This window comes from Geodermatophilus sabuli, assembly GCF_900215145.1.
Taxonomy (GTDB): Bacteria; Actinomycetota; Actinomycetes; order Mycobacteriales; family Geodermatophilaceae; genus Geodermatophilus; species Geodermatophilus sabuli.
In genome coordinates this window covers 1-55,124 of sequence record NZ_OBDO01000004.1, presented here as the reverse complement: position 1 = coordinate 55,124, position 55,124 = coordinate 1, and the positions used below count along the sequence as shown (strand labels likewise).

58 protein-coding genes (1 of these 58 running past the window's edge) are annotated in these 55,124 nt (G+C 73.0%); 31 read left to right on the top strand and 27 right to left on the bottom strand.

The window, feature by feature from the left end; all coding sequences use genetic code 11:
• The 3 genes in view from paaZ to paaK are tightly spaced (at most 47 nt apart) and all read right to left on the bottom strand, a layout consistent with a single transcriptional unit that may run on beyond the window.
• Positions 1-2,040, bottom strand: partial view of a phenylacetic acid degradation bifunctional protein PaaZ gene (paaZ, locus tag CRP39_RS10695; RefSeq protein WP_097206380.1) — the 5' portion only. The gene continues 15 nt to the left of window position 1, outside the view; only the first 2,040 of its 2,055 coding nucleotides appear in the window; it begins with the start codon at positions 2,038-2,040; the stop codon falls past the left edge of the window.
• Between the two features lie 47 nt (positions 2,041-2,087).
• The gene (locus CRP39_RS10690; RefSeq protein ID WP_097206379.1) at positions 2,088-2,696 is read right to left on the bottom strand and encodes a TetR/AcrR family transcriptional regulator; all 609 of its coding nucleotides are present in this window, start codon (positions 2,694-2,696) and stop codon (positions 2,088-2,090) included.
• Complete coding sequence (gene paaK / locus CRP39_RS10685) at positions 2,693-4,033, bottom strand: phenylacetate--CoA ligase PaaK (protein ID WP_097206658.1); 1,341 nt, start codon at positions 4,031-4,033, stop codon at positions 2,693-2,695. Before paaK ends, CRP39_RS10690 begins: the two co-directional genes overlap by 4 nt.
• A gap of 229 nt (positions 4,034-4,262) precedes the next feature.
• Between paaK and paaA the strand changes: the two genes are divergently transcribed.
• The 8 genes from paaA to CRP39_RS10645 all read left to right on the top strand — a co-directional run bounded on the left by paaA (position 4,263) and on the right by CRP39_RS10645 (position 10,065).
• Positions 4,263-5,270, top strand: coding sequence for a 1,2-phenylacetyl-CoA epoxidase subunit PaaA (paaA, locus tag CRP39_RS10680; RefSeq protein ID WP_097206378.1), 1,008 nt, complete (start codon positions 4,263-4,265; stop codon positions 5,268-5,270).
• Positions 5,267-5,638, top strand: coding sequence for a 1,2-phenylacetyl-CoA epoxidase subunit PaaB (gene paaB / locus CRP39_RS10675; protein ID WP_097206377.1), 372 nt, complete (start codon positions 5,267-5,269; stop codon positions 5,636-5,638). Before paaA ends, paaB begins: the two co-directional genes overlap by 4 nt.
• A 107-nt stretch (positions 5,639-5,745) precedes the next feature.
• The gene (gene paaC / locus CRP39_RS10670; RefSeq protein WP_097206376.1) at positions 5,746-6,657 is read left to right on the top strand and encodes a 1,2-phenylacetyl-CoA epoxidase subunit PaaC; all 912 of its coding nucleotides are present in this window, start codon (positions 5,746-5,748) and stop codon (positions 6,655-6,657) included.
• 5 nt (positions 6,658-6,662) lie between these two features.
• Positions 6,663-7,163 carry a 1,2-phenylacetyl-CoA epoxidase subunit PaaD gene (gene paaD / locus CRP39_RS10665; protein ID WP_097206375.1) on the top strand — a complete coding sequence of 167 codons (501 nt, stop codon included), beginning with the start codon at positions 6,663-6,665 and terminating at the stop codon, positions 7,161-7,163.
• Positions 7,163-8,239 (top strand): 1,2-phenylacetyl-CoA epoxidase subunit PaaE, encoded by a 1,077-nt coding sequence (gene paaE / locus CRP39_RS10660; RefSeq protein WP_097206374.1) that lies wholly within the window; start codon positions 7,163-7,165, stop codon positions 8,237-8,239. Before paaD ends, paaE begins: the two co-directional genes overlap by 1 nt.
• Positions 8,236-9,006, top strand: coding sequence for an enoyl-CoA hydratase-related protein (locus CRP39_RS10655; RefSeq protein ID WP_097206373.1), 771 nt, complete (start codon positions 8,236-8,238; stop codon positions 9,004-9,006). Before paaE ends, CRP39_RS10655 begins: the two co-directional genes overlap by 4 nt.
• Positions 9,003-9,452 carry a thioesterase family protein gene (locus CRP39_RS10650; RefSeq protein ID WP_097206372.1) on the top strand — a complete coding sequence of 150 codons (450 nt, stop codon included), beginning with the start codon at positions 9,003-9,005 and terminating at the stop codon, positions 9,450-9,452. Before CRP39_RS10655 ends, CRP39_RS10650 begins: the two co-directional genes overlap by 4 nt.
• A 133-nt stretch (positions 9,453-9,585) precedes the next feature.
• A complete protein-coding gene (locus CRP39_RS10645) occupies positions 9,586-10,065 on the top strand; it encodes a DUF1707 SHOCT-like domain-containing protein (protein ID WP_216359694.1) in 480 nt (159 codons plus the stop codon).
• A 47-nt stretch (positions 10,066-10,112) separates the two neighbouring features.
• Here the strand turns inward: CRP39_RS10645 and CRP39_RS10640 are convergent, their stop codons facing one another.
• Entirely contained in the window at positions 10,113-11,300 is a 1,188-nt protein-coding gene (locus tag CRP39_RS10640) for a cytochrome P450 (RefSeq protein WP_097206371.1), read from the bottom strand.
• Positions 11,301-11,657: 357 nt separating this feature from the next.
• Here CRP39_RS10640 and CRP39_RS10635 point away from each other — a divergent pair, with 357 nt between their 5' ends.
• The 3 genes from CRP39_RS10635 to CRP39_RS10625 all read left to right on the top strand — a co-directional run bounded on the left by CRP39_RS10635 (position 11,658) and on the right by CRP39_RS10625 (position 14,653).
• Positions 11,658-12,602, top strand: a complete 945-nt coding sequence (locus CRP39_RS10635; protein ID WP_245853774.1) for an ABC transporter substrate-binding protein — start codon at positions 11,658-11,660, stop codon at positions 12,600-12,602.
• A gap of 244 nt (positions 12,603-12,846) precedes the next feature.
• Positions 12,847-13,608: a DUF2249 domain-containing protein gene (locus CRP39_RS26155; RefSeq protein WP_101811056.1), complete on the top strand. Its 762-nt coding sequence runs from the start codon at positions 12,847-12,849 to the stop codon at positions 13,606-13,608.
• Positions 13,609-13,756: 148 nt separating this feature from the next.
• Positions 13,757-14,653 carry a patatin-like phospholipase family protein gene (locus tag CRP39_RS10625; protein WP_097206369.1) on the top strand — a complete coding sequence of 299 codons (897 nt, stop codon included), beginning with the start codon at positions 13,757-13,759 and terminating at the stop codon, positions 14,651-14,653.
• A gap of 47 nt (positions 14,654-14,700) precedes the next feature.
• Here the strand turns inward: CRP39_RS10625 and CRP39_RS10620 are convergent, their stop codons facing one another.
• From CRP39_RS10620 to CRP39_RS10610, 3 genes are read right to left on the bottom strand one after another with little or no spacing between them, the layout of a single operon-like run.
• Positions 14,701-14,985, bottom strand: coding sequence for a hypothetical protein (locus CRP39_RS10620; protein WP_183358934.1), 285 nt, complete (start codon positions 14,983-14,985; stop codon positions 14,701-14,703).
• The gene (locus CRP39_RS10615) at positions 14,982-15,653 is read right to left on the bottom strand and encodes an RNA polymerase sigma factor (protein WP_097206368.1); all 672 of its coding nucleotides are present in this window, start codon (positions 15,651-15,653) and stop codon (positions 14,982-14,984) included. Before CRP39_RS10615 ends, CRP39_RS10620 begins: the two co-directional genes overlap by 4 nt.
• The gene (locus CRP39_RS10610) at positions 15,650-15,898 is read right to left on the bottom strand and encodes a hypothetical protein (protein ID WP_097206367.1); all 249 of its coding nucleotides are present in this window, start codon (positions 15,896-15,898) and stop codon (positions 15,650-15,652) included. The genes CRP39_RS10615 and CRP39_RS10610 overlap by 4 nt, the downstream gene beginning before the upstream one ends.
• Positions 15,899-16,195: 297 nt before the next feature.
• On the opposite strand from CRP39_RS10610, the gene CRP39_RS10605 reads away from it, so the two are divergent.
• Both CRP39_RS10605 and CRP39_RS10600 read left to right on the top strand, forming a co-directional pair.
• Entirely contained in the window at positions 16,196-17,104 is a 909-nt protein-coding gene (locus CRP39_RS10605; RefSeq protein ID WP_097206366.1) for an alpha/beta hydrolase, read from the top strand.
• Positions 17,105-17,139: 35 nt separating this feature from the next.
• Positions 17,140-18,795, top strand: a complete 1,656-nt coding sequence (locus tag CRP39_RS10600) for a flavin-containing monooxygenase (RefSeq protein WP_097206365.1) — start codon at positions 17,140-17,142, stop codon at positions 18,793-18,795.
• A 44-nt stretch (positions 18,796-18,839) separates the two neighbouring features.
• Here CRP39_RS10600 and CRP39_RS10595 read toward each other — a convergent pair whose 3' ends face one another.
• From CRP39_RS10595 to CRP39_RS10560, 8 genes are all read right to left on the bottom strand, one after another.
• Positions 18,840-19,586, bottom strand: a complete 747-nt coding sequence (locus CRP39_RS10595; protein WP_097206364.1) for an SDR family oxidoreductase — start codon at positions 19,584-19,586, stop codon at positions 18,840-18,842.
• Between the two features lie 341 nt (positions 19,587-19,927).
• A complete protein-coding gene (locus tag CRP39_RS10590) occupies positions 19,928-21,196 on the bottom strand; it encodes an amidase (RefSeq protein WP_216359693.1) in 1,269 nt (422 codons plus the stop codon).
• Positions 21,181-21,450 carry a hypothetical protein gene (locus CRP39_RS10585; protein WP_097206363.1) on the bottom strand — a complete coding sequence of 90 codons (270 nt, stop codon included), beginning with the start codon at positions 21,448-21,450 and terminating at the stop codon, positions 21,181-21,183. Before CRP39_RS10585 ends, CRP39_RS10590 begins: the two co-directional genes overlap by 16 nt.
• Before the next feature lie 23 nt (positions 21,451-21,473).
• Entirely contained in the window at positions 21,474-22,433 is a 960-nt protein-coding gene (locus tag CRP39_RS10580) for a PDR/VanB family oxidoreductase (protein WP_097206362.1), read from the bottom strand.
• Entirely contained in the window at positions 22,430-22,948 is a 519-nt protein-coding gene (locus tag CRP39_RS10575; RefSeq protein ID WP_097206361.1) for an aromatic-ring-hydroxylating dioxygenase subunit beta, read from the bottom strand. Before CRP39_RS10575 ends, CRP39_RS10580 begins: the two co-directional genes overlap by 4 nt.
• Positions 22,941-24,233, bottom strand: coding sequence for an aromatic ring-hydroxylating oxygenase subunit alpha (locus CRP39_RS10570; RefSeq protein ID WP_097206360.1), 1,293 nt, complete (start codon positions 24,231-24,233; stop codon positions 22,941-22,943). Before CRP39_RS10570 ends, CRP39_RS10575 begins: the two co-directional genes overlap by 8 nt.
• Positions 24,234-24,281: 48 nt before the next feature.
• On the bottom strand, positions 24,282-25,028 hold the full coding sequence (locus CRP39_RS10565; protein ID WP_097206359.1) for an SDR family NAD(P)-dependent oxidoreductase: 747 nt from the start codon (positions 25,026-25,028) through the stop codon (positions 24,282-24,284).
• 7 nt (positions 25,029-25,035) lie between these two features.
• Entirely contained in the window at positions 25,036-25,407 is a 372-nt protein-coding gene (locus tag CRP39_RS10560) for a hypothetical protein (protein WP_097206358.1), read from the bottom strand.
• A gap of 273 nt (positions 25,408-25,680) precedes the next feature.
• Between CRP39_RS10560 and CRP39_RS10555 the strand changes: the two genes are divergently transcribed.
• The 7 genes from CRP39_RS10555 to CRP39_RS10525 all read left to right on the top strand — a co-directional run bounded on the left by CRP39_RS10555 (position 25,681) and on the right by CRP39_RS10525 (position 32,951).
• On the top strand, positions 25,681-26,628 hold the full coding sequence (locus tag CRP39_RS10555; RefSeq protein ID WP_172442388.1) for a LysR family transcriptional regulator: 948 nt from the start codon (positions 25,681-25,683) through the stop codon (positions 26,626-26,628).
• A gap of 316 nt (positions 26,629-26,944) precedes the next feature.
• Positions 26,945-27,460 (top strand): 4-hydroxyphenylacetate 3-monooxygenase, reductase component, encoded by a 516-nt coding sequence (gene hpaC, locus CRP39_RS10550; protein ID WP_097206356.1) that lies wholly within the window; start codon positions 26,945-26,947, stop codon positions 27,458-27,460.
• A gap of 53 nt (positions 27,461-27,513) precedes the next feature.
• Positions 27,514-28,677: an acyl-CoA dehydrogenase family protein gene (locus CRP39_RS10545; protein WP_097206355.1), complete on the top strand. Its 1,164-nt coding sequence runs from the start codon at positions 27,514-27,516 to the stop codon at positions 28,675-28,677.
• Between the two features lie 31 nt (positions 28,678-28,708).
• Positions 28,709-29,287: a nuclear transport factor 2 family protein gene (locus tag CRP39_RS10540; RefSeq protein WP_097206354.1), complete on the top strand. Its 579-nt coding sequence runs from the start codon at positions 28,709-28,711 to the stop codon at positions 29,285-29,287.
• A 217-nt stretch (positions 29,288-29,504) separates the two neighbouring features.
• The gene (locus CRP39_RS10535; protein WP_097206353.1) at positions 29,505-30,926 is read left to right on the top strand and encodes an MFS transporter; all 1,422 of its coding nucleotides are present in this window, start codon (positions 29,505-29,507) and stop codon (positions 30,924-30,926) included.
• A 209-nt stretch (positions 30,927-31,135) separates the two neighbouring features.
• Entirely contained in the window at positions 31,136-31,588 is a 453-nt protein-coding gene (locus tag CRP39_RS10530) for a hypothetical protein (protein ID WP_097206352.1), read from the top strand.
• 118 nt (positions 31,589-31,706) lie between these two features.
• Complete coding sequence (locus tag CRP39_RS10525) at positions 31,707-32,951, top strand: amidohydrolase (RefSeq protein WP_097206351.1); 1,245 nt, start codon at positions 31,707-31,709, stop codon at positions 32,949-32,951.
• A 99-nt stretch (positions 32,952-33,050) separates the two neighbouring features.
• On the opposite strand, the gene CRP39_RS10520 is transcribed toward CRP39_RS10525, so the two are convergent.
• Positions 33,051-34,577 (bottom strand): carboxylesterase/lipase family protein, encoded by a 1,527-nt coding sequence (locus CRP39_RS10520; RefSeq protein WP_097206350.1) that lies wholly within the window; start codon positions 34,575-34,577, stop codon positions 33,051-33,053.
• A 467-nt stretch (positions 34,578-35,044) separates the two neighbouring features.
• Here CRP39_RS10520 and CRP39_RS10515 point away from each other — a divergent pair, with 467 nt between their 5' ends.
• Both CRP39_RS10515 and CRP39_RS10510 read left to right on the top strand, forming a co-directional pair.
• A complete protein-coding gene (locus CRP39_RS10515; protein WP_097206349.1) occupies positions 35,045-36,130 on the top strand; it encodes an Acg family FMN-binding oxidoreductase in 1,086 nt (361 codons plus the stop codon).
• Between the two features lie 69 nt (positions 36,131-36,199).
• Positions 36,200-36,517, top strand: a complete 318-nt coding sequence (locus CRP39_RS10510) for a glycosyl hydrolase family 65 domain-containing protein (protein ID WP_342744234.1) — start codon at positions 36,200-36,202, stop codon at positions 36,515-36,517.
• Between the two features lie 25 nt (positions 36,518-36,542).
• On the opposite strand, the gene CRP39_RS10505 is transcribed toward CRP39_RS10510, so the two are convergent.
• A complete protein-coding gene (locus CRP39_RS10505) occupies positions 36,543-38,291 on the bottom strand; it encodes a lipopolysaccharide kinase InaA family protein (protein ID WP_097206347.1) in 1,749 nt (582 codons plus the stop codon).
• Positions 38,292-38,467: 176 nt separating this feature from the next.
• On the opposite strand from CRP39_RS10505, the gene CRP39_RS10500 reads away from it, so the two are divergent.
• A complete protein-coding gene (locus CRP39_RS10500) occupies positions 38,468-39,133 on the top strand; it encodes a DUF998 domain-containing protein (protein WP_172442387.1) in 666 nt (221 codons plus the stop codon).
• A 27-nt stretch (positions 39,134-39,160) separates the two neighbouring features.
• Here the strand turns inward: CRP39_RS10500 and CRP39_RS10495 are convergent, their stop codons facing one another.
• Complete coding sequence (locus CRP39_RS10495) at positions 39,161-40,531, bottom strand: wax ester/triacylglycerol synthase domain-containing protein (protein ID WP_097206345.1); 1,371 nt, start codon at positions 40,529-40,531, stop codon at positions 39,161-39,163.
• 207 nt (positions 40,532-40,738) lie between these two features.
• On the opposite strand from CRP39_RS10495, the gene CRP39_RS10490 reads away from it, so the two are divergent.
• From CRP39_RS10490 to CRP39_RS10470, 5 genes are all read left to right on the top strand, one after another.
• The gene (locus CRP39_RS10490; protein ID WP_097206344.1) at positions 40,739-40,972 is read left to right on the top strand and encodes a PLDc N-terminal domain-containing protein; all 234 of its coding nucleotides are present in this window, start codon (positions 40,739-40,741) and stop codon (positions 40,970-40,972) included.
• A 167-nt stretch (positions 40,973-41,139) separates the two neighbouring features.
• Positions 41,140-41,691, top strand: coding sequence for a flavodoxin domain-containing protein (locus CRP39_RS10485; protein ID WP_097206343.1), 552 nt, complete (start codon positions 41,140-41,142; stop codon positions 41,689-41,691).
• A gap of 64 nt (positions 41,692-41,755) precedes the next feature.
• Positions 41,756-42,349, top strand: a complete 594-nt coding sequence (locus CRP39_RS10480) for an Rv1733c family protein (RefSeq protein ID WP_097206342.1) — start codon at positions 41,756-41,758, stop codon at positions 42,347-42,349.
• Positions 42,350-42,519: 170 nt separating this feature from the next.
• On the top strand, positions 42,520-42,789 hold the full coding sequence (locus tag CRP39_RS10475) for a DUF1876 domain-containing protein (RefSeq protein ID WP_097206341.1): 270 nt from the start codon (positions 42,520-42,522) through the stop codon (positions 42,787-42,789).
• Positions 42,790-43,210: 421 nt separating this feature from the next.
• Complete coding sequence (locus CRP39_RS10470; RefSeq protein WP_172442386.1) at positions 43,211-44,110, top strand: GerMN domain-containing protein; 900 nt, start codon at positions 43,211-43,213, stop codon at positions 44,108-44,110.
• A 49-nt stretch (positions 44,111-44,159) separates the two neighbouring features.
• Here CRP39_RS10470 and CRP39_RS10465 read toward each other — a convergent pair whose 3' ends face one another.
• Positions 44,160-45,029, bottom strand: a complete 870-nt coding sequence (locus tag CRP39_RS10465) for a 3-hydroxyacyl-CoA dehydrogenase family protein (RefSeq protein WP_097206339.1) — start codon at positions 45,027-45,029, stop codon at positions 44,160-44,162.
• A gap of 108 nt (positions 45,030-45,137) precedes the next feature.
• Between CRP39_RS10465 and CRP39_RS10460 the strand changes: the two genes are divergently transcribed.
• Complete coding sequence (locus CRP39_RS10460; protein ID WP_216359692.1) at positions 45,138-45,545, top strand: hypothetical protein; 408 nt, start codon at positions 45,138-45,140, stop codon at positions 45,543-45,545.
• A gap of 30 nt (positions 45,546-45,575) precedes the next feature.
• On the opposite strand, the gene CRP39_RS10455 is transcribed toward CRP39_RS10460, so the two are convergent.
• The 4 genes from CRP39_RS10455 to CRP39_RS10440 all read right to left on the bottom strand — a co-directional run bounded on the left by CRP39_RS10455 (position 45,576) and on the right by CRP39_RS10440 (position 48,144).
• Positions 45,576-45,755, bottom strand: a complete 180-nt coding sequence (locus CRP39_RS10455; RefSeq protein ID WP_097206338.1) for a hypothetical protein — start codon at positions 45,753-45,755, stop codon at positions 45,576-45,578.
• Positions 45,756-45,864: 109 nt separating this feature from the next.
• Positions 45,865-46,107 (bottom strand): hypothetical protein, encoded by a 243-nt coding sequence (locus CRP39_RS10450; RefSeq protein ID WP_097206337.1) that lies wholly within the window; start codon positions 46,105-46,107, stop codon positions 45,865-45,867.
• A gap of 21 nt (positions 46,108-46,128) precedes the next feature.
• Positions 46,129-47,268 carry an inorganic phosphate transporter gene (locus CRP39_RS10445; RefSeq protein ID WP_097206336.1) on the bottom strand — a complete coding sequence of 380 codons (1,140 nt, stop codon included), beginning with the start codon at positions 47,266-47,268 and terminating at the stop codon, positions 46,129-46,131.
• Positions 47,269-47,646: 378 nt separating this feature from the next.
• Positions 47,647-48,144 (bottom strand): NUDIX hydrolase, encoded by a 498-nt coding sequence (locus tag CRP39_RS10440; protein ID WP_097206335.1) that lies wholly within the window; start codon positions 48,142-48,144, stop codon positions 47,647-47,649.
• Positions 48,145-48,324: 180 nt separating this feature from the next.
• On the opposite strand from CRP39_RS10440, the gene CRP39_RS10435 reads away from it, so the two are divergent.
• Together CRP39_RS10435 and CRP39_RS10430 are read left to right on the top strand one after the other, a co-directional pair.
• A complete protein-coding gene (locus CRP39_RS10435; RefSeq protein WP_097206334.1) occupies positions 48,325-49,677 on the top strand; it encodes an APC family permease in 1,353 nt (450 codons plus the stop codon).
• A gap of 81 nt (positions 49,678-49,758) precedes the next feature.
• Positions 49,759-51,360 carry an MFS transporter gene (locus CRP39_RS10430; RefSeq protein WP_097206333.1) on the top strand — a complete coding sequence of 534 codons (1,602 nt, stop codon included), beginning with the start codon at positions 49,759-49,761 and terminating at the stop codon, positions 51,358-51,360.
• A gap of 60 nt (positions 51,361-51,420) precedes the next feature.
• Here the strand turns inward: CRP39_RS10430 and CRP39_RS10425 are convergent, their stop codons facing one another.
• The 4 genes from CRP39_RS10425 to CRP39_RS10410 all read right to left on the bottom strand — a co-directional run.
• Positions 51,421-52,521 carry a YeiH family protein gene (locus CRP39_RS10425; RefSeq protein WP_216359691.1) on the bottom strand — a complete coding sequence of 367 codons (1,101 nt, stop codon included), beginning with the start codon at positions 52,519-52,521 and terminating at the stop codon, positions 51,421-51,423.
• Complete coding sequence (locus CRP39_RS10420) at positions 52,476-53,093, bottom strand: RBBP9/YdeN family alpha/beta hydrolase (RefSeq protein ID WP_097206331.1); 618 nt, start codon at positions 53,091-53,093, stop codon at positions 52,476-52,478. The genes CRP39_RS10425 and CRP39_RS10420 overlap by 46 nt, the downstream gene beginning before the upstream one ends.
• Complete coding sequence (locus CRP39_RS10415) at positions 53,090-54,409, bottom strand: MFS transporter (RefSeq protein ID WP_097206330.1); 1,320 nt, start codon at positions 54,407-54,409, stop codon at positions 53,090-53,092. Before CRP39_RS10415 ends, CRP39_RS10420 begins: the two co-directional genes overlap by 4 nt.
• Positions 54,410-54,647: 238 nt before the next feature.
• On the bottom strand, positions 54,648-55,124 hold a 477-nt coding region (locus CRP39_RS10410), incomplete at its 5' end, for a 3-keto-5-aminohexanoate cleavage protein (RefSeq protein ID WP_143426604.1).

Genomic DNA, 55,124 nt, shown 5'->3' with positions numbered 1-55,124 from the left:
CCAGGTCTTGGCGACCATGGTGAGGACGTCGTAGGTCGCCACCGGCCTGCCCGCGGTGTTGACGACGACGGCGTCCCAGCGGACCTCGCCGTGGTCGGCGCCGCCGCGCGGGGTGATCTGCTTGGCGGTGAGCGTCACCGTCAGCTCCTCCCCCGGCTTGACCGGCGTGAGGAACCGCAGGTCGTCCACCCCGTAGTTGGCCAGCACCGGGCCCGGGGCCGGGTCGACGAACAACCCCGCCGCCCAGGAGACGATCAGGTAGCCGTGCGCCACCCGGCCGCCGAACAGCGGGTTGGCCGCCGCGGCCGCCTCGTCCGTGTGGGCGTAGAAGGTGTCGCCGGTGAACTCGGCGAAGTGCTCGATGTCCTCGAGCGTGACCGGGCGCGGGCCGGCCGTGATCGAGTCGCCGATGCGCAGCTCGGCCAGCGACTTGCGGAACGGGTGCACGCCGTCGTCGTTCCGCCGCGCGCCGGTCACCCAGCGGTTGCCGACCGCGGTCAGCATGTCCGGCGAGGCCTGGACGGCGGTGCGCTGCATGTGGTGCAGCACGCCGCGGATCCCGCCGAGCTCCTCGCCACCGCCGGCGCGGCCGGGGCCGCCGTGGACGAGCACCGGCAGCGGGGAGCCGTGACCGGTGTTCTCCCGCGCGTCGTCCCGGTCGAGGACCAGGATGCGGCCGTGGGCGTGCGCGGCGCCCAGCACGAACTCCCGCGCGAACTGCTCGTCGTGGGTCACGACCGAGCCGACCAGGCTGCCCTGGCCGCGCGCGGCCAGCTCCACGGCCTGCGCCACGCCGTCGTAGGGCAGGACGGTGCTGACCGGCCCGAAGGCCTCGACGTCGTGCGGCTCGGCGGCGGCCAGGTCGTCGCAGCGCAGCAGCATCGGGGGCAGGAACGCGCCGCGGTCGCGGTCGGCGCCGACGACCTCGAAGTGCTCCGGGTCGCCCGCGACCAGCTCGGCGACGCCGCGCAGCGCCTTCAGCGACCGGAGCACCTCCTCGCGCTGGCCGCGGCTGGCCAACGGGCCCATCCGGACCCCCTCGGCGCCGGGTGCACCGACGACGACCGCCGCCAGCCGTTCCCGGGTCGCCTCGACGACGTCGTCCACGAGCTCGCGCGGCACGAGGGCCCGGCGGATCGCGGTGCACTTCTGGCCGGCCTTGACCGTCATCTCGGTGACCAACTGCTCGACGAACAGCTCGAACTCGGGGGTGTCCGGGCCGGCGTCGGGTCCGAGCACGGAGCAGTTGAGCGAGTCGGCCTCGGCGTTGAACCGCACCGAGTTGGCCACCACCGCGGGGGAACTGCGCAGCTTGCGGGCGGTGGCGGCCGAACCGGTGAAGGACACCAGGTCCTGACCGGCCAGCCCGTCGAGGAGGCCGGTCGCGCTGCCGGCGAGCAGCTGGACCGACCCCTCCGGCAGCAGGCCGCTGTCGATGACCGTCCGGACGACCGCCGCGGTGAGGTAGGCGGTCTGGCTGGCCGGCTTGACGACGGTCGGCACACCGGCGAGGAAGGCCGGGGCGAGCTTCTCCAGGAACCCCCACACGGGGAAGTTGAAGGCGTTGACCTGCACGGCCACCCCGCGCAGCGGCGTGTAGAGGTGCTGGCCGGCGAAGGTGCCGCCCTTGCCCAGCGGCTCGACCGCGCCGTCGAGGACGACGGTGTCGTCGGGCAGCTCGCGGCGCGCCTTGGACGCGTAGGACAGGACGGTCCCGAAGCCGCCGTCGACGTCCACCGCGCTGTCGCGGTCGGTGGCGCCGGTGCGGCGGGAGAGCGCGTAGAACGCGTCCTTGTCGGCCATCAGCCGCAGGGCCAGCTGCTTGAGCAGGCCGGCCCGCTGGTGGAAGGTCAGCTCGCGCAGCGCGGGGCCGCCGACGGTGCGGGCGTGGTCGAGCATGGCGGCCACGTCCAGGCCGGTGCTGCTGACCCGGGCGACCGTCTCGCCGGTGACGGCGTCGGCGATGGGCGTCCCGTCGTCGGGTGCGGCGTACCACCGGCCGGCGACGTAGCTCTCGAGGAGGGGTGCGGACGGGGTCATGTCGTTCTCCTTCGGGGCCCGGGACACGGGTCCGACAGGGGCGGGGGTCAGGACCGGGCGCGCAGGCCCTGGAAGGTCGTGGCGACCAGCGCGTCGGCGAGGTCGTCGGCGGAGAGACCACCGTCCGGGCGGTACCACTCGGTCAGCGAGTTGACGGAGCCGAACAGCAGCCGGCCGGCCACGGCCGGGTCGACGTCGGGGCGGACGTCGCCCTCGTCCTCGGCCGCGCGCACCAGGTCGGTGACGATCTGGTCGAACTCCCGGCGCCGCTGCAGCGCCGCCTCCTCCACCGGGGAGTTGCCCCGCACGCGCAGCAGGAGGGTGACGAACGGCAGCTCCGCGGTGAGCACCCGGACCGAGCCGCGGACGACGTGCTCCAGCCGGTCGATGGCCGGACCGGTCGTCGCCCCGGGCTCCTGCGTGACGGCGAACAGCGCATCCAGGGCCCGGTCGAGCGCGAGCCGCAGCAGCTCGACCTTGCTCGACACGTGGTGGTAGATCGCCGACTTGGTGACGCCGAGCCGGCTGGCGAGCTCGTCCATGCTCGTGGCGTCGTAGCCGCGCTCGTTGAACACCGCGACCGCGACGTCCAGCAGCGAGTCCAGCGAGTGACCCGGTCTCCCCCGCCGCCCGGTGGTCGTCCCGGCGGCCGTCATGCGCGTTCACGCAGGTCGTAGAGGCGCTTGAGCTTGCCCACCGACCGGGCGAGGGTCTCGGGGTCGACGACCACGACCTCGATGCTCGTGCCGACCGTGTCCTTCACGCCCTCGGCCACCTCGGCGGCGGCGGCGCTCCGGCGCTCCGGCGGGCAGTCCGGGCGCGCCTCGATCCGGCAGATCAGGTGGTCCATCCGGCCGCGCGTGGTCAGCTCCAGGGCGAAGTGCGGCGAGAGCCCCGGCGTGCGCAGCACGATCTCCTCGATCTGGGTCGGGAAGAGGTTCACCCCGCGCAGGATGATCATGTCGTCCGTGCGGCCGGTGACCTTCTCCATGCGGCGCATGGCCGGGCGCGCGGTACCGGGCAGCAGGCGGGTGAGGTCGCGGGTGCGGTACCGGATGATCGGCATGGCCTCCTTGGTCAACGAGGTGAACACCAGCTCGCCGACCTCGCCCTCGGGCAGCACCTCGCCGGTGAGCGGGTCGATGACCTCCGGGTAGAAGAAGTCCTCCCAGATGTGCAGGCCGTCCTTGGTCTCCACGCACTCCTGGGCGACGCCCGGGCCGATCACCTCGGACAGCCCGTAGATGTCGACGGCGTGGATGTCGAGGCGCTCCTCCATCTCCTGGCGCATCTGCTCGGTCCACGGCTCGGCCCCGAAGATGCCGATCTCCAGAGAGCTCGCCCGCGGGTCCAGGCCCTGCTTCTCGAACTCGTCGATCACGGTGAGCATGTACGACGGCGTCACCATGATGACCCGGGGCCGGAAGTCGGTGATCAGCTGCACCTGGCGCGGGGTCATCCCGCCGGAGACCGGGATGACGGTGCAGCCCAGCTTCTCGGCGCCGTAGTGGGCACCCAGCCCGCCGGTGAACAGGCCGTAGCCGTACGCGTTGTGCAGCTTGTCGCCGGCGCGCGCGCCGGCGGCGCGGATGGAACGGGCCATGGCGGTGGCCCAGGTGTCGATGTCCTTCTCGGTGTAGCCGACGACGGTGGGCCGGCCGGTGGTGCCGGAGGAGGCGTGCACGCGGCGCACCTGCTCCTGGGGGACGGCGAACATCCCGAAGGGGTAGTTGTCGCGCAGGTCGGCCTTGCTGGTGGTGGGGAACCGCGCCAGGTCGGCGAGCTCCGTGCAGTCCTCGGGGTGCACGCCGGCGGCGTCGAAGGCCCGCCGGTAGTGGGGCACGTTCTCGTAGGCGTGCCGCAGGCTCCACCGGAGACGCTCGAGCTGCAGGGCCCGCAGCTCGTCGACGGACATGCGCTCCGCCGGGTCGAGGACGGCCGGGTCGGGGACCGCCCCCAGGCGCCTCGCGGTCTCGCTGGTCGCAGCCGTCATGGCCGGTGCCTCCCTGGTCGCAGCCTCGTCGCCGGGACGGTCGGTGAGCGCGCGCCCCACTCGAATACCGACCAGATGGTCAGGTAATGAACTCCCCCCGCGGTCCACTGTCAAGCCCCCTCCGGGGCGCCGGTCGACGAGGCTTGTGCGGGCCACGCCCGTCGTGCACACTGATTACCGACCAAGCGGTCAGTTAATGACCTCCCGCCGTCGCGAACGAGGGAACGAGATGTCAGCGCCCACCCTGGAACGACCCGGGGGCGACAGCCCCGTCGACACCGCCGCGCTGCAGGAGCACTTCGACGCCACGATCGCCGCCGAGCACCGGATCGAGCCGCGGGACTGGATGCCGGAGGGCTACCGCAAGACGCTGATCCGGCAGATCGCGCAGCACGCACACTCGGAGATCATCGGCATGCAGCCCGAGGGCGACTGGCTGCTGGCCGCCCCGAGCCTGCGGCGCAAGGCGATCCTGCTGGCCAAGGTGCAGGACGAGGCCGGCCACGGCATGTACCTGTACTCCGCCGCGGAGACCCTCGGCGCCGACCGGGCCGACCTCACCGACAAGCTCATCGAGCGCAAGCAGAAGTACAGCTCGATCTTCAACTACCCGACGCTCACCTACGCCGACGTCGGCGTCATCGGCTGGCTGGTCGACGGCGCGGCGATCTGCAACCAGGTGCCGCTGTGCCGCTCCTCCTACGGCCCCTACGCGCGGGCGATGATCCGCATCTGCAAGGAGGAGTCCTTCCACCAGCGGCAGGGCTACGAGCTGCTGATGACGATGATGCGCGGCACCGCCGAGCAGCGGGCGATGGTGCAGGACGCCGTCGACCGGTGGTGGTGGCCGTCGCTGATGATGTTCGGCCCGCCGGACGACGACAGCCCCAACTCCGCGCAGTCGATGGCGTGGGGCATCAAGCGGCACAGCAACGACGAGCTGCGCCAGCGGTACGTCGACATGAGCGTCCCGCAGGCGGAGTTCCTCGGCGTGACCCTGCCCGACCCGGAGCTGCGGGTGGACCCGGAGACCGGCCACCACCGCTTCGGCACCATCGACTGGGAGGAGTTCAAGCGGGTCATCAGCGGCCAGGGGCCGGCCAACGACGAGCGCATCGCCCGCCGCCGGGCCGCCCGCGACGACAACGCCTGGGTCATCGAGGCGGCCACGGCGTACGCCCGGAAGCACGGTGGCGGGCGAGCCACCGCCGAGCTCGCCCCGGAGTCCGCCGCGTGAGCAGCACCGACGTCACCAGCGAGGGCGGCCACGGCGCCGTCCCCACCGGCCCCGAGGTGCCGGTCGAGACCAAGCCGGCCGCCAGCCGGCGGGACTGGCCGCTGTACGAGGTGTTCGTGCGCGGCAAGCGCGGCATCAACCACGTGCACGTCGGCTCGCTGCACGCCCCGGACGACGAGATGGCCGTCCACGCGGCGCGCGACCTGTACACCCGGCGCAACGAGGGCGTGAGCGTCTGGGTGGTCAAGGCTGCCCACATCACCGCGTCCAGCCCCGACGAGAAGGACCCGATGTTCGCCCCGAGCGGCGACAAGGTCTACCGGCACCCGACGTTCTACGAGATCCCCGAGGACGTCCCCCACATGTGAGCGGACCCCCTCCCCCACCCCCTCGTACCTCGGGGTGGGCCTGGGAGGGGGCCATCTCCATCCGGCACTCAGGCTCCATCCGGCACTCGAGCAAGGAGCGTTCCGACGTGGCGCACGAAGAGACCGTCTACGACGCGCTCGGCAACGCCCAGGACGACCACGGGCACTGGGCGTTCGGCACCGGCTTCGACGAGCCGCTGGCCGGCGTCGACACCACCGTCCCCGAGGGCATCGGCCCCGCCGACCTGGGCGCGTACTGCCTGATGCTCGGCGACGACGCCCTCGTGCTGGCCCAGCGGCTGACCCAGTGGATCACCGCCGCGCCGGAGCTCGAGGAGGAGGTGGCGATCGCCAACGTCGCCCTCGACCTGCTCGGCCAGGCCCGGCTGCTGCTGGCCCGCGCCGGGTCGGTGGGCGTCCTCGGCCGCTCGCGGGAGAAGGCGACCGACAGCATCCCCGACGAGGACGCCCTGGCCTACTTCCGCGACCCCGACGAGTTCCGCAGCACCGGCCTGGTCGAGGCGCCCAACGGCGACTTCGCCCGGACGATGGTCCGGCTGCTCGCCGCCGCCACCGTGCGGCTGGCGGTCTTCGCCCGGCTGCGGGAGTCCCGGGACCCGGTGCTCGCGGCGATCGCGGCGAAGGGGGTCAACGAGCTGGCCTACCACCGCGACCACGCCGCCCGCTGGGTGCTGCGCCTCGGCGACGGCACCGACGAGTCGCACCGCCGCGCCCAGGCCGGTGCCGACGCCGTCTGGCCGCTGCTGGACGACCTCTTCACCGCCACCGACGTCGAGGCGCGCCTGACCGCGGCCGGCGTCGCGGTCGATCCCGCCGAGGTCCGCGAGGAGGTCGTCTCCGTGCTCACGGAGGTCCTGGAGCGGGCGACGCTGAGGGTGCCCGAGTGGCCGGCCGATGCGGCGCCCCGGGGCCGCACCGGTGAGCACACGGCGGAGCTCCCCGAACTGCTCGCCACCCTGCAGGGCCTGGCCCGCCAGCACCCGGCGGCCACCTGGTGACCGCGATGACCGTCACGACCGACCCCCGGGCCGTGGCCGAGACGGTGACCGACCCCGAGCTGCCGATGCTGACCCTCGCCGACCTCGGCGTGCTCCGCGACGTGCGGGTCGAGGACGGCACGGTCGTCGTCGAGATCACGCCGACCTACTCCGGGTGCCCGGCGATGGGCACCATGCGGGCCGACCTCCTGCACGCCCTGCACCGGGCGGGTTTCGCCGACGTCGACGTGCGCACCGTGCTCGCCCCCGCGTGGAGCACCGACTGGATCAGCGAGGGGGGCCGTCGCAAGCTGGCCGCCGGCGGCATCGCGCCGCCCGGGACGGCGCCCGTCCGCACGGCGGGCCCCGTGCCGCTGCAGCTGGGGCCGACCCGCCGCACCGCGGCCTGCCCGGTGTGCGGCTCGCCGGACACCGAGGAGCTGAGCGAGTTCAGCGCCACCGCCTGCAAGGCCCTGCGCCGCTGCACGAGCTGCCGCGAGCCCTTCGAGCACGTGAAGGAGATCTGATGACGGCGAGCACGCGCCGCAGGCCGCAGTTCCACCCGCTCAAGGTCGCGCACGTCGAGCAGCTCACCGACGACGCCGTCGCGGTGACCTTCGACGTCCCCGAGGAGCTGGCCGAGGACTACGCCTTCAAGCCCGGCCAGGCCCTCACCCTGCGCCGGGTGGACGGCGAGCGCGACGAGCGCCGCTCCTACTCGATCTGCGCGCCGGTGGGCGCGGCGCCGCGGGTCGGCGTGCGGGAGGTGCCCGGCGGGTTCTTCTCCTCCTACCTCGTGCACTCGGTGCGGCCCGGTGACGAGATCGAGGTGCTGCCGCCGTCGGGCACGTTCACCGCGGACCTGTCGGTGCCGGCCGACCACGTCTTCGTCGTCGCCGGCTCCGGGATCACCCCGGCCCTCTCGCTGGCCGCCAGCGTGCTGCGCGACGGGGAGTCCACCGTCACCGTCTTCTACGGCAACCGGCGCACCAACACGGTCATGTTCGCCGACGAGCTCGCCGACCTGAAGGACCGCTACGGCACCCGGCTGCAGCTGGTGCACGTGCTGTCCCGCGAGCCCCGGGACGCCGAGGTGACCAGCGGCCGGCTCGACGGCGCGCGGCTGCGCACGCTGGTCGACAACCTGGTGGACGCCGAGCACGTCGACCACTGGTGGCTGTGCGGCCCGCACGGGATGGTGGGCGACGCCCGTGCCCTGCTGACCGAGCTCGGCGTCCCGGCCGAGAAGGTGCACCAGGAGCTGTTCTACGTCGACGACGTCCCCCCGGAGCCGGTCCGCGGCGACGAGGAGACCGTCACCGGGCCGAGCAGCCAGGTGACCGTCGTCCTCGACGGGCGGACCACCACCCTGGCTCTCCCCCGGGACGTGCCGGTCCTCGACTCGGCCCAGAAGGTGCGCGGCGACCTGCCCTTCGCCTGCAAGGGCGGGGTCTGCGGCACCTGCCGGGCCCGGGTCACCGCCGGCGAGGTGCAGATGCGGCGGAACTACGCCCTCGAGCCCGAGGAGGTCGAGGCGGGGTACGTGCTGACCTGCCAGACGCTGCCGCTCTCGGAGACCGTCACCGTGGACTTCGACGCGTGAGCGGCGAGCCGGTGCTGCGGGTCGGCGTCGACCGGGGCGTGGCCACGCTGACCCTCGACTCCCCCGCCAACCGCAACGCGCTGTCCCGGGCGATGCGGGCCCAGCTGCGGTCGGCGCTCACCGACGCGCTGGCCGACGACGCGGTGCGGGTGGTGGTCCTGGACCACACCGGCCGGGTCTTCTGCTCGGGCATGGATCTCACCGAGGCCGCCGGCGGGGCCGCGGAGGACCAGGGGGTCAACGAGTTCCCGGCGCTGCTGGAGATGGTCTGGAACTCGCCCAAGCCCGTGGTGGCCACGGTCCGCGGCCCCGCCCGGGCCGGTGGTGTCGGCCTGCTGGCGGCGTGCGACGTGGTGGTGGCGGGGACGTCGGCGACCTTCGCCTTCACCGAGGTGCGCATCGGTGTCGTGCCGGCCGTCATCTCCGCCGTCTGCCTGCCGCGCATGGTGCCGAACGCGGCCCACCGGCTGATGCTGACCGGCGAGGTGTTCGACGCCCGTACGGCCCTGCCGACCGGCCTGGTGGACCTGGTCGTCCCCGACGACGAGGTGGACGCCTGCGTGGCCGCGCAGGTGGCGGCCCTCGTCCAGGGCGCGCCGCGGGCCCTCGCCGAGACCAAGCGCCTGCTGCGCGTCCGCTCGGGGTCCCTGGCCGAGCGGTTCCCCGACCTGCTGGCGCTGTCGGCGCGGTTCTTCGCCGGCGAGGAGGGGCAGGAGGGCATCGCGGCGTTCCGGGAGAAGCGGCCCGCCCGCTGGGTGCCCGCGTGAACCCGGTCCCCGTGGGCGCCACCGCCCTGCTGGACGTCGTCGTGACCCCGGAGATGACCGTCCGGTTCGACGAGCTCGGCCCGGTGCACCCGGTGTACGCGACCTACACGATGGCCAAGCACTTCGAGGAAGCCGGTCGCAAGCTGCTGCTGCGCCACCTCGAGCCGGGTGAGGCCGGGATCGGACGCTCGGTGTCGGTCGAGCACCTCGGTCCGAGCTGGGTCGGTGACACCCTCCGCGTCACGGCCCGCTGCGTGGAGGTGCGGGGCAACCGGCTCACCTGCGCGTGCACCGCCGTCGACGCCGACGGACGGGAACTCGGCCGCGGCACCACGGTCCAGGCGGTCCTCTCCGAGCAGGACCTGGAGGCGCGCATCGGAGCGCCGGCCCGCGACCGCACCGGCGCGCACCGGACGCGCCCGGGGAGGGCCGGCAGCCGGGCGTAGGCGGCGGCCCTGCACGGCGCACCCGTCGCCCGGCGCCTCGTGTCGTCACGGAGCCGCGCGCCGGAACCCGCCCGGTCTCCCGTACGCGGGTGCAGGCTGTGACCCTCTGTGTCGCACTCCGGGAGGAGCAGCCATGCCACCCCTGATCGACCTGGACAGCGCCGCAACATCCGCCCCGCGGATGCGCGCGTCGGACTCCGACCGGCTGGCCACCGTCGAGCGCCTGCAGGACGCGGTGGCCCGCGGCCTGCTCACGCCGGACGAGGGCAGCGAGCGGATGGCCGACGCCTTCGCCGCGGTCCACCTGACCGACCTCGACCCGCTGACCGAGGACCTCCCGCCGGCGCCGCCCGCGCGCACGGCGCCGGGCTGGCGGTCACTCGGGGCGCTCGCGGTCGAGCAGGTGCGGGCCTCCCTGACCACCGCAACCACCGGCCGGTTGCGGGCGGCGCGGGTGGCGGTCGTGCTCGGCGTCGCCGCCCTCTTCCTCTTCCTCATCGGCACCCTGAGCGGGGCGGCGCTGTCCGACAGCGGCGGCGGTGGCGGTGGCGGCGACGGCTGGCACGAGCACTGGGACGAGGACCACTGGGACGACGACTGGGACGACGACTGAGCTGCTCCGGGGTCCTTCGTCCGGAACCTCGTGGGCTGCCGGACGGGTCAGGCGGCACGGACCTCCAGCGGCAGCCTGCTGACCGCCACCATCGTCCACGGGTTGCGGTGCTCGACCGGCTCGCCCCCGGCCACCTCGATGTCGCGGTAGCGCTCCAGCAGCAGCCGCAGCGCGACCCTCGCCTCCAGCCGGGCGAGCGGCGCACCGAGGCAGAAGTGGATGCCGTGCCCGAAGGTCAGGTGCGGGTTGGGCCGGCGGTGGATGTCGAACCGGTGGGGCTCGGGGAACACCCGCTCGTCCCGGTTCGCCGCGGTCAGCCAGGGCAGCACGACCTGCCCGGCCGGGATGCGGACGCCGGCCACCTCCGTCTCGGCCGTGGTGATCCGGCCCAGGCGCGGGAACGGCGTGCGCACCCGGAGCACCTCCTCGATCGCCGCGGGGAGCAGCGTCGGGTCGGCCCGCACCTCCGTGACGGCGTCCGGGTTGTCCTGGAAGCTGACCACGCTGTTGCCGAGCGTCGCGGTGGTCGTGATGTGGCCGGCGATCAGCAGCAGCCCGACGAAGCCGATGATCTCCTCGTCCGCCAGCCGGTTCCCGTCCACCTCGGCCTGGACCAGCTTGCTCGTCAGGTCGTGGCCGGGAGTCGCCCGCCGCGACCTGATGTGGTCGAGGAAGTAGGCGTTCATCTCGCGCATGGTGGGGGCGACGGCGGCCATCGCCTGGTCGCTGGCCTCGCGCACCGTCCTGTCGGGATCGACGTCCTGACCGAGCAGCGCGTCGGCCCACGTGCGGAACAGGCCCCGGTCGGAGACCGGGATGCCGAGCAGCTCGGCGATGACGATCACCGGCAGCGGGTAGGCCAGCGCGTCGATCAGGTCGAACCGCTCACCGGTCTGGTCCAGGAGCTCGTCGGTGAGCTCCGCGATGCGGGGTTCGAGGTCGGCCACGACCCTCGGCGTGAACGCCTGGCTGACCAGCGTCCGCAGCTTGCGGTGCTGCGGCGGGTCCATCCGGACGATGTTGCCGCGCTGGAAGAGCGCGAGATCGTCCTGCTCGGGCTGCAGCGCCGTGAGGTCGGAGGAGAACGCGGTCGGATCGGACAGGACCTCCACCGCCTCCGGGTGGCCGAGCACCTGCCAGCACTGCTGCGTGTCGTCGAAGTGCACCTGCCCGTGCGCGCGGCCGGCCTCCAGCCAGGCGAGGAACTCATCGAACGTCGGACGGGTGGTCGTCATGCGTGCTCACTCCCTCGAGTTGGGCGTCCCGCTCCCCACTCCGCCGGGAACGTGATCGGGGCCGGCGGTACGACTCGCGCGTGCCCCGGCGTGTCGGGCGGGGACGACGCGGGCGGTCCCCCCTCGTCACGGGGATCGAGGCGCGCTGTGGGCATCGGCGGACTCCTCGTCCACCGTAGAGACGACCGGCACCGCCCGGAACCCGTCCGCGTGCTGGACGATCGGCCCAGAACGCCGACGCCGCCACCGGCTCCACCCGGGCCGGCCGGTCGCCGCGGGGCCTCGGCCCCGCACTCCAGGAAGGAGACGCCGTTGTCCGTTCCGGCACGGAGAGGTTGGACGACCGCGAGCCGCCGCGTGGCGGGCCTCGCGCTGGGGTGCACCGCCACCCTGGTCCTCGCTGCCTGTGGCTCCGAGGACAGCGGGGGCGGCGACGCGTCCGGCGGCGGCGGGGCGACGCCGGTGACCGTCGGCTACTTCCCGCTGGTGCACACGGCGACCGCCGTCGAGGCCGAGGAGACCGGCCTGTTCGAGGACGCCGGGCTCGACGTCACGCTGGAGCAGACCTCCGGTGGCGCCCAGGCCATCCCGTCCCTGGTCGCCGGCGAGTACGACATCACCTACGGCAACTACACCTCGGCCCTGCTCGCCGCTCAGCAGGGCCTGCCGATCCGTGTCATCGCCGGCAACGACGTCGGCGCCGACGACCACGCGATCATGGTGGCGCCGGACTCCCCCTACCAGTCGGCCGCCGACCTCACCGGCGCCCGCATCGCGGTCAACAACCTGCAGAACATCGGCACCGTCGCCATCAACGCGGTCCTCGAGGACGCCGGCGTGGACATCTCCACCATCCAGTTCGTCGAGCTCCCGCTGCCGGACATGGCCGCCGCCCTCGACGCCGGCGACGTCGACGCCATCTGGCAGGTGGAGCCGTTCCAGGCCTCGGCCAAGGCGTCCGGCGCCCGCGTGTTGTTCCCCCTGTTCAGCGGGCCGGTCGAGGACATGCCGGTCGCGGGCTGGCTGACCACCGAGCAGTACGCCCAGGAGAACCCCGAGGTCGTCGAGTCCTTCCGCGAGGCCATGGCGCAGTCGATGGAGCAACTGACCGGCAACCGGGAGCGCCTGGTGGAGCTCGTGCCCACCTACACCCAGGTGCCGGCCGAGACGGTCGAGCAGGTCGCCCTCCCGGCGTGGGACGCCGACGTCGACGTCGACCAGTTGCAGGAGATGAGCGACCTGATGCTCGAGTACGGGATCATCAGCGAGGAGTTCGACGTCGAGACGATGATCGTCGACTGATCCGACGGCGCGTGCGTCGTCGGCGACCCCTCAGGAGTGACCCCGCCCCCTTCTGGAAGGGGTGCCCACCCACGTGGGGTCCGGCAGGGCGTTGAGGGAAATATCGTAACACGATAGGGTTACGGCGACAGGGCCGCAGGACGGGACGACGGCGCACCTCGCGCACCGAACACACAGCAGCTCCGGTGCCGGCCACGCCGGGCAGTCGAGATCCACACCGACCGACCGAGAGCGTGATCGACGAATGGTGTCTCAGCGCACCGTGGGACGGCAGGCCTCTCCCCCACCGGCCGAGGACGGCGACGTCCGCCACCGGGATGCCCACCGGACGGGCGACCATCCCCTGGCCGACGAGCATGCCGTGCTGATGCAGGAGGTGCGCCACCGCGAACGAGCCGTCCGCGCCGCGCTCGGTGCCGGCCGGTGGCCGGATCGCGAGATCGGGGCGCTCGTCTCCTACCTCCGCTACGAGGTGCTGGACCAGGCCGCCAACGAGGAGCGCCTCCTCTTCCCGCTCACATCGGAGGGGCTTGCGGGGAAGCAGGTACACGGGCTGGTCGAGGACCACGTGCGGCTGCGCGATCTGACCGACCACCTGGTCGCCGCTGATGCACCCCGCGACCTGGGGGCACTCGTGGAGCTGCTCGACGACGTCGAGGAGCTCCTCGATCGACACATGCGCACGGAGCAGGCGCTCCTCGCCACGACGACGACCGACGGGGTGGAGGCCCACCGCCGTCCGTTCCGGTGCCACCTCTGGTTCCCGCTGACGGAGGGGCCGGAGCTCGACCTGGACGTCCTGCCACCGGAGTACGCCCACCGGGCCGCGCTCGAGCGGTTCTCCCGGTTGCGGCCGGGCGAGTGCCTGCGCGTACGGAGCGGCCGCGAACTGGGGACCCTGTGGAGCGCGCTGGCCTGTGGACGGCCCGGGGAGTTCGGATGGGCCTACCTCCGGGAGGGTCCCGACCAGTGGCGCGCGGAGGTGACCCGTCGGGTCCCGGGGTGACGCTCCCGAGCCGGCACCACGACACCCGGTGGAGCCGCCGACCGTCGGTGGGTAAGAGCTCGCCCGCCGAACCGCACCAACCAGGCATGGCACCGCGACTCACGATCCGCCTCGACCGGTCCCCTGCGCGAGAGGCGGGGAGCCGGCGATGACGACGGCCTTCGTGCTGTCCGGCGGGGGCAGCCTCGGTGCGGTCCAGGTGGGCATGCTGCAGGCCCTGGCTGAACGGGCCATCGCGCCGGACCTGCTCCTGGGCACGTCCGCCGGTGCGCTCAACGCCGTCTTCGTCGCGGCGCACGGAACGCGTCCCCCCGCGCTCGACCGGCTGGCCGCCATCTGGACGGCCCTGCGACGGGACGACGTCTTCCCGGTCCGGGCCCCGCAGGTGGTGCTCGCCCTCGCGGGAGCTCGCGACGCGTTGTGCAGCGACCACGGGCTCGAACGCCTGGTGCGCCGCCACATCGGCTTCGCCCGTCTGGAGGACGCACCCATCCCGGTGCACCTCGTGGCCACCGACCTGCTGTCGGGCGAGGAGGTGCTGCTCTCCGACGGCGACGCCGTCAGCGCGGTCCTGGCCAGCAGCGCCGTCCCGGCCGTACTGCCCCCGGTGCGGCGCAACGGCCAGACGCTCGTCGACGGCGGACTGGCCGACAACGCGGCCATCTCCCAGGCGCTCGTCCTCGGCGCCGACCGGGTCTACGTGCTGCCGACCGGGTACGCCTGCGCCCTCCCGTTCCCACCGACCCGGCCGCTCGCGGTCGCCGTCCAGGCCCTGAGCCTGCTCGTCCAGCAGCGGCTCATCGCCGACGTCGCGCGGTACGCCGACCAGGTCGACCTGGTCGTACTGCCCCCGCTGTGCCCGCTGCGGATCTCGGCGATCGACTTCCGGCACGCCGCCGAGCTGTGCCGGCGGGCCCGCACCGCGGCTGCCGCGTGGCTGGACAGCGACGCGCCAGGCCGTCCCGATCCGGAACGGGTCCTGGGCCTGCACGGACACCCGTCCCCTCCCACGGGGGACGCACACCGGACGGACCTGCCGGCCTGAGCCGTCCGGTCGGCCCGGACGCCCAAGCGGCCCGTCAGCCGGGTGGCTCAGTCGGGCAGCAGCCGTTGCAGTGCCGGGGCGGGGTCGATGCCCGCCTCTGCGGCCGCGAGGAGCAGCAGCGTGGTGGCTTCCTCGGAGCAGGCCGGGCAACCGGACAGGTGCCCGGGCATGGCCCCGAGTTCACCGCGCATCGGCCGTGCACCCCCGGTGAGCAGTCCCTCGACGTACCGGTCGACCAAGCGGAAACAGTCGTCGCAGGACAGCCACGGCCCCGGATCTGCCGTCAGCCGCCGCACTGCGTCGGCCGGCAACGGTCGGTCGACCCCGGTCATCGGGCTCCTCCTCTCGAGCGGGTGGGCGGCACCGGATAGCCCTGGCCGGCGAGGTCCGCACGCAGGCGGCCGCGAGCGTCGTGCAGGGTCTTGTAGAGGGCGTTGCGGTTGCTGCCGAGCCTGTCCGCGAGCACGTCGATCGGCACCTCGTCCACGATCAGGGCCAGGGCGATGCGCCGCTGGTGCGGGGTGAGCACCCGATCGATGGCGTTCCGGACGGCGGCGGCGAACTCGGCCCCCTCCGCGTACTGGTCGGGCGAGGGCCGCGGCTCGACCAGGGGCGGCGCGGCCTCGAGCGATACCTCACGGTGCGACCAGGCGTGGCGTCGCAACTCGACCGCCGCCTGCAGGATGGCGAACTTGTAGGCCCAGGTCGTGAAGCGGCTGCGCCCCTCGAACGTGGAGAGCTTGCTGAGCACGGCGACCATCGCCTCGTCGGCGGCCAGGTTGATGACGTCATCGACCTGCGCCGCACCCACCGCCGCGCGCATCGCCGACATCCGGCTGACCTGGAGACGCGCCGCGCGCAGCAGCAGGTCGTGCAGCCGCCGCAGCGCGTCATCCCGCACCGGACCCGTGGCGGTCAGTTCCGCGATCCAGTCCTCGCCGGGCGCAGCTGCCCCGCCGGCCTGGCGACAGACCGGTCCGTCCTGGCTGACCTCGGTCACGGCTCGTCGCTCGCCTCGTCGATGGGGGCGAGGATACGGGCGGCGAGCTCCGGCGGGCAGCCCCGGTCGACGAGCCCCAGCAGGGCGTGCAGGTCGACGCCCGGGGTGGCGGCGAGCTGCGCGGCGAGAGGAGGCGGGAACCCGGCATCCAGGAGCCGGCGCAGCCGCCACGCTCCGACGTCGGAGGTCGGCACACGTGCCGGTGCCGCGGCGTGCATCTCCGGGGGGAGGACGTGGCGAGTCATGTCTCTTGGCGTCGGGTCATGCCACGTCTCTTACCCGTGCCCGACCGCCTGGTCAGCGGCTGGACGCGGACCGGGTCCGGACGAGCGGGAGTTCGCCGGTGAGGACCAGCCGAGGAGGGCGGCAGCCCGCAACGGCCCCGTCCGGCTCCGGCGTGGACCGGTGTGCCAAAACGGGACACCTGAGCCGAGGACGAGGCAACCTAGTGTCGCGCATCACACTGGCGCTGGAGGCGCAGCGAGCCGCCGGGCAGCCGAGCCGACGTACAGCGCTGCAGCACCGGACAGGGAGTGAATGAGATGACCGTTCCGCGACCCGCCGCCGAGCAGGACCCGCTGAAGGACCTGTACACCGACTGGTCCCAGATCCTCGCCACGACGCCCGATCTGACCACGCGGCTGTTCCGCAGCATCTTCGACGAGTGGCACCAGCCCACCAAGGAGCCTGAGGACGTGACCTACGCCGAGGACACGGTCGGTGGCGTGCCCGGCATCTGGTGTCGCCCTCTGGGTGCCGACTCCTCGAAGGTCCTCCTCTACACCCATGGTGGTGGCTTCGCCGTCGGCTCGGCCTCGAGCCATCGCAAGCTCGCCGCCCACGTCGCGAAGGCCCTGGGCGTCGTCGCCTTCGTCCTGGACTACCGCCGGGCGCCGGAGCACCCGCACCCCGCCGCCCTCGAGGACGCCGTGTCGGCCTTCCTCGCACTCACCGGGCAGGGCATCGCGCCGGCGGACATCACCACGATCGGCGACTCGGCCGGCGGCAACCTGGCCGTGGCGACGGCCTTGGCCCTGAGGGAGCGGGACCAGCCGCTTCCCGGCAGCGTGATCGTGTTCTCGCCGTGGCTCGACATGGAGAACGCGGGCGAGACCCTGGCGACGAACGAGGCCACGGACGCGCTGGTCACCGTCCCCCTGCTCGAGGGCATGATCGCCGGCTGCCTCGGCGATCGGACGAGCCCCACCGCTCCGCTCGCCAACCCCCTCTACGCGGACTTCATCGGCTTCCCGCGTCTCTACATCAACGCCGGTGGTGACGAGTCGCTGCTCGACAACGCCACCCGCCTCGCCGAGCGCGCCGAGGCCGCCGGAGTGGACGTGACCCTCTCCGTCGTCGACGGCCAGCAGCACGTCTTCCCGTTCAACGCCGGGCGGACCGCAGCCGCCGACAACGAGATCGCCCGCATCGCCAAGTGGTACGGCGCCTGAGCGCGACCCGGCCGGATCGATCAACGGAGGAACCAATGACCACCTCGAGCAGTCCGGACGTCGCGACGGGCGGCGCCTCGCACCCGGACCACGACGCCATCGTCATCGGAGCCGGCTTCGGCGGCATCTACATGCTGCACAAGCTCCGCAACGAACTCGGCCTCTCCGTGAAGGCCCTCGAGAAGGGCGGCGGGGTGGGCGGCACCTGGTACTTCAACCGGTACCCCGGCGCCAAGTCCGACACCGAGGGCTTCGTCTACCGCTACTCCTTCGACAGGGACCTGCTGAAGGAGTGGGACTGGACCACCCGTTACCTCGACCAACCGGACATCCTCGACTACCTCAACCACGTCGTAGACCGCTTCGACCTCCGCCGAGACATCGAGCTCGACACCGAAGTGATCAGGGCCGTCTTCGACGAGGACAGCAGCCTGTGGACGGTGACCACCGCCGACGGCAGGGAGTTCACCAGCCGCTACGTCGTCAACGCGCTGGGGCTCCTCGCGAGGACGAACATCCCGGACATCCCGGGGCGGGACAGCTTCGCCGGCACCCTCGTGCACACCAATGCCTGGCCGCACGACCTCGACATCACCGGCAAGCGGGTCGGCGTGATCGGCACCGGCTCGACCGGCACGCAGTTCATCGTCGCCGCGGCGAGGACGGCCGGCCACCTCACCGTCTTCCAGCGCTCGCCGCAGTACTGCGTGCCGTCGGGGAACGGCCCGGTAGACCAGGCAGAGGTCGACGAGACCAAGCAGGACTTCGATGCGATCTGGGACCAGGTCCGCAACTCGGTGGTCGGCTTCGGCTTCCAGGAGAGCGGCGTCGAGGCGATGAGCGTTCCTGAGGAGGAGCGTCGCCGGGTGTTCCAGGAGAACTGGGACAAGGGCAACGGCTTCCGGTTCATGTTCGGCACGTTCTGCGACATCGCCACCGACCCCGCGGCGAACGCGGCCGCTGCGGAGTTCATCCGGTCCAAGATCGTCGAGATCGTCGAGGACCCGGAGACCGCTCGGAAGCTGACCCCGACCGACCTGTACGCCAAGCGCCCGCTGTGCAACGAGGGCTACTACGAGACCTACAACCGGGACAACGTCACCCTGGTCTCGATCAAGGACAACCCGATCCAGGAGATCACTCCCTCCGGGGTGCGCACGGCCGACGGGGTCGAGCACCAGCTCGACGTCCTGGTCCTCGCCACCGGGTTCGACGCGGTCGACGGCAACTACCGGGCGATGGACCTGCGCGGGCGCGGCGGACGGCACATCAACGCGCACTGGACCGACGGCCCGACCAGCTACCTGGGCGTGTCGAAGTCCGGCTTCCCGAACATGTTCATGATCCTCGGCCCGAATGGCCCCTTCACCAACCTGCCGCCGAGCATCGAGGCACAGGTGGACTGGATCGGCGGGCTCATCGAGCACACCGAGCGCTCGGGCGCCTCCACAGTGGAGCCCACCCAGGAGGCCGAGGACCAGTGGACCGAGCTCTGCCGGACCATTGCGGACATGACGCTCTTCCCGAAGGTGGAGTCGTGGATCTTCGGGGCGAACATCCCGGGCAAGAAGAACGCGGTCATGTTCTACATGGCCGGGATCGGTGCCTACCGGCAGAAGCTCGGAGAGGTTGCCGAGAACGGCTACGAGGGCTTCGAGTTCAGCAAGCAGGCCACGACGGCGGGCGTCTGACCGGAGCCGTCGCCTGCCCGGCCTCCCTGGGCGTTCGCGTGCTCTCAGCCGCGGCCGAGGTAGGGCATGCCGGTGGCCAGCACCGTCGTGAAGGGCACGCTGACGTCGAGTGGCAGCCGCGCGATGTGCACCACCGTGGCGGCGACGTGTGCGGGGTCGAAGGTGGCCTCCGGCCGGACCGAGCCGTCGGCCTGACGGGCGCCGGTGGCGATGCCCGCGGTCATGTCGGTGGCCGCGTTCCCGATGTCGACCTGCCCCACCGCGATCCCGTGCGCGCGGCCGTCGAGGGCGACGGCCCGGGTCAGCCCGGTGACCGCGTGCTTGGTGGCGGTGTAGGCGACGCTGCCCGGCCGCGGCACGTGCGCCGAGATGGAGCCGTTGTTGATGATCCGCCCGCCGGGTGGGTCCTGCGCCTTCATCAGCCGGACGGCGGCGCGGGTGCACAGGAACACCCCGGTGAGGTTGACCTCGACGGTGGCCCGCCAGTCGTCGACGGCGATCTCGTCGACCTCCCCGGACGGGCCGAACGTGCCGGCGTTGTTGACCAGCAGGTCCAGCCGGCCCCAGGCGTCGCGCACCGCGGCGAAGGCCTCGTCGACCTGCCGCTCGTCGGTGACGTCGGTGGGCAGCACGAGGGTGGTGCCGCCGGCGGCCGCCGTCCCCTCCAGCGCGGCGCGGGTGCGGCCGAGCAGCGCGACCGACCACCCGTCGTCGACCAGGGCCCGGGCGATGGCGCGGCCGAGCCCGGAGCCCGCGCCGCTGACCACGGCGGTGCGGGACGGCTCGGTCACGCGAGGAGCCTGCCACGGACGCGCGGCCGGCGCGGCCGTGCCAGTCTGGGCGGGTGCCGGTCCCGTGGGTGCACGCCTTCGTCGACGTGCCGGCCGACGGAGTCGACGTCGCCCGGGCGTTCTGGTCGGCGGTGACCGGCTGGCCGGCCGGCGAGCCGTGGCCCGGCCACCCCGAGGTCGTCTCGCTCGTCCCGCCGTCCGGGGCGCCCTACCTTGCACGTGCAGCGGATCGGCGGGCCGCCACGGGTGCACCTGGACCGACCGCGGCGCCGACTGACGCGGTCACTGCGCCCATCGCACGGCCGCGGCGCGGGGGCGTGCGCCACACCGGACCCGGCCGGCTACGCCAGTTGCTGTTCGATCCAGCCGCTGACCGCCAACAGGTCGAGCTCTCCCCCGGTCCGGCCCACTGCCTGCAGCCCGAGAGGGAGACCGGCACTGCTCCGCAGCCCGGGAACCGTGACGACCGGCGCACCGATGGCCTGCCACGGCCGGCTCAAGATCGGATCTCCGGTGCCGCCCAGCCCTTCCGGCGCAGGACCGGGCGCAGCCGGCCCGAGGATGACGTCGTAGTCCTCCAGCAGGTGGGCGACGAACGCTGCCGCGTCGGCGACGGTGCGCCGAGCGGTCTCGTACGCCTCCCCGGACGTGGCGGCTCCGGTACGCAGCAGGCGGGCCAGCGGCTCGCTGAGCCGATCGGCGGCCGCCAGTTCCTCGGCCCGCTCCCGCGCCGCCTCGTAGGCCATGACGACGGGATGCGCGGCGGCCGCGCCGGCGACGATCTCCTCGGCGCGGGGGTCGAGGTCGTCCACGCTCGCGCCGGCACCGGCAAGCCGCGCGCGGGCGGTTCCCACGGCCTCCGCCATCTCCGCCTCCACGACGCCCAGCGGATCGGCCGACCACAGCAGCACCCGCGGCGGACGGACCTCACCGACCCCCGCGTCACCGGCCCCGGTGAGGGCGGACCACGCGAGCGCCAGGTCGGACACACGCGCCGCGTACACGCCGTGGCTGTCCAGGCTGGGGCTGAGGCCCACGACTCCGTCGACGGGGAAGCTCCCGCGGCTCATCACCATCGCCGCCACGCCGCAGTACGACGCCGGCCGGGTCACCGAGCCCGCCGTCTGCGAGCCGATCGCGAGCGGGACCTGCCCCGCCGCGACTGCCGCGGCAGAACCGCTCGACGACCCGCCGGGAGTGTGGCCGGGGGCGACCGGGTTACGGGTGGGTCCGGGCGCGAAGAAGGCGAACTCGGTGGTCACCGTCTTGCCCAGCGGCACGGCCCCTGCAGAGCGCCACGCGCGCACGATGGCGGCGTCGTCAGCGGCGGCCCCCCGGTCGGCCCGGAGGGACGACCCGCACCGGGTGGCCAGACCCGCCACGTCGATGATGTCCTTGACGCCGAGAGGGACACCACGCAGCCGGCCGGACGACCCGGTCGTGTCCGGGCACGGATCGAGGGCCACCCAGGCGTGCAGCGCCGACTCGGTCTGCGCGATCCGGGCTCGGGCCCGCGCCACCGTGTCGCCCGGCGTCGTCCGGCCGGAGACCAGCTCCGCGACCAGGTCACGCAGGGACCAGGGCTGCCACAGCGTCATGCGTCGGCCCACGCCGCGTCCGCGACCCAGTAGTCCATCCCGCTGGGGCTCACGGCGTGTCGCCACTCCGACGTGCGCCGCAGGGACGGCTCCACACGCCTCGTGACCTCATCCGCGGCGTCCGGCCCGTCGTCCGGCACCAGCCAGTGCACCCAGTTCAGCTCCTGCCCGTCGGCGTCGTGGACGAACAGGTCCACGTGCCGCCAGCCCCAGCCGTGCGTGTCGTTGTAACAGGTCAGGGTCATCCGCTGTCCGTCGGCAGCCATGGCCACCACTCCCCTCCGATCGCTCAGTACAGCTCGATGACCAGCCGGTCGGTGAGCGCACGGGACACGCAGAGCGCCATCTCCTTGCCGGCGGCCTTGTCCGCGGCGGAGAGACAGTTGTCCCGGTGGTCCGGCGTGCCCTGCAGGACGCCGGAGACGCAGGAGCCGCAGATGCCCTCCTCGCAGGACTTGAAGACCTCGATGCCGTTCTCCTCGAGGACGGAGAGGATCGACCTGTCCGCGGGGACCTCGAAGCTCTCCCCCGTGTCGAGCTCGACGGTGAACGGCTCGTCCCCGCGGGTGTCCACCTCCACGGGTACGAAGTGCTCGACGTGCACGTGTTCCTCGCCGACGACCGGGGCCAGTGCCGTCGTCACCTGCGCCATGAAGGGCGCCGGCCCGCAGGTGTAGACGTGGCCGTCCGAGGTCAGCGCGGCACCGAGCCCCTGGAGGACCGCCGGCAGGTCGGCCGGCGCCACCCCGAAGTGCCAGTGCACGCGGTCGGGGAACTCCACCCGGTTCTCGAGCAGGTCCACGAACGCGGCCTCATCCCGAGAGCGGGCGAAGTAGTGGAGCTCGAACTCGGCGCCCCAGCTGTAGAGCTCGTAGGCCATGGACAGCAGCGGGGTGATGCCGATCCCGCCGGCAACCAGCACGTGCCGGTCCCCGTCCTCGGCCAGCTGGAGCAGGTTCCTCGGCTTGCTCAGCTTCAGGTGGTCACCGACGGTGAGCTGGTGCAGCGCCACCGAGCCGCCCCGCGACTCCGGCTCGCGCTTGACCGCGATCAGCAGCGAGGAGGGGTCCCCGGGCGGGCTGCACAGCGAGTACTGCCGGACGATGCCCGTCGGTCCGGTGACGTCGACATGGGCACCTGCCTTGTACACACCTGGGGTGAACGAGTTCCCGTCGAGCCGGACCAGCCGCAGCGTCCGGATCGAGGGCGTCTCCTCGGTGATCTCGGCGACCCGGACGACGACGCTCACAGCAGGAACCCCGCGGCTGGAGGAGCGCCCTCGCTGTCGACGAGCCGGACCACCTTGCGGGTGATGCGGTCACCGTCGGCGCCCTCGGCCGACAGACGGATCCGGTGCTCGACCTCGCCGGCCCACAGGTCGTGCCGGCCTCGCTTGTAGGCGACGAGGACCTGGGCGGAGCGGACGACCACCTGGTCGTCGCTCACCGAGGCGGGCACGAAGCGGGACACCGTCCGAACGGTTCGTGCCGCGTCCACCGCGGCGATGGCGTAGCCCTCGATCATCCGGGTCACCCGCATGCCACGCATGCGGGCGTCGTCGTAGATCATGTTGAGGGTGTTGTCGAAGTCCTCGGTGTCGGGGTCGATCGGCACGATGTAGTGCCCGTCCTCGGCGTAGAGGTCGTTCCAGGCCACGTACTCCTTGCGGTCGAGCAGTTCGGCCTCGCGCCAGATCAGCTCGACGGCTCGGATCACCCGCGGGTCGGTCAGCGGGACACGGGTGTCTGCCAGGACCTCAGTCATCGCTCATCATCGCCTTCCACATCGCGTAGGCACCACGCATCCCGGTTTCGTCAGTGACGTGGGACGTGGGCCATCCCTCAGGGCTGTCCTTCTCGCGGGCCAGGCCGCGGTTGACCATGATCGGCATCTCCGGAGCGCCCTGGGCGCCGCGCTGGACCCGGTCCCAGCCCTCGGCATCGTCGGGAGTCCCGAAGCCGAACGGGCCCTGGAAGTGCTCGTGCACCCGCAGCCTCGCCCGGTTCACCGGATCGACGACCTCCGGCGGCCCGTCGGGGCCGATGGCGATGTGCTCGATCCAGGTCTCGTCGACCGACACCGGCCGCAACACGCGGAAGAAGGCGGCCGACATCGACACGTTCGGGAACAGGTTGAGGTTGAAGCCGGTGCCGTGCATGGCCCGGACCAGCCGGCGCACCGCCGCGTCGTCCAGGCCGGCCGACTTCAGCTGGGCGACCAGATCGTCGAATCGTGCCTGCAGCGGCTCGGTGCCGTCGTCGGCGTCCAGGTCGGAGTGCTCGGGCACCATCTGCATCACGCTGTGCCCGTTGCCGAGTGCGTGCGTGGTGCACTCGGGGTCCGTCATGAACGACATCATGTCGGCGGTCTCCTCGTCGACGGAGGCCATCCAGGAGCGGTGCACGATCGGGAAGTGGTAGCCGTCGGTGGTGTTCTCGAGCTGGACCTTCCAGTTGCCCTTGAACTTGAACTGGTGCTTGCCGAGGACCTTGATCGGGTAGCCGCCGCCCTGCTTCATGAAGCGGTCGATCCACAACTTGACGTCACCGAGGAAGTCCTCGAGCGGCTCGATGTCCTCGTTGAACGTCGCGAAGACCATGCCGCCGTAGGACGCGGTGCGCAGCTTCCTCAGGGACATCCCGCTCTTGTCCATGACGCCCTCGTAGCCCTCCGGGTACGGGATCCCGCGGAGCTGACCGTCCAGGCTGTAGGACCAGGCGTGGTAAGGACAGGTGAAGCCGTTGGCCTCGCCCTTCGGCTTCTCGCACACGCTCGCCCCGCGGTGCCGGCACCGGTTGAGCAGGGTGTTGATCACGCCCTTGCGGTTCCGGACCACGATGACCGGCTGGCGGCCGACGTGGGTCATCTTGAAGCTGCCGGCCTTCGGCACCTCGCTCTCGTGGGCCACCCAGACCCACGTCCGCTCGAAGATCTTCGTCATCTCCTGCTCGAAGATCTCCGGGTCGGTGTAGAGACGACCGGCCACCCGGTCTCCCAGGACGAGATCGGCCGGCGCGTCGGCCACGATGTGCTGCGCTTCGATGGTCATGGTTCCCCTCAGGTCAGGAGTGCGGTTGCTGGGAGGTGCGGCGCTCGGTCAGCGCATGAAGACGCCGCCGTTGATGTCGACGGTTGCGCCGGTGATGTAGCCGGCCGCCTCGGTGCACAGGAAGCCGACGAGGGCGGCGACCTCGTCGGCGCGGCCCAGGCGGCCGACGGGGATCGTGGCCAGCGACCGCTCCAGCTGGCCCGGGTCCATCGCGTCCATGACCGGCGTCCGGACTGCGGCCGGCGCCACGGCGTTGACCGTCACCCCGGCGGCCGCCAGCTCCTTCGCGAAGATCTTGGTGAGCACGAGGATCCCGGCCTTCGAGGCGGCATAGTGGGCTCCGGCCACGAGGCCGCCCTGCTGTCCGGCCAGCGACGCCATGTTGACCACCCGCCCCCAGCCTCGATCCCGCATCGCCGGAGCGAGCTCCCGCGTGGCGATCAGCACGCTGCGCAGGTTGGTGGCCAGGACGTCGTCCCACTCGTCGAGGTCGATGTCCCAGACGGGGCGGGGCACCGTCCGGCCGGCGTTGTTGACCAGGATCTCGGGGACCCCGAGGGAGCTGCGAACCTGGTCGAAGGCGTCCCGCAGGGCGGCCGGGTCCCGGACGTCGACCGCGACGCCGACGGCGGACTCCCCGGCGGGGTCCAGCGCCTTGGCGGCCGCCGTCGCCGCCTCGCCGTCGAGGTCGAGCAGCGCGACCCGGTGGCCACCGGCGTGCAGGTCGGTGGCGATCGCCGCGCCCAGGCCCCGTCCGGCACCGGTGACGACGGCGACGCGGGAGGTGTCGGTCACGGCGTCCTCACTCGTTGCCGAAGAACAGCGGCCGACCCAGCCGGGCCTGGACGGTGAAGTAGTTCCAGAGCTGCACGTCACCGACGGGGTGGTCACGGACGATCGTGCAGATCTGCGTCGCCGTGGCGTAGTCGGGGACATCGGCCAGGATGTAGGCGGTCCACGGGAACGTGGTGGAGGGTCCGACCATCACCTCGTCGTCGTCCATCGTCCCGAGGACGGTGATGCCGAATCGCTCGGAGAGCGACGCGAAGGCGCGGCGCGACTCCTCGACGACGGCCTTGCGCTCGTCGGCGCCGGCGGCGAAGAACGCTTCCCGGACACCGATGCAGAACAGGGTGCGGATGCTGGTCCGGTCACCCTCGCGGTAGTTGCTCACTGTCGTCTCCTGGTTCCATCAGTCGCCCGGATGCCGCCGGGGAAGGCGGTCCTGCGCCCCCGTCGGCAGGGGCACGGCCCTGGGGCCCGCAGAGCGAGACCGGAGTCCGGGGATCGACCCCGGCCCGAGCCACGCCCCCGCGGAGGTCCTCGTCCCGCCCGGGATCACCCGACCGGCCGTGGCGGTTCGAGTGTTCGGGCTCACAGCCCTACCTGCCAAACAGCAAATCCCGGTACGTTGCATCGGCTTGTGCGATACGAGGGAGGTCGTCCCATGACCCCGCGTCCGCGGTTCACCCTCGCCCAGCTGCAGTACTTCGTGTCCGCGGCCGAGGCCGGCAACATCTCGGCTGCGGCTGCGCGCCTGCACACGTCGCAATCGGGCATGTCCACCGCCATCCAGCGGCTGGAGCGCGACCTCGGGTGCGCCCTGTTCATCCGGCATCACGCCCGGGGCATCACGCTCACCGCCAGTGGCCGCCAGCTGCTCGACAAGGCCCGGGACCTGCTGCGCGAGGCCGGAGAGCTCCAGGAGCTGGGCCAGGACCTCCAGTCGGGCACGACCGGCCGGCTGACCGCCGGGTTCTTCGTGACCCTTGCGCCCGTCTACGTCCCGCGCATCCTGCCCCGGCTCCGCGCGGCGCACCCCGGGCTGACCGTCGAGGTGCTCGAGGCCGACGGCGTCACGCTGCACCAGGCGCTGCGCACCGGTGCGTGCGACATCGCCCTCACCTACGGGCTCGACATCGCCGACGACATGACCTTCGAGACCGTGGCGCGGGCCCGGCCCTACGCCCTGCTGTCCGAGCACCACCCCGTGGCCGGTCGCTCGACAGCCACGCTGGGCGAGCTGGCCCAGACCCCCATGGTGTTGCTGGACCTGCCGGAGCCGGCCCACGTCATGCTCGGCATGTTCGAGCGCGCCGGCGTCACCCCGCCCGAGATCATCCGGACCACGAGCCTGGAGACCATGCGCGGGCTCGTGGCCGCCGGTGACGGTTTCGCGATCGTCAACCAGCGTCTCCGTCCGCAGGGCCCGTTCGGCGCCGAGGTGCACACGGTCGAGATCGCCGAGGCGGAGGAGGTCGCGCTCGGCTTGCTGCGCCCGGCCGGACTGCCCCCGAACCGGAGGATGCACGTCTTCGCCGTGGAGTGCCGCGCCGCCGTGGCCGCCATCACCGCGGGTGCGTCACCGGAGACCGCACCCGCCACCCGCCCCTGACGTCCGGGCGACCGGTCGCGGCCGCCCGGACGTCGTCCCTGCTGCCACCCGGTGTGCCCGCGTCGGGCTGCCTGCATGCCGCAACGCGATGCAGAAGATCCAAACAAGCCGTTTGAGCCCGGCCACAGTGACGCCCAACACTCATCGCCACACGCGGACCACGCCAGGCTCCGCGACAGCCGCACAGCTGGCGCAGGTCTGACCGCCGGCGTCGTGCTCGCTGACACCAACGGTCGCGGCGGCGGCCGGCCACCGGTCTCGCCGGCTCAGGCCCGCCGCGCCGCCCGTTCCTTCCAGTGTTGTTGAGGAGGCCCTGATGGCCGAGATCACCGAGGAGCAGCGCCAGTTCCGCGCTGCCATGGCCCACCTGTCGGCCGCGGTCAACGTGGTCACCACCGACGGACCAGGGGGCCGAGCCGGCATCACGGTGAGCGCCGTCTGCTCGGTGACCGACCACCCGCCGACCGTCCTGGTGTGCGTGAACCAGTCGAGCTACACCCACGACGTCTTCAAGCGCAACGGCCGGATCTGCGTCAACGTCCTCGGCGCCGAGCACGAGGAGCTGGCCGTCCACTTCGCGGGAGCCACCCGGATCCCCATGGAGGAGCGCTTCGGCTGGGAGATCTGGGACCACGACTCCGACGACGTGCCGGTCCTCAGGGACGCGCTCGTCGCCCTCGTCGGCCGCATCACCAGCCACACGGTTCGAGGCTCGCACTCGGTCATGTTCGTCGAGATCGAACGCACGATCGTGCGGGAGGACCGCGGCGGCCTCGTGTACTTCAAGCGCCAGTTCCACCGGCTCGGTGAGCCCACCGTCACCACCGTCTGATGACGCCCCCCGAGATCCGTACCGACCCGACTCCAGAGATCGAGGACGACCCCATGTCGCAAGCCACCTTCCTCTCGCCCGTGCCGAGCGAGCTCACCACCACCACCACCCTGGACGACGTGCTGGCCGAGATCGTCGAGCGCCGGGGCGAGTTCCGGACGCAGGGATACGTGTCCCAGGACGTGATCACCAAGCTCAAGCAGGTCGGCATCTACCGTGCCTCGACGCCGCGCCGCTTCGGTGGCGACGCGCTCCCTCCCGCCGAGTTCCTGCGTCTGGTCGAGCGGATCTCCGCGGCGGACGGCTCCACCGGATGGGTGGCCAGCTTCGGCTCGGCGCTGGTCTACCTCGCCGCGCTCCCGCTCGAGACCCAGGCGGAGCTGTACGCAGACGGTCCCGACGTGACGTTCGCCGGCGGGTTGTTCCCCGTGCAGCCGGCGGCGGAGACCACGGCCGGGTTCCTGGTCAACGGCCGGTGGAAGTTCGCCAGCGGCTGCATGGGCGCCGACGTCCTCGGCGTCGGCATCCCAGGGGACGCCTCGACCGAGGGCAAGCCCCGGACGGTGCTGCTGCGACCCGACCAGGTGGAGATCGTCCAGGACTGGAACGTCGTGGGGATGGCGGGCACCGGCAGCTTCGACCTGGTCGTCCGAGACGTCGAGGTGCCGCGGGAGTGGACGTTCATCCGCGGCGGCACCCCGACGGTGGACGAGCCGCTCTACCGCTACCCCACGCTGGCCTACGCCGCCCAGGTGCTCGCCGTGGTGAACCTCGGCATCGCCCGCGCCGCGCTGGACTACGCCGAGGAGGTCGGGGGCGGCGGAACGGGTGTCACCGGCGCTCCCAAGCTCGCCGACCGCGCCTACTACCGCATCGAGATCGCCAAGGCCGAGGCCCGCCTGCGCGCAGCGCGTGCCTTCTTCTTCGAGGCGGCGGAGGAGGCCTACGCCACGGTGCTGGCCGGTGACCCCGTGAGCGACGCGCAGAACGCGCTCCTCCGGCTGTCGTCGACCCACGCGGTGCAGGCCGGCTCCGAGGTGGTCCGCGAGGTCTTCGACCTCTCCGGCACCAACGCCATCTACAACGACCACCCGCTGCAGCCGCTGGTCCGCGACGCCATGGTGCCCACGCAGCACGCCTTCCTGAGCCCGGCCATGTACGACGCGGCGGGGGCGGTGCTCATGGGCCTGCCCCCCACCATCCCCGCGTTCCGCTGAGCCACGAAGCCACCCGGACCGGAGGCCATCGATGACCAGCGTGGACGACACGATCGAGCAGCTCACGCGCGAGGTACGGCAACTCCGGGCCGAGGCGGAGGCCCGTCGGCTGCTGGGCCGCTACATGTCCCTGTGCGACTCGCCGCTGCCCGAGCCCGGCCTGTCCGACGAGGAGCGGGCCCGTGCGATCGGCGCACTCTTCACCGAGGACGGCGTCTGGGAGGGCGTCGGTGGCACGCACGGAGCCCAGTTCGGCCGCCACGTCGGCCCGGAGGCGATCACCGCCCACATGGCCGGCTTCTACGCCGCGAGGAACCCGCGGCAGGTCTTCAACACCCACTACCTGTGCTCCGAGCAGCTGTGGGCCACGCCGGAAGGGGCCGAAGGCCACTGGGTGCAGTTCCAGCCGTGGATCTACGACGACGGTCACTCCCTGATCCGGTCGAGTCGCCTGCACGTCCGGTTCCGACCCACGGGCGCCGGCTGGCGGATCTCGCACTACCGCACGGAGAACCTCTTCATCGGCGATCTGCCCGACCGCTGGTGGACGACGCACCTGGAGCGATCGCAGCTGAGGGCGCGGGCCGAGAGCGCTGTCGAGGCCCGATGACGCCCTCGCACCGGAGCACCCGGTGCACCGGCAGCCCGCCTGAGGCCGGTGTCGCCCGGTCGAGCCGATCCCGACCGCACCGACCGACCCGTCAACCGGCCGCGCCGGTTGCCCCAACCACCTGTCCACGCCCCAACGCAGCCAGGGAGCACCCATGACCACCCATCACACACCCGTGAGGTCCAGGACGCTGGGGGACGCGGTCGCGTCCTCCAGGATGAACCGCAAGGCCTGGGTCATCACCGGGATGCTGGTGCTGTTCCAGATCATCGCGTTCGCCGACAAGGCGGTACTCGGCCTCGTCGCCACGGACGCCATGGGCGAACTGGGCATCACACCGGTCCAGTTCGGCTTCATCGGGAGCGCCTTCTTCTTCCTCTACGCGATCGTCTCCTTCGCCACCGGGTTCATCGCGACCAAGGTGTCCGTGAAGTGGATCCTCCTCGTGATGGGCCTGACGTGGGCCGTGATGCAGTTCCCGATGCTCCTGGGCGGCGGTGCGGCGGTGCTGCTCGTGACCCGGATCGTCCTGGGGGGCGCCGAGGGCCCGGCGACCGCCATGTCGCTGTCATCGGCACACGGGTGGTTCCGCCCCCAGGACCGCGCTCTCCCCAGCAACCTCATCGCCGCAGGCTCCACGCTCGGACCGGTGATCGCCGCCCCGCTGCTCGTGTGGGTCATCGTCGCCTGGGGCTGGCGCTGGGCGTTCGGGGTGCTCGGCGTCGTCGGCCTGATCTGGCTCCTCGCCTGGCTGGTCATCGGTTCGGACGGGCCGTTCGCCAGCCGGCGGGCCGCCCGTCAGGACCGGAACCCCACCGATGAGCCCATCGAGCCGGTCATCGAGGCGGTCGACAGCGTCGGCCTGGAGGAGCCGACAACCGATCAGGCAGACCTGGAGGAGAAGCGGCACAGCTTCGACGCCCAGCACCCGGTGCCCCTGCGCGCCATCCTGCTCAGTGCCTCGTTCGTCGTCGCCGTCCTCGCCGGCCTGAGCAACTTCTGGACGCAGGGCTTCCTCACGACGTGGTTCCCGAAGTACCTGAGCAGCGTCATCGGGCTCTCGCCCGCGGGAGTTGGCTGGGCGACCACCTTCCCGTGGGTGTTCGGCGCCGTCCTGCTGCTCGGACTGGGCTTCCTCGGTCGGACCCTGATGCGCGGCGGCCGCTCGGTACGGGCGTCGATCGTCATGCCCTTCTCGGTGTCCCTCGTCATCGCCGGGCTGTGCTTCCTGCTGGTGCCCATGGTCGGTGGTCCGGCGGCGGTCGTCCTCCTCACCATCGGCGCCGGCTGCAGCGTGATCTACCCGATGGCGCCCAGTGCCATGGCCTACGCGGTGACCCCGAAGCAGCGGCCGCTGGTGATGGCCGCCCTGGGCGGTCTGGCCTCCATCGGGGCGATCATCTCCCCCACCGCCGTGGGGTTGTTCATGGACCGGGCCGGCTACCGGGCGACGCCGCAGGGGCAGCCGGAGACGGCCGAGATGGCTGCGAACATGGCCAGCGGGGTGGACAACGCCTTCCTGTTGGCCGGCGCGATCCTGCTCGTCTGCGGTGTCCTCTCGGCGCTGTTCTTCCGCCCGGACGCCACCGGCCGACGGCTGCAGCGCCGCCACGCGGTCGCGCAGACGCAGGTCCGGTAACCGCGTCCGGGCTTGATGGCGGGGCAGGACGGCCGGATCCGGTCGCCCTGCCCCGCCGCTCCGCACAGACCACCCGACGGACGGCAGCCTGATCGTCTCGCGCGTGGCAACCGACGTCAGGGGTTCCTCACCCGGGGCGTCGGTGCGGCGCAGCAGCGCCCCGGGCATCGCTACGGTCGCTCTCGCGCGACGGGCAGGAGGAACCGCCGATGATCACGGACGAGACGCTCATCCGGATCGGCCAGGCGGTGCAGCTGAGCCACCAGGGCGAGCGAGAGGCCGCTCGGGTGCTGTTCGCGGAGATCTGGGACGAGATCGGCGGCGAGCACGGGGATCCCCTGCACGTCTGCACGCTCGCGCACGCGATGGCCGACGTCCAGGACGACGTCCACCAGGAGCTGGTCTGGGACCAGCGAGCTCTGGCGGCGGCCGACCAGCTGACCGATGCAGGACTGGCGCAGGCCGGGGTGACGCTCCCGGTGGCCGGCCTCTACCCCTCGTTGCACCTGAACCTGAGCGAGTGCCACCGCAGACTGGGTGATCTCGACCGCGCCCGCGAGCACCTCCAGCAGGCGCAGGCCACGATCGGCGCACTCGGCGACGACGGGTACGCCCAGTTGATCAGGGCAGGTCTGCGGCAGGTGGCCGACCGGCTGCGGTGAGCCCGTACCCACCGGAGGGGTGCACGTCGTCCCGCCCGGGCACTGCAGCACCGGACGCCATGGCCGGGCGGGCTCCGGGAGCTGCGCCCCCGACGAGGACGACGGAGGAACCGGGACGATGACGTCGCTGGCAGACCACTCCCTGATCACCCCCGAGCTGCGGGACGAGCTGCACGAGCTGTACCGCCACCTGCACGCCAACCCGGAGCTGTCGATGCAGGAGCACCGGACCGCCGCACTGATCACCGAGCACATGGAGCGGCTGGGCTGCGACACGTCCCCCTGTGGCGGCACGGGCGTGGTCGCGGTGCTGCGCAACGGAGACGGACCGGTCGTCGCCTTCCGCGCCGACACCGACGCCCTGCCCGTCGCGGAGGACACCGGGCTCGACTACGCGAGCACCGCACGCGGCCGGCTTCCCGACGGCACGGAGGTGCCGGTGATGCACGCCTGCGGCCACGACCTGCACATCACCAGCGCCATCGGTGCCGCCTCGGTGCTGGCCGCCGCCCGGGACAGGTGGTCGGGGACCGTGGTGTTCCTGTTCCAGCCCGGGGAGGAGACCAGCGAGGGGGCCGCGGCGATGGTCGCCGACGGGTTGTGGACCCGCGCACCCCACCCCGAGGTGGTCCTCGGCCAGCACGTCTACCCCTTCCGGGCCGGCGAGGTCCGGACGGCCAGCGGGCCGGCGATGGCGATGGCCGACAGTTGGAGGGTGACCGTCCACGGACGCGGCGGACACGGCTCACAGCCGCAGGACACCATCGACCCCGTCGTGCTCGCGGCGCACATGGTCGTGCGCATCCAGAGCATCGTGTCCCGCGAGGTGCCTCCGCTGCAGCCCGCCGTGGTGACGATCGGGAGCTTCCACGCCGGGCTCAAGGAGAACATCATCCCGGCGACCGCGGTCTTCACGGTCAACGTGCGCAGCCTCGACGATGCCGTCCGGGACCGCGTGCTCGACGCGCTCCGCCGGGTGATCGCCGCCGAGGCGCAGGCCTCCGGCGCGCCCGAGCCGGAGGTCGAGGAGCTCTCCACGTTCCCGCTGCTCCGCAACGACCCCGCGGCGACCGAGCGGGTCACCGGCGCCCTCACGCGGGTGCTCGGCGCCGACCGCGTCCGCGACACGGAACCGCTGCTCGGCAGCGAGGACTTCGGCCACCTGCCGGGGGCGATCGGTGTGCCAGGCGTCTACTGGTTCTTCGGCGGCATGCCCGACGAGGTCGTCGACGGCGACGCCCCGGTGCCGACGAACCACTCACCGTTCTTCGCCCCCGTGGTCGAGCCGACGCTGACCACTGGCGTCACGGCGGCGTACACGGCGATCATCGCCCACCTCGGCATGCCCGCCACGGTGGAGTGACCGCGGATCCCGTCACCCCGAGCGCGACCGGGTCCGGCGCGGCGGCCCTCACGTCGCCACGACGACGTACTCGGTACCGTCCCGCTCCGCTGTGGCGGGTCAGCGCACTCCGGCCCACAGGGCACGCTCCCGGGCGTAGGGGTCCTCGACCACCGAGGGGCGGATGTCGAGACGCATGGTGGCCCGGCGGTCGGGGCCGTACCGCGGCCACCCAGGATCCCCGCAGGTCGCGAAGGCGACCCAGGCGCCGTGCACGGTGTCGGCGAGCTGCTGCGGAGGATCACTTCCCAGCGCCCCGCCCATCATCTGCTCGGTCCCCCGGTCCAGGGTGTCGAAGACGAAGGGCAGCTCCAGGGCGTGGCAGGCGCCCAGGCGACCACCGAAGGCCGGGGACGGCCAGGCGAACTCGTACATGAAGGTGGCCCCCGGGCAGGGGGCGTGCGCGTCGGCCAGCCGGACGGCGGGGATGCGCACCCACCAGTCGGTCTGGACCGCCGCCAGCAGGTCCCCGGGGCCGGCGTCCGGGTGCGCGCCGCGATAGGCACGCAGCGCGGTCTCCACCGGGAGGCCGTAGGCGGCCAGGCACTGAAGGCCGTACGCCTCCACGGAACCGCTCAGCACCTCGTCGGTGACCCGGTCGATGAGGCCGCTGAAGACGGGGAACATCCGCCAGTCGTCGGAGTTCGTGCCGATCAGGACGTCGACGTCGCGCCCTGCCCCGGCGGCGATCCGGTCCATCGGTGCAGCCGGGACGACGTCGCCGTCGACCACCGGGTGGAACGGCATCGTGCTGGTCGCGACCTCCCGCCCCCACCGGGCAGGGTCCGGGTTGCTCGTGACCTCGGCGTCCAGCTGGCCCTGCGCGGCGAGCAGGCGGTCGACCGGGACCTGCCCGACGGCGTCGCGGGTCGCCGGGACGCCGAGCACCTCGGCGAGGCGACGGCCGATCCGTGCGGCCTCGGCGGCAGGGACGACGTGGTGGGCCGCCCCGCTCTGCAGGACGGCGCGCCGGAAGAGCCCCTCGGCCCGGGGCATGGACAGCAGTGTGCCGATGCTCATCGCCCCGGCGGACTCGCCGAACACGGTGACCCGATCGGGATCCCCGCCGAAGGCAGCGATGCCGTCCCGGACCCAGGTGAGGGCGGCGACCTGGTCGAGCAGCCCGAGGTCAGCTCCGTCGTCCCCCTCCCCGAGGTACAGGAAGCCGTCGGCACCGGTGCGGTAGTTGATGGTCACGCACACCACGCCGTCGCGGGCGAACCGGCTGCCGTCGTAGCTCCCGCCGGAGGAGTACTGGAAGGCACCGCCGGGGATCCAGACCATGACCGGCATCCCGCCGGCGCCGGCGTCGGGCGTCCAGACGTTGAGGTTCAGGCAGTCGTCCCCCGGCAGGGCCGGGTCGTAGACGAACCCCGTGGGGTCGTGGGAGCCGAAGTCCGGCTGTGGCGGCTCCGGTCCCAGGACGGTCGCGTCGCGGACGCCGTCCCACGGCTCGACCGGCTGAGGCGGTCGCAGCCGCCGCTCACCGGAGGGCGGCGCGGCATACGGGATGCCCAGGAACGTGCTCACACCGCCGACGGTGCGGCCACGGACCCGGCCGCTCCGGACCCCCACGATCGTGTCCATGGGTCCCTCCTCGGACTGCCGCCCTCATCCCGGCTGGCCGCCGAACCGCGCCGGATGACGAGAGAGTGCCTGGACCCACGGTGCTGCTGTCGACGCCGGAGAACGAGGGGCGCCCGGCCCGTGCGACCGGGGCGGACGTCCCGGACCCGGACCCAGGCCCGACGACACGGACGGCGGGGTCAGCCGGCTCCCACCCGACCCCGCCGCCCCCTCTGGGCATGCCGCGAAGTCGACGGGGACGACGTCGAGGTGAGCTGGTGGGAGCGGATCGACTCGGCAGCGACCGTCGCCCGAGAGGACGGGGACGTTCGTCCTGGCAGAGGTGACCGCCGCCTCCAGCCACCGACCGGCCGTGACACCGAGGCTGGGGACGCACCACCGAACGAGGAGTCCCCATGCCCAGCCCCACCCCACCTCGTCCCACAGGGATCCCCAGCTCTCACGGCGAGGAGCCCCAGCCGAGCACCGTGACCCGGGCCCTGGAAGCCGCGGCCGATGCGGCTGTGCTCGCCCCGTCGGTCCACAACACCCAGCCATGGCGCATCGTCCTGCACGCGGACTCCCTGGAGCTGCGGGCCGACCGCTCCCGTCAGCTGACCACCGTGGACCCGCTGGGCCGGGAGCTCGTCCAGAGCGTCGGAGCCGCGCTGCTCAACGTCCGGGTCGCGCTCGCGGCGGCCGGTCGTGCCGTGGAGGTGGCGCGACTGCCCCGTCCGGAGGACCCCGACCTGCTGGCCGTCGTACGTGTGGCCCGGGGAGCCCCGGACGCCGTTCTGGCTGCGCTCGCTCCCGCCATCACGAGGCGACGGACCAACCGGCGGCGCTTCGACGACACCCGTCCGTCCGACGACCTCCTCCGCGCCCTGACGGGAAGTGCCGCCGCCGAGGACACCGAGCTCGTCCCGCTCGTGCAGGCCGAGCACCTGCAGCTGCTCATCCGGCTGACGCAGCGGGCCGATCAGCTGCAGAACGCCGACGCCGCGTACCGGGCCGAGCTCCGCCACTGGACGAACCGGCCGTCCCCCGACGGTGACGGGATCCCGCCAGCCGCCGTCCCCCACGTCGACGGCCGGCAGCACGACGACCTGCCGCTCCGGGACTTCGACACCACCGGCTCCGGGGGGCTCCCGGCGGAGACGAGATCCGGCACCGAACAGTCGCTCGTGCTCCTGACCACCCGGGAGGACGGTCCCCACGCCTGGCTCCGCTCGGGCGAGGCACTCGAACGCCTCCTGCTCGAGCTGACGGCTCTGGGCTGGGCCGCCAGCCCCATGACCCAGACCATCGAGGTGCTGCAGACCCGCACCCAACTCCGGTCGGCGCTGGCTTGGGACGCCCATCCCCAGTTCCTGCTGCGCATCGGGCACGCGGTCGCCACGACACGGACGCCGCGCCGCCCGCGGCACACGGTCGTCGAGAACAGCGTCCGGCCAGCTGAGCCATCGACAGAAGTCCGACGGCCGACTCCTTCCGGCTGGCCGGTCAGTCCGCCGCCGGGCCCATCCGGCCGACGCCCCGTCCCCGACGGGCGGGGAGGGACGTCATGGGTGTGACCGCGGCTCTCCGGCCGATCGTCGTCGGGATCGACGGCTCCCCCGCCTCCCGGACCGCCGCCACCGCCGCTGCGCGCCCTACCCGGCACCTACGCCGCGGGGGTCTACAACCGGCTGGTCGACGAGGTCGACGGTCACCGGGTCGCGGACCGGCGACGGGGACTGGCTCGACCTCTCGGCAGTCCGGGTGAGGCCCTCACGGCCATGCGGTTCCGGGTGCGCTACCGCGGCCACCGCGAGGTCGAGGCGACGATCGCCCACGACTCCCTGACGATCGGCAGCTCCGGGCAGACGGCGACCCAGTTGCCACTCCGGGTGCGCGACGCCGAGTACCGGTTCGACCCGGGCGGTGTCCTGGAGGTGCCGCTGCACCACATCCGCAGCTGACCGGGAGGGACCTCCGCCGGTCGGACTACATGAGTCCACCGGCCCGCAGGTTGACCGCGAGGAGGACGGCGGTCAGCGCGGCACCGCCGACGGTGGCGACCGCCAGGAGGACCCGGCGCAGACTCCACCGTTGCACTCCGACCCGTGGCCACGGCGGCAGCAGGGACCGGAACTCCTCCAGCGGGTCCCCGTCGGCCTCGGCCAGCCGGCGGGCCAGCTGGCGCGGGATGGTCAGTGAACTCGTCGCGGCGAAGGCCTCGGCCAGCTCCTCGGGCTCGAAGAACCCCAGTGCCCGGTCCGTGACCCGCCGGGGACCGGCCACGAGGGCCAGCGTCAGCAGCATGTTGGCCAGGTCCGCCGCCTGCCGCCAGCGCGACGGGCGGAGCTCGCCGAAGGAGACGTCGACGAGGAGGACGCGGTGGTCCTGCGCCAGTACGTTGGACGGCTTGACGTCGCGGTGTGCCGCGCCGGCCGCCCACAGCCGGCGGACCTGCCGCAGCGCATCGTCGATCATCTCGTCGTCCATGGCGGAGTCGAGGATCTCGACGGCGTCGGGGACGAGCTCGGTCACCAGCAGGTACTCCCGGCCGGGCAGCACCTCGACGACGCCGACCGGCTCGGGCACGCGGACGCCGCCGTCCCGCAGCAGCCGGAGCATGTAGTCCTCGTGCGCCACCAGACGCCGGACCGACGCGAAGGGCGCCTCGTCCTCCAGCCGGCCGTACCGGAGCACCCGCGCCCACTTGTACCAGCGGTCCGAACGCAGGTGGGTGGTCGCGTAGAGCTTGCCGAACAGGTGCTCCGGGGGCCCGTGCGCCAGCCGCAACCGGCACGGGGTGGACCCCGCGGACCCGTCGAGCCGGTAGGGGTGGATCTCCGCCACCTCGATGCCCAGCTGGTCCCGGACGGCGGTGCGGACCCGCTCGGTGCGCGCCGCGTCGAACCGCAGGTGCGCCTTGACCTCCCGGTGGTAGCCCACCGGGAAGGCCGCCTCCGGGGCGAGCAGGTGGAAGGCCAGCCCCGCGGCGCTGCTCCCGAGGACGGCGCTGACGACCGCGGTGCTCGCCGTGTCCAGCCCCAGCGCCACCCGGCCGACGGCGAGCGTCCCGACCCCCACGACGACGACCGCCCACCCCCAGCGACGCGGGGGGCCCGAGGGCGTCAGCGCGAACAGGCTCCCGGTGGCGACGGTGGCCAGGACCACGACCGGCCAGGCCGGCAGGCTCAGGTCCGCGGGCGAACCGGTCACCCCCTCCCGCACCACACGGACCAGCCGCGCGTCCCCGGAGGCGAGGATCGCCGTCGTGGCGGTGAGCCAGATGCTGACGACGTAGACCAGCAGGTGCCGCCAGCGCGCGGTCCACACCAGCAGCAGCACGGTCGGCACCCACAGCACGCGGTACCCCAGTGCCGACCCCAGCCGGCCGAGCGCCACGGCCCATTCCGGGGGTGTCCCGGCGGGCGCGAGCACCTCGCGGACGTCCCGGTCGAGCTCGGGCACCAGCCCACCGGGGCGCCCCGCCCAGGCGACGACCAGGCCGACGGAGAGAACCAGGGCGGCGGTGCAGAGCCACACGCCCCGGGGGGCCTGCCACCGGGTGTGGCGGTCGCGGCCCGACGGCCGACGCCGCTCGTCGCCGTCCGGCCGACGCCGCTCGTCGCCGTCCGGCCACGGCGGCCGCCCGGCGCCCGGCGGCCGCACCCGCGCAGGGCCGGGACGGCGGTCGCGCTCCGTCGCCGGGAGCTCTTCGCCCACCGCTCCGTCGCTGGTCACGGCGTCATGGTCTCCCGGCGCACGACCACGGCACAGGCCCGGCGGCACGGCGGACCGGGTCCAAGGTCCTGTCCCCCGGACCTCTGGCCCGCCGCCACCGGGGCATGCGGCCCTGCGTCGCAGGGCGGGGTGCGGCCACCGTGGGAGGACACGGACGGCCCGACCGAGGGGGATCCATGACGACGACTCGCACCCGCACGGCCGACCCTGCCTGGCCACGCACCCGTGGACGGACCGCCGCCGGGCTGCTGCTGGTCACCGCTGGCGTGGGGGTGCTGCTGGCGATCATCACCGCCGAGGCGCTCTACCCCGCGGACTACCGCAGCAGCGTCAACACCGTCAGCGACCTCGCCGCCATGCGGCCGGACGACATCGTCCGCCAGCCCTCCGCGGCCATCTTCAACGTCACGATGATCGTGGCCGGCCTCGCGATCGGCGCTGCGGCCGGGTTGCTCGCCCGGGCCGGCGCGCGACTGTCCGCCGTGCTCCCGCTCGGCGGCCTGGCCCTCGGCATGGTGGGGGTCGGGGTGTTCCCCGGCAACACCGTCATGGCCGTCCACCAGCTGGTGTCCCTGCTGGCGTTCCTCAGCGGCGGCCTCGCGGCGGTCCTGGCCGCCCGTCTGGTGGCCCGTCCCCTGCGGCCGGTCCTCGTCCTGCTGGGCGCAGTGGCGCTGGCCTTCCTCCTGGGCTACCAGCTGCTGGGTGGCCTGCCGGTGTTCGAGTCGCTCGGTGAGGGGGGCGTCGAGCGCTGGATCGTCTACCCCGTCGCCCTGTCCCTGGTGGTCCTGGGCAGCGCGCTGGCGGGTGCGCGGTCGGACCCGGCAGGGGCCACGGCCCGGTGACGATCGTGCGCCTCGTGTTCGTCCCCCTCACGGCGCCGCTGCCGGCCGGCGCATCGGGGAGCTGACCAGCGCGTCCAGCTGCTCCTGCAGCGCGGTGGTGAGAACCGGCAGGTCGGGCACGTGCTCGGCGTCGGCGATCACGGTGACGGTGAGGGTGCCGGCGTAGGAGAGCGCGTCAAAGGAGACGGTGACGTTGCCGGCCTCCCCCGCCGCCACGGGCACGATCACCTCGACGGGCCGGCCGGCGACGGCCAGCGGCCGGTCCGGCCCCCGCAGGTTGCTCACGAGCGTGTGGAAGCGGCGCTGGTGCCGGAGGTAGAGCCGGTAGCCGCCTGCCGCGGCCAGCACCCGGAACACCGGGCCCAACAGGGCGATCACGGGCGGTCCGGTCGCCGTGTCGCGTGCCGCGCGGATGGTGCCGGCGAACCGGGCGAGCCGGGCGACCGGGTCGCCCGCCACCGGGACCGTCACCACGAGCGGCGTGGTCGCGTTGCCCAGATCGGCCGGCCCGGCCGAGCGCCGCGCGCTGACGACGACGGTCACGGACACGGGGTCCACCGTCTCGCCGCGGCCGGCCAGCAACGCTCCGAGGGCCCCGGCCACGGCGACGAGCAGGGCGTCGTTGACCGTGCCGCCGGCCCGGTGGGCGGCCAGCCGCAGCGGCTCGAGCGGGACCCGCACCGCCGCGGCCCGGCGGTGCGGCCCCGTCGGCGCCAGCAGTGAGCAGGGGGTGGCCCGCGGTGCGCGCAGGCCGCGGGCGGCCCGGACGGCGTCCCTGAGGTGGGCGGCACCGGCTCGCCAGTGCGCCACCGCGCGGGCGCGCGTCCGCCACGCGTCCGCGGCCAGCACGTGCCAGGCGGGGCGGGGCCGCAGCGGCGACGGGTCGCACGGAGGCCCGCCGTCCACGAGCGAGGCGAGCACCGCCAGGCCACCGATGCCGTCAGCGAGCACGTGCGAGAGCACGACGACCACGCCCGTCCGGCCGCCCGGCAGATCGGGGACGACGAGGGCCGACCAGGTCGGGCGGTCGGCCGGCAGCGGCTCGGCGACCAGCGCGGTGGCGAGGTCGAGCAGCGCCTGCTCGTCACCTGGCGGCGGGCCGGCCGCCTGGCGGACGTGGGCAGGAGCGGTGGAGCGCGGATCGTCGACCCACACCGGGCGGCCGGCTCCCGGCGGCGCGCGCAGGAGCCGCTGCCGCAGCCGCGGCACCCCGCCCAGCCGCTCGGCCACCACGCGAGCGAGGTCGTCGCCTCCCACGCCGGGCGCCTCGCGGCGGGGCCCGAGCACCAGTACCGCGGCGACCTGCATGGGCAGGGCGCCCCCGGTGCTGATGGCGCGCATGGCGAGGTCGGCCGGGCCGGCGCGTGCGATGGGTCCGGGCGGATGCGGCTCGGTCACGGCGTCCTCCCTCCGCTGTCCGGCTCCACGGATCCGTCGGTCGTCGCCGTGTCCGCCGCGCCCCACCGCCTGCGGAAGCCAGCCTCGCTCCCTGCGCGCGAGCCGGCGCAGGGACCGAGGTCACGGCCGGCCAGGACTCCGGCCCCGAGCACCCGCAGCCGCGGTGCGCGAGGGTGGTCGCGCACGGACACGACGGGAGAGGCAGCCATGACACAGCGCCAGCGGAGACCACCGCGCCGGTGGGCGGACCTCAGCGGCCGACAGCGCGCCGTCCTGCTGACGCTGGGGTCCGTCCAGCTGTCGCTGGCGGTGACCGCCTGGACCGACCTCGCCCGGCGCCGGCCGGCCGAGGTGAACGGCCGCAAGGCCGTGTGGGCGGCGGTCATCGCGGTCAACTGGATCGGCCCGGCGGCGTACTTCCGCTGGGGCCGCCGGCGCTGACCCCGCCGGGACACCGACCGCCCCCGCTCGCGGCCCCGGGGTCGCCGTCTGCGCCGTCCCGGCGGTCCCTGGCGCCGAGGCGGCACGCTGACACGGCGACGTCCGCCACTCCGTGATGGAGCCGTCCGTCCCTCCCCGCCCCCGTCCCCGGCGGGCAGCGTGGGGACATGACGAAGAGCGTGCGGGTCCTGGTCGGGTACGCGACCGCGGCCGGCTCCACCCAGGGCATCGCCGAACGGATCGCCGCCGGGCTGGCCGACGTCGCCGACGTCGCCGTCCGGCCCCTCGGGCCTGATGTGGACCCGGCCGGGTTCGACGCGTTCGTGATCGGCAGCGCGGTCCACGACCAGGCGTGGCTGCCGGCCGCGTTGGACTTCCTCCGCCGCGGGCGGACCACCGTCGGCGACCGGCCGCTGTGGTGCTTCAGCGTCGCCGGTGCGGCACCCCGCGGGCCGATCAGCCGGGCCGTCGTCGGGATGGAGGTCCAGAGGATCGAGGCGGCGTTCCCCTCCGGGCTGAGTCCCCGAGGGCACCTGGTGTTCGCCGGGATCGTCGCCATGGCCGGCCTCCCCCTGTGGGGCAGGGTCTTCTGGCGCGCGATCGGCGGCCGACCCGGTGACCACCGGGACTGGCCGGCGATCGACCGCTGGGCCGGCGAGATCGCCGCGGCACTGGGCGAGTCGCGCCGCGACCGGACCGGGTCGCCGGCCGCCCGGTGAGCCCCGGCCGGGCGGCACCGCGCGGGTGGGGCCACGAACACGACGACGCTGGAGGAGGAAGGACGTGTCCACACGGCAGATCGGGTCCCTCCGCCGGGCGGTGCGGTGGTTCACCCTGGGCGCCGGGCCCCTGAAGCGTGGCTCGGACCGCGTCGAGCTCCTCTGGCGGGTCGTCCTGCTGGCCGTCGTCCTGCTGGCGCTGCCCACCGCGCTGACGGTGGGCACGGTCATCCACACCGACCTGCGCGCGGAGGCCGCCGAACAGGCCGCCACCACCACCCACACCTCCGCGGTCCTCCTGGACGACGTCCCCAGTCCGCTCGCTGGGCAGCACGGCGCCCTCCTGGCGCCGGCGCGCTGGACCGGCGACGACGGCCTGCCGCACGAGGGGCGGGTGCAGGTGTCCGCAGGCGCGCGGGCCGGGGACGAGGTCCCCGTCTGGCTGGACGCCTCCGGCGCACCCACCCGAGCACCGCTGGAGCCTGCTGCCGCCGCCCGGATCGCCGTGGCGTCGGGCTTCGGTGTCCTCCTCGTGACCGGAGCGGCGGTGGCCGCCACACACCTGGTCGTCCTCGGACTCCTGGCGCGCCACAGGGACCGTCGGTGGACCCGCGGCTGGGCGGACGTCGAGCCCGTGTGGGCCCGCCGCGTCCCATGACCCCGGACGGTGGTCCCCGGCCGACGGCCCGGCCACGCGTCGACCGTCACCGGCCGACGAGGCGCCCGGGCGGGGCCGGAGGTCCCGCGGCATCCGGCCTTCCGGCCGGTTCAGATGGTCGGGACGCGCGGGCAGAGTCGGGAACGCTCCGCCCACCCGAGGAGGCTGACATGCAGCAGACCAAGAGCTGGACCGTCGAGATCGCCATCGGGGAGCACGACGGTCGCACGCGCGCCGTGGCCCACCTGCGGACCAAGGACTCCGACACCCTCGTCGGCGTCGGCTTCGCCCGTCTCCACCCCACGGACCCCGACGTGCCCGAGATCGGCGACGAGATCGCGGTCGCACGGGCGTTGTCGGACCTGAGCCACCGGCTGCTGCAGGCCGCGACCGGCGACCTCGAGCAGGTCATCGGCGAGCCGGCGCACCTGGTGATGTGACGGCACGCGATCCCTCGAACGGACCGCATCCGCGCAGTGGGGTCCAGGCGCACGTCGCGACGGCGGTGCACGCTGGTGCTCCGGCAGGCCCCACCGGAGCACCCGTGGAGCGGCGTGTGGTCCGTCCGCGTGCGACCCGACGGTGAACGTCGGTGCCGGCTGTTGGCGCGCACCCGCAGCGAGAGGCCCTCGCGGGTGGGTGTCCGCATCGCCACCCGCGTGGGAGCCGGTCCCGCTGGTCATGACCCGCCGGATGCTGCGCGGCAGCGAGCAGCGCGCCACGGCGCACGGGCGAGGTCGTGAGCGGGCGGTCCCCCCGGCACGTCTTCCGGCGCGGTGCGCAGGACCTGTGTCACTCGCCGCCGGCCGCCGACGCGCGGACCGTCGGAGCCACCACGGTCCACGACCTCGGGAGGACGTCATGCGATCCCCACGACGGCTCTGCGTACTCCTGGTGACCGGTGTCCTGGTCGGCGTCCTGGCACCCGCGTCGGCGGCTGCCGCTCCCACCGCGGCACCGGCACAGCCGACGACCCCGACTCTCGTCGGCATCCGGGCGGCGCACCACCCCACGTTCGACCGGATCGTCTTCGACTTCCGCGGGGGTCTGCCGACCGCCGAGGTCGCCTACGTGTCCGAGCTGATCGGCGACGGGTCGGGACTGCCGGTGCCGATCGCGGGTCGGGCGATCCTGCAGGCGCGCTTCGAGCCGGCCGACGCCCACGACGACTCCGGGACCCCGACCGCACCGGACCGGGTGGCCTTCGCGTTGCCCAACATCATGACGACGGTGCGGTCCGGCGACTTCGAGGCCGTCACCACGTACGGCATCGGACTGGCCCGCCGGGAAGCCGTCACGGTGTCCACCCTGACCGACCCCGACCGCGTGGTGATCGACGTCGGTGCGGCCTTCCGGACGGTGCAGCACGAGGTGTTCTTCTTCGACGAGGACCGTTTCGTCGCCAACCAGCCGCCCTTCTACGTCGCCGTCTCCCGGCCGGTGCTGCCGCAGACGCCGGCGACCGGCGTCCTGGACCGGCTCTTCGCCGGCCCCACGACTGCGGAGCAGGCGGCGGGGCTGACCCTGCTGTCGTCGGGCGCGACCGGGTTCACCGGCCTGGGCATCCGGGACCAGGTGGCACGTGTGCAGCTCACCGGGGGATGCAGCAGCGGCGGCTCCACGGAGACCATCGCCGGGGAGATCTTCCCGACCCTCAAGCAGTTCGACAGCGTCGACGTCGTCAAGATCCTCGACCCGGAGGGCCGCACCGGGACACCGGACGGCCTCAGCGACTCCATCCCGGAGTGCCTGGAGCCGTGACGGTCCAGGTGGGCGCAGCCGACGAGGCGGCACCGGGCACCGGCCGGGCTCAGTCGTAGTCGTCGTAGAAGCCCCGGCCGCTCTTGCGCCCCAGGCGGCCCTGCTCGAGGTACTCCCGCACGAGCCGCCGCGGCCCGTCGGGGATCCCCTCGCGCACCGCGGCGTAGTGCTCCTCGATGGCCAGGACCACGTCCAGTCCCACGACGTCCATCAACCGGAACGGGGGCGTCCCCGGCCGGGTGAACAGCTGCCACATCCGGTCGACGTCCTCGGGTGCGGCCACGCCCTCCTCCACCACCATGAGGCACTCGCGTTTGATGGCCGCCCAGATCCGGTTGAAGATGAACCCGTCGCTCTCCCGGCGCACTCGGAACGGCACGAGCCCGTACCGGGGCAGGCGCTCCATCAACGCGTCGACCACCGCCGGGTCGGTCCGGCCACAGGACATGAGCTCCACGGCGTTGTGCTCCGGCGGTGACTGGAAGTGCGCGTTGAGCACCCGCTCCGGGCGCGCGACCCGGTCGACCACCTGGCTGGTCGGGATGGACGAGGAGTTGCTGGCGAGGACCGCGTCGGGCTCGGCCAGCCGGTCCAGCCGGCCGAAGACGTCGGTCTTCACGTCCACCCGCTCGGGGACGGCCTCGACCACCAGCCACGCTCCGGCCACGGCGTCCCGGAGTTCGTCGGCCGATGACACCGTGCCGCGCCCCTGGTTGGTCAGGCCGAGGGCCCGGTGGAACTCCTCGAGCGAGGCCAGGGCGTAGCGGCGCGCGACCTCCCGCTGCTCGGCGTCGAGATCGGTGAGCCGCACGTCCGTGCCGCCCGCGGCCAGGACGGCCGCGATACGGCGACCCAGGGCACCGCCCCCGACGACGGCCACCGGCCGCCGATCGGCGTCCTCGGGGAACACGTAGCCCATCGCGGACCTCCTCGGGAGCGGGCGGGTCCCCAGCGTCGCAGTGTCTCGAGTGCGGCGCTCCCCCGCCCGGCCGGCAGTCGCTGGCCACCCGGAGGAGGGGCCGCCACGATGCTCCGTGTGCTCAGCATCGACCTCGGTGTCATCCGGGTCTTCCTGCACGTCCTCGCGGCGACCGTGTGGGTGGGCGGGCAGCTGACCCTCGCCGCGCTGGTCCCGGTCCTGCGCCACGCCGGGCCGGACGCCGCCCGCAACGCCGCCCGGGCCTTCAACCGGGTGGCCTGGCCCGCCTTCGCCCTGCTCGTCGCGACCGGGATCTGGAACGTCCTCGCGATCGGGGATGCTGGGCCGGAGTACCGCACCACCCTGACCGTCAAGCTGGTCCTCGTCCTGGTCTCCGGGGTGACGGCATTCCTGCACGCCCGCGCCGGGAGCCGGGGCGGACTGGTCGTGTTCGGTGCGCTGACCGGGCTGAGCGCTCTGGGCGCCTTGTTCGTCGGCGTCCTCCTGGCCGGCTGATCCACCGGGCGCTGGCACGACGGACCGCACTCAGACGATGCGCAGCTCGATGTGCACCTCCTCGGGAGCGGCGTGGGTCATGGCGACGATCAGATCGAGAGCCATCTCCTCGAGGTCCTCGACGCGGTCGGCCTGGGTGGTGCCGACACCCGGCACGTCGATCACCCAGTGGTCACCCTCGCTGACCGCGGTCGCGGTGTAGTCGGCCATCCGTCCTCCCAGTTCAGGCCCCAGCAGGCCGCTGGGGTGACACGTCAGGAGACTCCAGGGCCGGCGTTCCTCGACGATCCGGTGGGCCGTGTCCAGACGCTGGTGCCTCCTAGCCGATGATCAGGTACAGGCCATAGCAGACGATGAACCCGGCAGCGAGCAGGCAGAGCGCGGCGACGCCCGTGCCGGCGGCGGGGCGCCTACCGGAAGTGCCACTGTCACCGGGCCCGACCCGCCCTCCCGAGCGGCCGGACAGCCCCACGAGCGCGAACGCAACCAGCAGGACGACGATCACGGTCGCCGCGGCCGCCACAACCGCGATCGCGGCGAACGTGGGCCAGTCGATGTGCACGAGCGGCCTCCTCTCCCGCGGTCAGACCGCCATGCCGAGGGGCACGTCGGTGGTCGCCGTCCGCGGCGGGTCGTTGACGTTGGCTGCGGTGACCGCGTTGCGACGCGACGCCGTGTACATCCCCGAGGCCAGGGCGGTCCCGATCACCGCCACGATCACCACGCCCACCGTGCCGGTCGCCGCCAGCCACGACGCCGCGGCGCCCATCAGCGCTGCCGACGGCAGCGTGAAGCACCAGGCCAGGACGATCCGTCCGGCGATCCCCCAGTGCACGGACGCCAGCCGGCGACCGGCACCCGCTCCGAGGATGGAACCCGTGCAGACCTGCGTCGTGGACAGCGGCAGCCCCAGATGGCTGGAGGCAAGGATGACGGTGGTGCTGGTGGTCTCGGCGGTGAACCCCTGGATCAGCGTGATGTCACTGACGCGCCTGCCGAGGGTCCGGATGATCCGCCAGCCACCCATGTAGGTACCCAGCCCGATCGCCAGGCCGGCGGTCAGGACGACCCAGAACGGCGGTGGCGAGCCAGGGGCCAGCATCCCCGCCGTGATCAGGGTCAACGTGATCACGCCCATGGTCTTCTGCGCGTCGTTGGTGCCGTGGGCCAGGGCGACCATGGACGCCGAGACCCGCTGGCCGATCGTGATCCCACGGCGGACGACGTCGGGTGCCGCCCGCGCGGTGACCCGGTAGGCCAGGTAGGTCGCGAGGACCGCGATCAGCGCAGCGACCACGGGGGCCAGCAGGGCGGGCAGGATGATCTTGTTGAGCACCGCGTCGAAGTTGATCGCCCCGCCCCCGCCCGCCACCCAGGTCGCGCCGATCAGGCCGCCGAAGAGCGCGTGTGACGAACTCGACGGCATGCCGAGCAACCAGGTCAACAGGTTCCACAGGACGGCTCCGACCAGACCGGCGAAGATCACCACCGGGTCGATGAGCGTCTCGTCGACCAGTCCGCCCGAGATCGTCTTCGCCACCTCGACCGACAGGAACGCCCCGATCAGGTTCAGACAGGCGGCGGTCGCCACGGCGGTCCTGGGCGTGAACGCGCCCGTCGCGATCGACGTGGCCATGGCGTTCGCCGTGTCGTGGAAACCATTCGTGAAGTCGAAGACCAGGGCGGTCACCACCACCACGACGACGATCAACGACACGTCCACAGGCCGCCCCCTTCGATCCGCCGACCACGAGGCTGTGGGTCGATGCCGGGCTCGTCCGTGGGATGCGGAGCGTCATCGGCGCCCGGGAGGGACGGGCCCGCCCCGACCGGGCCGGGGAGGAGGACGGCGTCCACCATCACGTGCTCCTTCCGGGAACGGCCCGGTGCCAACGGCCCGCCGTGCTGCGCGGGTGAGGTCAGTGGCGCGAGAGCAGGGTGGAGCCATCAGGTCGGAGGCGCATCACCCCGGCAAGACGAGGGAGCATCCTCGCCGGCGGCCCCGCCGGTGGCCGGTCCGTCCGGCTGCTTCAGCACGTTGCCCCGGCCGGGGCCCTGCGGTCGTGGGCAGTGCGCTCACCGTGCTGGGACGAGGCGCCGGTCAGCGGAGGATCGGCGGTTCCCCCACCGCGATGGCCTGAGCCACCCAGAGCCGCACGGGGGGCTCCATGGCCAGCCCCTCGAGGGCCGCCACCGGCACCCACGCGGCGTCGCTGGTCTCGTGCTGGTCGCCGTGAGGCACGCCGCACAGCCACCGGGCCCGGAAGAGCACCGCGAACTGCTGGCGCACCTCGCCGTCCACCGAGCGCACCACGTGCCCGGGATCGCTGAACAGACCGGCGAACTCGGTGACCTCCACACGCACACCGGCTTCCTCGGCGGTCTCCCGGACGGCGGCCTCCACGGCGGTCTCGCCGACGTCGACGCGACCGCCCGGCAGCTCCCAGGCGCCACTGTCGCGTCGGCGGACGAGGAGCAGCGTCCCGTGATGCCAGCGCACCGCGACGAAGACCGAGGGGACGACCAGGCTCGCGCCCGGCGCCAGGGAGTCGTGGAAGTACACCTGCCGCGTCGCTGCTGTGCGGTCGATCGTCGTCATGGCCGTGCCTGTTCGGGTGGTCCGGGAGGTGCACCGCCGACGGTGCCGCGCGCCGGCGCCCCGGGACATCCCTCGATGAGGGTGAGCCGGGGACGCCCTCGCGGTCGCGCTCGCCGGGCCGGCCAGCCATTCGTCCAACGTGGACGAGGCGGCGGACACAGGGGTGCGCTAGTCAGGATCATGACCGTCAACGAGGCTCCTGCCGCCCGGCTGTCCGTGCGGCAGGCGGCGTTCATCGGAGTCGGCGCGATGGTCGGCGCCGGGATCTTCGCGTTGCTCGGGGCTGCCGGGGAGGTCGCGGGCGCCGCGGTCTGGCTCTCCTTCCTCATCGCCGGCGCGGTCGCCGTGCTGCAGGGGTACTCGTTCGCCAAGTTCGGGGCCCGGTACCCGTCGGCCGGCGGGCTGCTGGAGTACGTCGTCCGGGGGTTCGGCAACGGGCACGTCACCGGCATCGTGGCCTGGCTGCTGCTGGCCGCCAACGCGATCATCACCGCGATGGTCGCCGTGTCGTTCGGCAGCTATGCCTCCGCTGCGTTCGCCGACGGAGGGGCCGGCTGGACCAAGGCCTTCGCCGTCCTGGTGGTGCTGCTGATGACCGCGCTCAACATCCTGGGTTCCCAGGCGGTGGCACGGGCGCAGACGATCGTGGTCGTCGTGGTGGTGGGCATCCTCACCGTCTTCGCCGTCGCGACCCTGTCGAACCTCGACCCGTCGCTGCTGGCGTTCTCCGGCTACCCCTCCCTGCGCGCGGTCGTGTCCAGCGTGGCGCTCACCTTCTTCGCCTTCCTCGGCTTCGGTGTCATCACGTTCACGGCGAAGGACCTGGCGGACCCGGCTCGCCAGCTGCCGCGCGCGGTGTACCTGGCGCTCGGCATCGCGACGGTCGTCTACGTCGCTGTCGCAGTGGGCGTGTTCGGCACGCTGACCGTCGACGAGGTGGTCGACTCCGGGGGGACGGCGCTGGCGGTGGCCGCACAACCCGTCCTCGGCGACGCCGGCTACTGGCTCATGAGCGTGACGGCGCTGTTCGCGACCGCGGGCGCGACCAACTCGGGGCTGTACCCGGCGGCAGGGTTGTGCGAGCACATGGCCTCGACCGGCCAGTTCCCGCCGGCGCTGGGTCGCCGGATCCGGAACCGCGCGCCCGCGGGCATCCTGCTGACCGCAGCGGTGGCCATCGCCCTGTCCGTGGGCTTCGCGCTCACCGCGATCGCGTCGATCGGCAGCGCGGTCGCCCTGATCGTGTTCGCGCTGGTGTCGACGGGTCACCTCCGCGTCCGGGGGGAGACGGGGGCCAAAACCTGGCTGCTCGTGCTCGCCGTCGGGTCCGCCGTCATCGTGCTCGTGACCTTCGCGTTCACCACGCTCGTCGAGGAGCCGGCGACCGCGGTGACCCTGGTCGCCATCCTGCTGGTGAGCGTGGCGCTGGACCTCGTCTGGAAGCGCCGCCGGCCCGAGCGCCCCGCGCCGGCGCCGGACGCCCCCGACGGGCCGGTGCACGCACCGGAGGGGCCCCGGCCGGTGACTCCGTGACGCGCCATCGGGCAGCGGGCGCCGAGCCGTTCACCACGAGTGGATGAGGACACGAGCGCCGGTCCCACCCACGATGACCCGATGGTGAGCGAGCGCGCGAACCCGCCTTCTCCTCCGGCAGCGAAGAGGAGCCGCCTGCTCGCCCTCCTGCTGGCGATGGCGATGTTCGTGCTCGTCGTCGACACGTCCTTGATGAACGTCTCGATCTCGGCGGTCGTCCAGGACCTCGACACCACCGTCTCCGGCGTGCAGTCCGCGATCGCGCTCGAGGCGCTGGTGTCCGCCGCGTTCATCCTGATCGGCGGCAAGGTGGGCGACCTCTTCGGCCGCAAGCGGTGCTACGTGCTCGGGCTGCTCGGCTACGCCGTGGGCGCCGTGGCCATGACGCTCGCCCAGAGCCTGACCGCGATCATCGTGTTCTGGGCGGTGATCGGTGGACTGGGTGCGTCGCTGCTGCTCCCCGCCATGCAGTCGCTCATCCACGGCAACTTCGACGGCGCGGCGCGGACGAAGGTCTACGCACTGGTCGGGGCCGCCGCGGCCATCGCCGCGGCAGTCGGCCCGCTCCTGGGCGGTGTCATCACCACCTTCCTGTCCTGGCGGGTCGGGTTCCTCCTCGAGGCCGTGATCATCGCCGTCGTGCTGTCGGGCATCCGGCTCGTCCGCGACGTGCCCTACACCGGTCCGCGGCACGTCGACGTCGTCGGGGCCGTCCTGTCCGTCCTCGGCATGGGCGGCATCGTGCTGAGCATCCTGGTCTGGCAGGAGGGCGGAGAGTCCGTCGGCGCCCTCATGGCCATCGGTGTGGTGGCGATGGGCGCGCTGATCTGGTGGTTGCGGCGCCGCAAGCGCCTCGGGCGACCGACCCTGCTGGACCCGGAACTGTTCACGTCCCCGTACTTCCGGCTGGGGGTCTCCCAGCAGCTCCTCCAGCAGATCGCCCTGGGCGGCACCATGATCGTGCTGCCCATCTACCTGCAGATGGTGCTGGAGTACAACGCGCTGCAGGCCGGCCTGTCCATCGCCCCGCTGTCGCTGAGCATGTTCGGGATCGCCCTGCTCGCCGGCCAGCGGGCGGGGCGGCGGCGCCCGTCCACCGTCGTCCGGTGGGGGTTCGCGCTCTTCACGGCCGGGCTGGTGATCCTGCTGCCGCTCGTACCCCGCGCGGACTCCGGCTGGTACCTCCTGGTGCCGCTCCTGATCGCCGGATCCGGGCTGGGGCTGCTGGTCTCCCAGCTGAACAACTACACGCTGAGCCCGGTCTCCGACGAACGCGTCAGCGAGGCCGCCGGCGTGAACTCCGCCGCGGGGTCGTTCGGGCTGTCCTTCGGCCTGGCCTTCGCCGGCGCCATCATGCTCGCCGCGCTCGCCACCACGTTCACCACCCGCGCCGAGAACAGCGACGTCCTGTCGGCCGACCAGCAGCAACAGGTGGCCGAGGTGCTGGACCAGGACGCGCAACTGATGAGCAACTCCGGGCTCGAGGAACTGCTCGCGGACCAGCCGGCGCCCATCCGCGAGGAGATCGTCCGCATCAACACCGAGACGCGACCCCTGGCCCTCCAGATCGCGCTGGTCATCCCGATCCTCGCGGGGCTCCTGGGCCTGGCCAACTCCTTCCGCATGGCAGGGCTGCCCGACCCCACCCCGTCGAGCTCGACCGAGGGCCTTGCCCTGGGCTGACGGCACCCGGCCTGGCCACGGTCCCGCCGATGCCGACGGCCACCGCCCGACACCGGCTGCTCAGCCGAGGACCAGCACCCCCGCCAGCGCGATCCCCGTCACGAGCAGCGTGGAGAGCGTCGACACCAGGAGGACGCGGCCGCTGCCGCGGAACAGCGAGCGGATCTGCACCGCCGCGCCCATGCCGAAGAGTGCCGCGCCGAGCGCCGCGACCTGCACCTGCGAGATGGTGGTGAGCGCCCCCGTGGGGATCACGCCGGTGCTCCGCAGGGCGACGCAGGCCAGGAACCCCAGCACGAACAGCGGCACGATCGGCGGCCGCTTGGCAGCCGTGCGCTGACCGGACCCGGCCAGCCGTCGCCGGACGCTGACCGTCGCGACGACGGGAGCCAACAGCAGCACCCTGGTCAGCTTGACGACGACGGCGACGGCCACGACGGCGGCACCTCCGGCGCCTGCGGCCGCGACCACCTGACCGACCTCGTGGATGCTGGCCCCGGCCCAGATGCCGAACTGCACGTCGCTGAGGCCCAGCGGTTGGGCCAGCAGCGGCAGCAGCACCATCGCCACCGTGCCGAAGAGGGTGACCATCGCGATCCCGACCGCGACGTCCTCCTCGTCGGCCCCGGCGGTCTCCTCCATCGCGGCGATGGCCGAGGCCCCGCAGATGGCGAACCCGGTGCCGATCAGCAGACTGCGGGCCGCACCGAGCCTCATCCGGTTCCCGAGCCACGTCGTCACGACGAGCGTGACCACCAGGGTGCCCGCGACGAGTGCAACCGTTCCGACGCCCAGCGCCATGACCGAGCCGAACGACACCGCGAACCCCAGCAGGACGATGCCGATCCGCAGCAGCCGCTTGGTCACCGCCGCCAGGGCCTGCCCGGCTCCCCCGGGCAGCAGGCCGGTGTTGCCGGCCACCATGCCCAGAGCGACGGCCCAGGTGAGGACGCCGATCGCGGGCAGCAGCTGGTGGGCGAGGAGTGCGCCACCGAGTCCGAGGGCGGCGGCGACCAGGCCCGGCCAGCGCCGGGCGGTCTCCTCCTCGGCGGCCGGCGCGCCGAGGACGACGCCGTCGTCCTCGGCGCGCACGGCGCCGTCGCCCCGGACGGTGGTCATACCGACGCGAGCTGCGGCGAGGTCGGGCGGAACGCGTCCCATCGCACCTGCTCGGCCCCCTCGCCCAGCTCCGCGATGAGCGACGTGGCCCCGGGCCAGTCGCCGAACCCGGAGGCGGGGTTGAGGTGACCGACGGCCCCGAGCGAGTGGATCCGGCTGCCCCAGGCACTGGCCAGGGCCCGCACCCGCACCGGGTTGCCCAGCGGGTCGTCGGTGCTGACCGCGAGGATGCTGGGGAACGGCAGCGGCCGCCGCGGGATCGGCAGCCAGCCGTGGTCGCGGAGCTGCGAGACCGACGGGTACTCGGGCGGCAGCGGGGTGGCGAAGGCCGGCGGGGTCGCGAGCAACGCTCCGACGACCTTCGCCCCCGTGTACGACGCCGCCCAGTGCACCGTGGCGAGGACGCCGGCGCTGTGGGCCACCAGGACCACAGGGCCGTCCACGTCCGCGACGATCCACTCGAGCAAGCGGATCCGGGCACGCAGGCTGGGCTCCGAGCGGCCGAGCGGCGGAACGGTCCGGGCGCCCGGCAGCGAGGCGGCGAGCCGCGTCTGCCAGTGGTCCTCGACGTGGCCCCTGAGGCCCGGGACCACGACGACGGTCGCGGCGCTCATCGGGTGCCCGCCGCGTTGACCTTGGCGAGGCTGCGCGCGTAGTACTTGCGGCCGATCAGCAGCGCGATCAGAGCGCCCACCGCCACGATGGGGACGATCTTCATCGCGCCGACGAGGCCGAACTCGTCGGCCAGGATGCCGGTGATCAGCGACCCGGCGGCGAGGCCGAGCAGGTTGTTCGCCAGGCTGAGGGTGCCCAGCGCGGTCGCCCGGATGGACTCGTGGGTCAGGTTGGCGACCATCGCACCCGCCGGGCCCGCCGTGCCGGCGGCGAAGAAGACGCCGATGGCCAGCAGCAGCAGCTGGGCGCCGCCGTGCGGCAGGGAGAAGCCGACGCCGAGGAACACCAGCGATGCCGTGGTGTAGACGATGGCCGTCGTCCACTTGCGGATCGCGACCGTCCGGGCCAGCCGGTCGGTGACCGCACCGCAGACGATCATGCCGGTGCCCATGAAGAGGATCGCGATGGCGGCGACGCCGGCGGCCTTGTCCGGGGCCAGGCCGTAGGCGCGGTTGAGGTAGCTGGGCAGCCAGGCGAACAACGATCCGGCGATGAACAGCTGCAGGCCGCTGCCGACGTAGGCGGCGATGACCGACGGCGTGCTGAACAGCGTGCGCAGCTTGGCGCGGCCACCGGGTGCAACCACCGACTCGCCCTCGGCGACGTCATCGACGCGGTGGGCGTCCAGCTTCTTGTCGGTGATGAACAGGCGGTAGAGCACGACCAGGACCAGGCCGACGAGGGCCATCGCGGCGAACGACCAGCGCCAGCCGAACTGGACCGCCAGAGCGCCACCCAGGGCGACGCCGAGCACCGAGCCGAACGAGCCGCCGGCCAGGAAGGCGCCGGTGAGCGAGGCGCGGCGGTACACCGGGAAGACCGCCAGGACGACGGCCAGGCCCACGCTGCCGTAGGCCGCCTCACCGACCCCGATGAAGACCCGGGCCAGCATCAGCTGCTCGTAGTTGGCCGCGATCGCCGAGCCCAGCGTGGCCAGGCTCCAGATCGAGGCCATCAGGACGATGGACCTGACCCGGCCCCAGCGGTCGCCGAGCAGCGACAGGGGTACCGCCAGAACGGCGACGGTCAGCGAGACGACGCTGACGAGCCCGCCGAGCTGCGTGTCGGTCAGTGCCCATTCCAGCTTGAGGAAGGGGAAGACGGAGGACAGCACCTGCCGGGACATGTAGTCCGACAACAGCAGTGCGAAGGTGAGGGCGAAGACGACCCACGGGAAGAGCCTGCGGGCCCTCTTCGAGGGAGCAGGGTGGACGACGGTGTCGTCCACCCTGCTCTCGGTGACCAGCGATGCCATGACGACGCTCCTGTGCGACGGTTCGAGATCGACATCGGTGCCGTCCGGTGACGGGACCGGGGGGGTCGACCTCGAACGCGCGTCGTTCGATGTCGACATGGTGGCGCAGGCGCGGGCCCGGTGTGACCGGGCCCGCACCTGCGGACCGGGGGGATGTGCGGGGAGAGCGGGGAGTGCGCCGATCAGGCGGTGCTGATCAGGCGGTGTTGACCAAACGGTGTTGATCAAACGGTGTTGATCAGGCGTGGTGCAGGAAGCCCCGCTGGCCGGGCTGGCGGTTGGGCGGGTAGCCGAGCTTGGCCAGCGCCTCGTCGGCGCTGCCCCAGTACTCGTCGAGCCGGTAGATCTCGCGGGCTTCCTTGCCGGTGGCCACCTCGCGGCCGAGCTCGCCGGCGATCCGCACGAGCTGGCGGACGGCGTCGGCCGACGTGCACTTCTCGCCGAGCTTGCCCCAGAGGGTGTCCTCGTTGCCGCAGCGCGGGTGCAGGCCCAGGGCGATCGCCATCGTGTTGACCGGCAGGACGTTGCGCATGATGCTCTCCAGCGTCAGCGACGCGCCGTCCGGCACCCGGCGGATGAACTCCAGCATGGTGTACGGATTCGGCCCGTCGAAGCCCCCGCCGATGGCCACCCAGGTCAGGTTCAGCGGACCGGTGTACACCCCGCGCCGGACCAGCCGTTCCACCGTCTCCAGCTGCGCGGAGTGGGCCAGCTG

Bases quoted from the DNA above. Each gene is read 5' to 3' on its own strand.
- CRP39_RS10690 (WP_097206379.1), bottom strand. From the start codon at position 2,696: ATGACGGCCGCCGGGACGACCACCGGGCGGCGGGGGAGACCGGGTCAC.
- paaK (WP_097206658.1), bottom strand. From the start codon at position 4,033: ATGACGGCTGCGACCAGCGAGACCGCGAGGCGCCTGGGGGCGGTCCCC.
- paaA (WP_097206378.1), top strand. From the start codon at position 4,263: ATGTCAGCGCCCACCCTGGAACGACCCGGGGGCGACAGCCCCGTCGAC.
- paaD (WP_097206375.1), top strand. From the start codon at position 6,663: ATGACCGTCACGACCGACCCCCGGGCCGTGGCCGAGACGGTGACCGAC.
- paaE (WP_097206374.1), top strand. From the start codon at position 7,163: ATGACGGCGAGCACGCGCCGCAGGCCGCAGTTCCACCCGCTCAAGGTC.
- CRP39_RS10645 (WP_216359694.1), top strand. From the start codon at position 9,586: ATGCCACCCCTGATCGACCTGGACAGCGCCGCAACATCCGCCCCGCGG.
- CRP39_RS10640 (WP_097206371.1), bottom strand. From the start codon at position 11,300: ATGACGACCACCCGTCCGACGTTCGATGAGTTCCTCGCCTGGCTGGAG.
- CRP39_RS26155 (WP_101811056.1), top strand. From the start codon at position 12,847: ATGGTGTCTCAGCGCACCGTGGGACGGCAGGCCTCTCCCCCACCGGCC.
- CRP39_RS10625 (WP_097206369.1), top strand. From the start codon at position 13,757: ATGACGACGGCCTTCGTGCTGTCCGGCGGGGGCAGCCTCGGTGCGGTC.
- CRP39_RS10620 (WP_183358934.1), bottom strand. From the start codon at position 14,985: ATGACCGGGGTCGACCGACCGTTGCCGGCCGACGCAGTGCGGCGGCTG.
- CRP39_RS10610 (WP_097206367.1), bottom strand. From the start codon at position 15,898: ATGACTCGCCACGTCCTCCCCCCGGAGATGCACGCCGCGGCACCGGCA.
- CRP39_RS10605 (WP_097206366.1), top strand. From the start codon at position 16,196: ATGACCGTTCCGCGACCCGCCGCCGAGCAGGACCCGCTGAAGGACCTG.
- CRP39_RS10600 (WP_097206365.1), top strand. From the start codon at position 17,140: ATGACCACCTCGAGCAGTCCGGACGTCGCGACGGGCGGCGCCTCGCAC.
- CRP39_RS10585 (WP_097206363.1), bottom strand. From the start codon at position 21,450: ATGGCTGCCGACGGACAGCGGATGACCCTGACCTGTTACAACGACACG.
- CRP39_RS10575 (WP_097206361.1), bottom strand. From the start codon at position 22,948: ATGACTGAGGTCCTGGCAGACACCCGTGTCCCGCTGACCGACCCGCGG.
- CRP39_RS10570 (WP_097206360.1), bottom strand. From the start codon at position 24,233: ATGACCATCGAAGCGCAGCACATCGTGGCCGACGCGCCGGCCGATCTC.
- CRP39_RS10555 (WP_172442388.1), top strand. From the start codon at position 25,681: ATGACCCCGCGTCCGCGGTTCACCCTCGCCCAGCTGCAGTACTTCGTG.
- hpaC (WP_097206356.1), top strand. From the start codon at position 26,945: ATGGCCGAGATCACCGAGGAGCAGCGCCAGTTCCGCGCTGCCATGGCC.
- CRP39_RS10545 (WP_097206355.1), top strand. From the start codon at position 27,514: ATGTCGCAAGCCACCTTCCTCTCGCCCGTGCCGAGCGAGCTCACCACC.
- CRP39_RS10540 (WP_097206354.1), top strand. From the start codon at position 28,709: ATGACCAGCGTGGACGACACGATCGAGCAGCTCACGCGCGAGGTACGG.
- CRP39_RS10535 (WP_097206353.1), top strand. From the start codon at position 29,505: ATGAACCGCAAGGCCTGGGTCATCACCGGGATGCTGGTGCTGTTCCAG.
- CRP39_RS10530 (WP_097206352.1), top strand. From the start codon at position 31,136: ATGATCACGGACGAGACGCTCATCCGGATCGGCCAGGCGGTGCAGCTG.
- CRP39_RS10525 (WP_097206351.1), top strand. From the start codon at position 31,707: ATGACGTCGCTGGCAGACCACTCCCTGATCACCCCCGAGCTGCGGGAC.
- CRP39_RS10520 (WP_097206350.1), bottom strand. From the start codon at position 34,577: ATGGACACGATCGTGGGGGTCCGGAGCGGCCGGGTCCGTGGCCGCACC.
- CRP39_RS10500 (WP_172442387.1), top strand. From the start codon at position 38,468: ATGACGACGACTCGCACCCGCACGGCCGACCCTGCCTGGCCACGCACC.
- CRP39_RS10490 (WP_097206344.1), top strand. From the start codon at position 40,739: ATGACACAGCGCCAGCGGAGACCACCGCGCCGGTGGGCGGACCTCAGC.
- CRP39_RS10485 (WP_097206343.1), top strand. From the start codon at position 41,140: ATGACGAAGAGCGTGCGGGTCCTGGTCGGGTACGCGACCGCGGCCGGC.
- CRP39_RS10475 (WP_097206341.1), top strand. From the start codon at position 42,520: ATGCAGCAGACCAAGAGCTGGACCGTCGAGATCGCCATCGGGGAGCAC.
- CRP39_RS10470 (WP_172442386.1), top strand. From the start codon at position 43,211: ATGCGATCCCCACGACGGCTCTGCGTACTCCTGGTGACCGGTGTCCTG.
- CRP39_RS10465 (WP_097206339.1), bottom strand. From the start codon at position 45,029: ATGGGCTACGTGTTCCCCGAGGACGCCGATCGGCGGCCGGTGGCCGTC.
- CRP39_RS10460 (WP_216359692.1), top strand. From the start codon at position 45,138: ATGCTCCGTGTGCTCAGCATCGACCTCGGTGTCATCCGGGTCTTCCTG.
- CRP39_RS10455 (WP_097206338.1), bottom strand. From the start codon at position 45,755: ATGGCCGACTACACCGCGACCGCGGTCAGCGAGGGTGACCACTGGGTG.
- CRP39_RS10440 (WP_097206335.1), bottom strand. From the start codon at position 48,144: ATGACGACGATCGACCGCACAGCAGCGACGCGGCAGGTGTACTTCCAC.
- CRP39_RS10435 (WP_097206334.1), top strand. From the start codon at position 48,325: ATGACCGTCAACGAGGCTCCTGCCGCCCGGCTGTCCGTGCGGCAGGCG.
- CRP39_RS10430 (WP_097206333.1), top strand. From the start codon at position 49,759: ATGGTGAGCGAGCGCGCGAACCCGCCTTCTCCTCCGGCAGCGAAGAGG.
- CRP39_RS10425 (WP_216359691.1), bottom strand. From the start codon at position 52,521: ATGGGACGCGTTCCGCCCGACCTCGCCGCAGCTCGCGTCGGTATGACC.
- CRP39_RS10420 (WP_097206331.1), bottom strand. From the start codon at position 53,093: ATGAGCGCCGCGACCGTCGTCGTGGTCCCGGGCCTCAGGGGCCACGTC.
- CRP39_RS10415 (WP_097206330.1), bottom strand. From the start codon at position 54,409: ATGGCATCGCTGGTCACCGAGAGCAGGGTGGACGACACCGTCGTCCAC.